Source organism: Pseudophaeobacter sp. TrK17 (genome assembly GCF_042192375.1).
Classification (GTDB): domain Bacteria; phylum Pseudomonadota; class Alphaproteobacteria; order Rhodobacterales; family Rhodobacteraceae; genus Pseudophaeobacter.
This window is the reverse complement of the sequence record NZ_CP071701.1, coordinates 57,672-113,544: the sequence shown is the minus strand read 5'-3', so window position 1 is coordinate 113,544 and position 55,873 is coordinate 57,672. Positions and strand designations below refer to the sequence as shown.

Sequence of the window (55,873 nt, the reverse complement as noted above, 5' to 3'; positions counted from 1 at the left end):
AAGCCTCATCATCGCTTCGCGCCCGAACAGTGGCGCTGCCGCCGGGGTTGTCCTCAAACGCTTCGGGGGCGGTAAAATCCTGGGTCGCTGCGGTCACAATGGCCACGCGGGCCTGCTCTGCAGCGCTGCGCGGCAGGGTGTTTAGGTGGGGATCCCCCAGCGACAGGGCTGACAAATCCAGGGGTGGCGCGGGTGTGGGATCCTGGGCCAAGGCGGGAGAGGCCGCCGCAAGCGCGGCAGCCAGAAGGAGCTTACTCTTCGACCTCTTCCATTTTGGTGGCGTTGAGTTGTGCATAGTTTTCGGCACCAATCCGGTCGTGGAGGTCAAGCTGGGTTTCGAGGAAGTCGATATGGCCTTCTTCGTCTGCCATCAATGTTTCAAACAGCTTCATGGTGACGTAATCGCCGGCATCGTTGCAGACCTCGCGCGCCTCTTTGTACAGTGCCCGGGCGCTTTCTTCGGCGGCAAGATCGCATTCCAGCGTTTCCTTAGGCGTCTGGCCGATGCGCAGCGGATCCAGCTTTTGCAGGTTGGGGTGGCCGCCCAGAAACAGAATTCGTTCAATCAGATTGTCCGCGTGCTGCATCTCTTCGATGCTTTCCTCACGGCTTTTCTTGGCCATGCTGCCCAGGCCCCAGTCGTCCTGCAGGCGATAGTGGAGCCAGTATTGGCTGACCGCTGTCAGCTCATGACGCAGCGCTTTGTTGAGATAGTCGATGACTTTGGGGTCGCCCTTCATTGGTGCTCTCCTGAGTTGTTCTGCGGCGTAGGTTCTGCAGCTTTGCCGGTACTTTCATTCTATCATTGCTGCGCATGGTGTCGAGGAAGAGCGGCATGCATCCGCCACAATCGGCCGCTTTGCCAAGCGCGTGATAGATTTTTCCAGGGGTAATAATGGTTTCCGGGTCCGCGCTGCGCATCCAGTCAATGGCGGCATGGATATCGTGGTCCGAAATTGAAGTGCAGTGGCAGATGATCATGCAAAAGACCCCTGGGAATGTGTGGCACCGTGGTTCTATCGAGTCGATGCAATATCTGACTAAAACAATCGGAATACAAGGGTTAAATCTGATTGTTTCTATCGGGTAATGGGGGTTTGCAAAAAAATATGGGCCGCAAAGCTGCGGCCCATCTGGCGTGTGGCGATTCTGGCGGGGTCCGAGGGAAGGCGTAACCCGTCAGATCAGCTGCAATTGCGGTGTTGAGCCCGCAGGTATCCTCACTGTTAGCCGCCGAGTGGGATGATCAGGTTGAGACCAACAATGGTATCTTTTACGCCACCATCATCCTGCAGCGCCAAAGCGCCGCCCAGAACCATGCCGTTGCTGAACTCGCGTTCCAGCGCAATCGAGTGCAGGTCGGTTTTGCCGGAACTGTCCAGATCACGCTGCGACAGGGTGCCCGACAGGGTCCAGTCGCCCATGGCATAGGCCGCGTTCAAGGTCACAAAAGTCGCGTCATCGGCTGTGCCGCCAAAATTGCTAAAGCTGGCAACCTCAGCAAAGACATCCAGGCCAGCGTCAAAGGAATGGCCAAGACCGGCGACAAAGCCCTGTTCGTCATCCACGTCGCCCACACTGGCGCTCAGGTGCCGCGCGCCGATGTGGAAACGGGTGTTGTCCACCTCGTGGTTCCATTGAATGGCAAAGCTGTCCAGCTTACCGGTGTTGCCCGCGCCGCCGGTATTGGAACGGTTGCGGCCACGATCCGTGCCCCAGGAGCGGCTGAGCGAGGTGTCATCGGCAAAGAACAGGCCAAAGGACAGGGTGCCGGCACCGTTCAGTTCGACATCGGCCAGAATGCCCAACTGTTCTGTCAGCTCATAGTCTTCGGCGAGCGTGCCGCCAAAAAAGCCAGCGGTGTCATCCCAGGCGGAGCCAAAAACCGGGTGCAGCTTACCAATGGCGACGGTAGTGGATTCACCGATGCCAAAGCTAAAGCCGAGCTCTTCGACATAGAGCCCAAGGTCGTCAAAGGTGCGATCGGCGGTTGGATCGGTGACGCTCTCGCCGGTCAGGGTCGAAAAGATCGCCATGCGATTGCCAAAGGTATAGGTGCCGGTGGCGGTGATGATGGCATAGGTGTTGCGGATTTCATTGGCAGGCACATCGGAGGAGACAACCTGTTCGTTGCCAATTTCGATTTCACCTTCCCAGGTGAAGCCTTGTTCAGCAGCGGCAGCATTTGCGCACAGCAATAGGGGCGCGCTGAAAGCCAGCGCGGCTTTGGTCTTGGTATTCATGGACGGTCTTCTTTCTGGTGGGGAGGCCTGGCTGTTTGGATTTGCCAGGCCACTTGGGTCTTAGCTCTGATGAATTGTTATGATATTACGTTGCAGATCTTTATTCGAAGACCGCCGAGGGATTGTCAAGACTGTCTGAGCCTTCGAATTCCAAACCATTCAGATTGAGTAGTTTGACCACGCGCTCGATTGACCGGGTTTGATCCACCAGCCCATTTACGCCCCCCATGATCAGGGCCTCGCCAGCAGCATTGCCCTGTTGCAACATCTGGTCATAGGAAAAGCCGGCTTCGGCGGTGGATTTGATCCGCCCCAGGGCCCGCATGGTGGTGGACAGTTTGGTCTGCATTTCAAGGTCCAGGCTCGGCTCGGCGGCGGCGACCAGATCGGACAGCGACGGGCCGGAGATCAGCGCGCCATTCACCCGCACATATTCACCGAGGTAGACGTTTTGCACGCCGAGGCCATCGTAGTAATGGCTGTTATGGGTATTGTCGGAAAAGCAGTCGTGCTCTTCTTCGGGATCATTCAGCATCAGGCCAAGGCGCATGCGCTCGCCCGCCTGTTCGCCATACGACAGAGATCCCATGCCAGTGAGCATGGCAGAAATCCCGGCGCCTTCATTGGTCAGCAGGGTGGAGCGGGCTGCGCCGGTCGCGTCCCATTGGGCCGCCATCCATTGCAGATCAGAAACCAACAGGTCGGTGGCGGCTTTCAGGTAGGCGCCACGGCGGTCGCAATGACCATTGGTGCAGCTGTCACCTGTCGCATAGTCGGTCCAGGGGCGGTCACCTGCGCCGTGGTCGGTGCCGTTCAGATCCTGACCCCAGAGCAGAAATTCAATGGCGTGATAGCCGGTGGCCACATTGGCCTCGACGCCATCGGCCTCGTGTAGCGTATCGGAGAGCAGCGCCGGGGTGATGGGCCTGGTGTCGATGGTTTTGCCAGACAGATCAAAGCTCGGATTGGCGATCACGTTCAGCGCTGCCAGAGCGTTTTCATCGCTGGGGCCACCATAGGCGGCATCCACATAGTCGATCAGGCCTTCATCCAGCGGCCAGGCGTTCACTTTGCCTTCCCAATCGTCAACGATGGCATTGCCAAAGCGGAAGACTTCGGACTGCTGGTACGGCACGCGGGCGGCCAGCCAGGCGTGACGGGCGGCGGTCAGGGCCTCGGCAGAGGGCGCGGCGATCAGGGCGTTTACCGCACTTTGCAGCGTCTGGGCGGTGGCGAGGCTGTCTTGGTAGGTGGCTTCGGCGATATTGGCATAGTTGGCCAGAACCTCGGCCTTGCTCGCAGCCAGAACTGGTGTCGCGCCGAGGGCGAGACCTGCCAGGGCAGAGCCCGTCAAAAACAGATTTTTCATTTTGAAATCCTTGGATAGTGTCGCTTGAGGGGGTCTATGATGGGTCACCGGAGCCGCGTCGGCAGGGGCGTAGTACTGCCACGTCTGCAGACCTGCGGTAGGCTTATTTGGTCAGAATCAGCTTTCCGGCGCGGGTGATGCGCAGGCTGTAGACCTGGCCGTTGAGCAGAATGCGCGCCTGAATGCCCCCGCGGGTAAGATCCTCAGCGTGGTAGGTTGGGAATACTTCGGGGGATGCTGCGGTGGTTGGCACTGGGTTTGATGTCATCTGGTTCATGTGGGTCGCCCATTGTTGAATTCCGCCTTGTCCAAAAGCCATTCCAGGCACAGGCCGCTCAGGGCGCCGCTGGGGGCAAAAACCGGGGCCCAAATTGCCTCGCGCTCCACCGCCGTTTCAGGATTGGGGCAGGGGGAAGGCGTGCGGGTCTGGTGGTTTTTGATCGACATGGTGGCAATTTCTATTTGTGTGATGTGGCTCCGGGCTGGCCTGTCGAGTCAGGTTGGCTGCGGGCTTTATACCTGATTAAATCTATCAGAAAACCCTTTCTGACTATTTTTGTCGGAAAATATTACTTCGCGATGTATTATTCCACAAACGGGAAATAGTGTTGGTGATTTTCCCTGTCTGAACCAAAGGGGGGGCAAAAGCGGCGCTACCAAAAGGAAAAGCCCGCCTTGAATAAGGCGGGCTTTGCAGGTTTTGGCGCGCTTGCGCGCGCCGGATTGGCACCTTGAGGACGCGTTGTTAGTCGCGGGTCCCGGCGAAGCGCTCTTGCCATTCTTCCCGTTGTTCGTCGGTGATTTTGGCAAAGAGATTTTCCGGTACGCTAAACCCATGGCCCGCAGGCAATGTGGACAGCGCGGCCTCTACATCAGCCGGCCAGCTGCTGTCGTCGCAGTTCAGCGCCTGCATCAGCGCCTCGGAGGCGGTGGGAATAAAGGGTGCGCTCAGCACCGCATAGAGCCGGATCAGGTTGAGGCCAAGACGCACCTGGGTGGCAGCCAGTTCCGGATTGGTCTTGAATGTCGACCAGGGGGCGGTGCTTTGCAGGTATTCGTTGCCGGCAACCCAGATCGCCCGCAGCTCCTGAGCGGATTTGCGCACTTCCATGTTTTCCATGTGCTGCTCATAGGCACGAATGCGGCTGGTAAGGTCCGCAATCAGCGCCTGCTCTGGTTCGCCATAGGGGGCGGATTCGGGAACAGCTTCGCCAAATTTGGAGCGGCAGAACTTGGTGATGCGGCTGACGAAGTTACCCAGCACATCTGCAAGATCCTTGTTTACGGACTGCTGGAAATTCTCCCAGGTGAATTCGGCGTCAGAGCTTTCGGGGGCATGGCTGAGCAGCCACCAGCGCCAATAGTCGGCGGGCAGGATTTCCAGCGCCTGATCCATGAAGATGCCGCGCCCCTGGCTGGTGGAGAACTGGCCGCCATCATAGTTCAGGTAGTTGAAGCTTTTGAGGTGGTCGACCAGTTTCCAGGGTTCACCAGAGCCCAAGATGGTGGCCGGGAAGGACAGGGTGTGGAAAGGCACGTTGTCCTTGCCCATGAACTGGACGTATTTCACATCGTCGGCACCCATGTCGGTTCGCCACCAGCGTTGCCAATCGGCATCCGTTTTGCCATTGGCCTCGGCCCATTCGCCAGCGGCGGCGATGTATTCGATGGGTGCGTCGAACCAGACGTAGAACACCTTGCCTTCCATGCCGGGCCAGTCCTCGGTGCCTTTTTTGACCGGAATCCCCCAGTCGAGATCACGGGTGATACCGCGGTCCTGCAAGCCGTCGCCGTCATGCAGCCATTTTTTGGCGATCGAGGTGGTCAGCACTGGCCAGTCGGCTTTGCTGTTGATCCAAGCGTCGAGTTGGTCCTTCATCTGGCTTTGGCACAGGAACAGGTGTTTGGTGGCGCGCACTTCCAGATCGGTAGAGCCGGAGATCGCCGAGCGTGGATTGATCAGGTCGGTGGGGTCCAGCTGCTTGGTGCATTCTTCACATTGATCGCCGCGCGCCTTTTCAAAGCCGCAGTTGGGGCAGGTGCCCTCGACATAGCGGTCGGGCAGGAAGCGGCCATCGGCGTGGGAGTATATCTGGCTGTCGTCCACTTCGCGGATCAGGCCTGCCTCGGCCAGCTTACCGGCAAAATGCTGGGTCAGCGCGTGGTTCTGTGGGCTGGAAGAGCGGCCAAAGTGATCAAAGCTGAGGCCAAAGCCCTTGGCAATCCCGGCCTGGACCTCATGCATTTCGGCGCAGAATTCCTCGACGGGCTTGCCCGCCTTGGCGGCGGCGAGTTCGGCGGGGGTGCCGTGTTCATCGGTGGCACAAAGAAACAGCACCTCGTTGCCGGTGGCACGCTGGAACCGGGCATAAAGATCCGCCGGCAGCTGACTGCCAACCAGATTTCCCAGGTGCTTGATCCCGTTAATGTAGGGAATTGCCGAAGTGATCAGAACGCGTGCCATGCCATCCACCCATGTGTAAAGTCAGAGCTCCGTCTACCCCATGCGGCGCGACACGAAAACCCCGGCTGAACCTTTCAGAGCATTTTTGAAAGCGCTCCTGGGATCAGGCCCCATTTACACTGCTTTTACATGTCTTTGCGATTTGTTCCGGCGCAGCTATAACGGGTGTTATTCACCGGATGTCTTGAAATATCCCTGATATACACCAAATAGACTGCATACCATTGCATACTGAATGATATTTTGCTTCGAGGATCTTGCCATAGATGTTTGACTACCTGCTGGATCCCGGATTTTTGCCCTTCACCTTTGCGCTGGCGCTGCTCTTTGGTCTTGCCGGGTTGGAACTGGCGGCCCTGCTTATCGGTGCGAGTTTCCTTGGCAGCGGTGAGGCCGAGGCGGGCCTTGATGGCGCCGAAGGGCCTGAACTGGGCGACATGGGTGATGTTGCGGGGGATCTGTCCCTGGACGCGGATGCACTGGGCGATCTGGGAGATCTGGGCGACCTTGATCTTGCGGATATTGATGGCGTTGACCTGGCCGAAGACACGCTGCCGGTTGACGCCTCCGGCGGGGTCGGCAGCTGGCTGGGGCTGGGAAAAATGCCGATGCTGATCTGGCTTGCCGTGTTGCTACTGGGTTTCGGCCTGAGCGGTATCGGGCTGCAACTGGGGGTGAAATCCCTGTTGTCCGCTACGCTGCCGGCCTGGTTGGTTGCGATTCCGGCGGGGGCCTTTGGTCTGTGGTTTGCCCGCAGCTTTGGCGCTGTCTTTGCGCGGGTTTTGCCGCAGACCGAAACCGAAGCCCTATCAGATCGTAGCCTGGGGCGTCGGCGGGGGGTCATCACTCAAGGCACTGCCGCCACAGGGCGTGCCGCCGAGGTGCGGGTGGTGGATCGTTATGGCAATGCGCATTATCTGCGCGCCGAACCCTTTGCCAAGGGCGAAGAGATTACACAGGGCACCGAAGTGCTGGTGATCCGGGACAGGCGGCAGGATGCCTATGTTCTGATCCCATTGTCGGAATGACGCCTATTGCAGCCATTCATCTGCTGACACAAAGGCGGGTTTGATATGGCCAAGAAAACAACCGAACAAACAGCTGAACAAACAACCGAACAAACGGCCGAAATTTTATTGGACGATGGAGAAATTCAAATGGATTTTCTGATTATTGGTGTGCCCAGTGTATTGGCACTTCTTCTTGTTATTGGCCTGGTGCTTGGTCGCTTGTATCGGCGCTCAACCCGCGAAGTTAGCCTTATTAGAACCGGTTCAGGCGGTAAGAAGGTGATCATGGATGGTGGCGTTCTTGTGGTGCCTTTGCTGCATGAAGTCAGCCCGGTCAACATGAAGACCCTGCGCCTGGAAGTGAAGCGCGACGGCGAGGCGGCCCTGATCACCCAGGACCGGATGCGGGTTGACGTTGGCGTGGAATTCTACGTCTCGGTGATGGCGACCTCTGAGGGGATTGCCCGCGCAGCCCAGACATTAGGGGATCGCACCTTTGATGTGGAGCAGCTGCGCGAGATGATCGAGGGCAAGCTGATTGATGGTCTGCGCGCGGTTGCAGCACAGATGACCATGGATGGATTGCACGAAAACCGGGCTGATTTTGTCCAGGAGGTGCAAAACGCCGTTTCCGAAGATCTGACCAAAAACGGTCTCTCACTGGAATCCGTGTCACTGACAGCGCTGGACCAGACCCCGTTTGAAGCGCTGGACGAAAACAACGCCTTTAACGCTGTTGGTATGCGCAAGCTGGCCGAGGTGATTGCGACATCAAAGATGGAGCGCGCCCAGATTGATGCGGATGCTGACGTGTCGGTGCGCCGTGCGGCGATGGAGGCCCAGCGTCAGAAACTGTTGATCGAACAGGACGAAGAGCAGGCCCGCATCGAACAAAAGGAACGGGTGGAAACCCTGCGCGTCGCCCAGGAAGCTGAAATTGCCGCCCGGACTGAAGATTCTGTGCGCGAAACTGAACGCTCTCGCATTGCGCGGGAAGAGGCCATTCGTTCCGCCGATATTGAGCGTGAGCGCAAGATCCGCGTCGCTGAGATCACCAAAGAGCGCGAGCTGGAAGTGACCGAGCAGGAACGCCAAATTATCATTCAGCAAAAATCCGAAGAAGAAAGCCGCGCCCGTGCCTCTGCCGATCTGGCCCGCGCCGAAGCGACCAAGGCGACCGAAGCCGTGGCAACCGCCCGTCAGGTGGCCGAAGCCGAGCGTGAAAAGCAGATCGTGTTGATCCAGGCCACCCGCGAGGCCGAGCGCCAGGCCACAGGCATCCGGCTTGCGGCCCAGGCAGAAAAAGACGCCGCCGCCGACCGGGCGGAGGCCCGCCGCGAGGAAGCCCAGGCCGAGGCAGATGCGCTCAACATTCGCGCCGAGGCGAAAAAGAACGACATGCTGGCCGAGGCCGAAGGGAAGCGCGCCATTGTTGACGCCGAAAATGCGCTCTCGGCTGAGCTGATCGGCATGAAGATTGACCTGGCCCGTCTGGAGGCGATGCCTTTGATCGTTGCTGAGATGGTGAAACCTGCTGAAAAGATCGACTCGATCAAGATCCATCAGGTTGGCGGTATTGGCCCAATGGGCGGCGCTGGCGGCAATGGCCAGGCCGTGCAGGGGGGTAGCGGTGAAAAGCCGGTGGTGAACCAGGCGCTGGACTCGATCATGGGGATGGCGGTGCAGATGCCGGCGCTGAAAAAGCTGGGCGAAGAGCTGGGCCTGTCAATGGAAGATGGCGTCAGCGGAATTGCCAGTACGGCACTTGGGGTTGAGGCGCCCAAACCCTCCTCTGTTGATGAACCATCTGAAGGAGCGGCTGAGGCATCAGAGGTAGAGCCGGGCTCCGCCGCCTGATCAATCAAACAGATTTTGGAAAGAGGGCCGGGAGTTTCCGGCCCCTTTTTATTTGCGCTCCCGCGCCCGTTTCAGCAATCGCCCAATGGTGAAAGAGGTGCGCGGCGCATAGACATAGCGGGTCCGGTCTTCGACATTTGGCGCAGGCCGCGCTTGCATCCGGGTCAGGCCAAATATCATCAGCAGAATATGACCCACAGCGACAAAGGCAAACAAGGCTGATGGCCCATAATTGCTGATCAGGCTGGAGGCCACATAGGGGGCCGCAATCGCGCCAAGGGCAAAAAAGAACATCAAGGCCGCCGAGAGCTCAACCCGTTGTTCAGAGGTGGCAAAATCATTGGCATGTGCCGAGGAGAGCGAGAAAATCGGAAAAGTGGTGAGGCCAAAGAACCCTGCTGCCAGCATTACCCCAAGGGTGCCGGTTTGACTGGCCATCATGGTGATGAGGCAGCTGATCACCGCCGCCGCCGACAGCCAGATCAGCACCCAGCGCCGATCGTATTTATCGGCCAGCCAACCCATTGGATACTGCGCCAGCGCCCCACCCAAAACAAATGAGGCCAGGAAAAAGGCAATTTGGTCGATTTCCAGCCCGACCTCTTGTCCATAAATCGGTCCTACCATCCGAAAGGAGGCCGAGCTGAGCGCCGCGACAATCACCCCGGCGACCGCCAGCGGGGAGCACTGCCAGGCCAGTTTTGGCCGCAGGCGCGGGGCCTTGGGGGTCTCGGGCTGGCTGGCGCGTGTCAGGGTGAGCGGCAGCAGGGCGGCACAGCACAGCAGCGCCAACAGGTTGTAAGAGACATAATAGGCAGGCGGTAGCACCGCGATGAACAGCTGCGCCCCCAGTGACCCGCCCATGTCCACCAACCGGTAGGTGCCCATGGCGCGGCCGCGGGTCTCATTGGTGACCTTGGCGTTGAGCCAAGCTTCGATCACGGTATAGGCGCCAGCCACACAGACCCCGGAGGCAATTCGCATGGCGGCCCAGGCATAGGGGTTGTCAGTCAGCGTATGGCCAATCAGCCCCATGGCTCCCAGCGCGGTGCAAACGGCAAAGCTGCGCGAATGGCCGATACTGCCCAACAGGCGCGGCGCCCACCAACAGCCAACAAAAAAGCCCAGAAAATGCGCCGAGCCCAACAGGCCGATCTGTTCTTTGTCAAACCCCAGGGCAAACCCGGACAGCGCATCAAGCGGACCGACGCCTCCGGTTGCAAACTGCAACAGCACGACCGACAGGAACAAGGCAGCAAAGGAAATGATCATACGCATAACAGGCACTCAATGCTGTATGCCGGGGGCGTTGCAAGAGGTTTTTCGACGCAAATGTCGTATCCAGCCTGTTGGCGATACTTTATGCCAGCTGATGCAGACCGGCGCGAATGTCCAGACGCACGGTGTCGCCGACCAGCCCCGCATAGCCCGATGCGCCATAGGCGGCACGGCTCAGGCTGCCCTGGAGGGTGACATCCAGACGGCTGAGATCATCCACTGCGCTACCGGTGCGACGAAACAAGGCGATCTGCAGCGAAAGCGGCAGGGTTATCCCGCGCAGGGTGAGGTCGCCGATGAGTTCGGCGCCATTGGACAGGCGCCCTTCGGGGCCGAGCAGGACGCGGCGGGTGACAAAGCGGATGGTCGGAAAATGCGCGACATCCAGAATTTTGGGGCCGGTCATGGCCTTGGTGGCAAAGATCAGACCAGTTCTGGCGGCCTTTGCATCCAGCGAAACCGCAACCCGGGTTTCGGTCAACCGTTTGGGGTCCAGCGCCACCTGTGAGCTGGAAATAGGCATCGTGCCGTTTTGCCAACTGCCATTGAGGCGAAAACCAAATGTTACCTTTGTGGTGGCAAGATCCAGGGCATAACCCGGAGTCTGGGCCTGCGTCTGGCTGGCCGCCACGAGCCGACCCGGCACCGTGGCGAGCCCGGGACCCGCAGCCAGGCTCAACAGGGCCAGAAGGATTTGTCGGCGTGACGGCATGATATGGTCCCTGCTCTGTCCGGGCCGTGGGGGGCTTGGTTCGGTTTGAAACAAACCCCTCCTTGAACCCATAGCAGGTTCTGCCACCAGTGCTAGCAGCCGCGTGCGGCCGGGTGTAATTGCCGGGATGGCTGGGACATCAGGTTGTCCGTGGCACGATAGGCCCGCCGGCCTTCTCCCAGGCGGTAAAGCCGCCTTCGAGATGCATCACAGGTTTCAGCCCCATTTCCATGGCGATCTTGGCACTCAGGGCGGACCGCCAGGCGCTGGCGCAGTAAAACACATAGGTCTTGTCCTGATTGAACACCGGCTTGTGATAGGGGCTGTCGGGATCGATCCAGAACTCCAGCATGCCGCGGGGGCAGGAAAAGGCGCCGGGGATCAGGCCAGAGCGCTGCAGTTCGCGGATGTCGCGCAGATCGACAAAGACATAGGCGGGGTCTTGCGCCTTTTCCTTGGCTTCAGAGATCGACATGGTGTTGACGGTTTCATTGGCCTCGGCCAGCAGGGCCTTGACGCCCTTGGTAATGTTCTGTGCCATCGAAAAGTGCACTCCCTTGATATTGCTGCGGTGGTCTCGCTTGCGGTTAAGCTCTCCCATTGTGTCCGCAAGTACAAGATGGCCTGGCGCAAACCGCTGCAAAGCGGGCTGATGGGAACTTGCACCCAGATCGTGGGCGGCTAAGGTCTGAGGCGAAAACAGGTCACCAGGCCTGCGCAAACCGCCAGACCTGGTGTCGGTTGTAGAGTGAAGGAACGCGCGATGAAGATGAACCCCTTGGGACGCACCGGGATGCAGGTTTCGGAGCTGTGCCTGGGCACGATGACCTTTGGCACCCAGACCCCGGAAGCCGAGGCCCACGCCCAAATCGACTATGCCCTGGCGGCCGGGGTGAATTTCATCGACACCGCTGAGATGTATCCGGTCAACCCGGTGCGGGCGGAAACCACAGGGCGCAGCGAAGAAATCCTGGGGACCTGGAACAAAAAGACCGGACGGCGGGGTGACTATATTCTGGCCACCAAACATTCCGGCGAGGGCCTGGCAGCGGTGCGGGACGGCGCGCCGATTTCGTCCAAGACCATCGCCAGCACCGTTGAGGGATCCCTGAAGCGGCTGCAGACGGAGTATATCGACCTCTACCAGTTTCACTGGCCCAATCGCGGCAGCTACATGTTTCGCAAGAACTGGAATTTTGATCCCTCAACCCAGAACCGTGAAGAGACCCTGGACAATATGCGCGACTGTCTGGAGGCGCTGCAGGGGCAGGTGGACAAGGGCAATATCCGCGCCTTTGGACTGAGCAATGAAAGCGCCTGGGGCACCGCGCAGTGGCTGCGGCTTGCCGAGGAGGGGCTGGGGCCAAGGGTGGCTTCGATCCAGAATGAGTATTCGCTGATTTGTCGGATGTATGACACCGATCTGGCCGAGCTGAGCGTCAACGAGGATGTGGGGCTGTTGGCCTTTTCACCTCTGGGCACCGGGCTGTTGACGGGCAAGTATCAGGAGGGCGTGGTGCCGGAGGGGTCGCGCAAATCCATCGTGCCAGAGCTGGGCGGGCGGCATTCGCCACGGGTTTATAGTGCGGTTGCGGCCTATCTGGACATCGCAGCGCGGCACGGGCTGGACCCGGTACATATGGCCCTGGCCTGGTGCCGCACCCGGCCCTTTATGGCCAGCGCTATCTTTGGCGCCACAACGCAAGCACAGCTGGAACATGCGCTCAAATCAGTGGCGTTGGAGCTGTCGGCGGAGGTGCTGGAAGAAATCAACCAGGCCCACCGCGCCCATCCCATGCCGTACTAACCGGGTAAGGGGGGGCTCCCGCCTGCGCCAGAGGCATTAATATGCCTCTTTGCAGTTGGGCCGGGCGCCGCGCTTTGCGCGGCGGAAACAGGCAGTAAAATTGCTGAGATACCTCTCAGGAGCAGGTGTGCCCCTGAGAGGCCATAACGAGTCTATTGCCACAGGCACCGCCTCAAGGGTGAACCCTGCTGCGCAGGGCCGACAAGCGGCCCTTGACCCGGAACCTGTGGGGACAAAAGGTCAATGAGTGGTGGGCCGGGGCGATTCCGGGCGGGACTGGCCTGAGCCACCAAAGCTGGCCTTTTCAGGCGTATTGCGCATTTGGCGCAGCTCTCGCGCCGAGGTGCCATGGGCCACACGAAAGGCGCGGGCAAAGCTGGAGGGCGAGGTAAAGCCGGTGGCCAGAGCCACCTCCATCAGTGACAGATCGGTGTCGCTGACCAGACGGCGGGCCTCTGCCAGGCGCAGGTGCAGGTAGTGGTCCTGCGGCGTGGTATTGAGCCGCAGGCGAAACTGCTGTTGCAGGCTGCGCGGGCTGGTGCCCAGGCGTTCGGCAATTTTGGTCAGGGTCAGGGGCTCATCCAGGGCGGATTCCATCAACGCGTTGGCCTTGGCGGTGAGGGCGTTGTGTTTGTGACCACCCAAGCGGCTTTGCGGGCGGGTCGGAACTGCGGGGCCATCATAGAGGAACAGGCCGGCCACACGGGCGGCAAAGCCGGCGCCATGGCGGGTGCTTATGATATGCAGCATCATTTCAATCGCCGGGGTGGCACCGCCGGAGGTCAGGCGTTCGTCCGAGACGGTGAAGCGGTCATTGCGGCAGTCCACCTCGGGAAAGCGGCTGGCAAAATTCTCCAGATCCTCCCAGTGGGTGGTGGCGGGATGGCCCTGCAGCAGGCCGGCCTCAGCCATCAGCCAGGGGCCGCCATCAATGCCGGCAATCGTCGTGCCTTGCGCTGCGATGCGCCGCAGACCGGCCAGCAGACTGGGGGTGGCTTGCTGGGCCAGTTGGAAGCCGGCCACGACAATCAGCAGCTCGCAGTCTGCGAGCCGGGCCAGGGGAAAGCTGGGCACCGAAAGGCCACTGGTCAGCATTGGCTGGTCTTCGGTGGCACTGACATAGTCCCAGTCAAAGACGCAGCGCCCGGCCAGCCGGTTGGCGGCGCGCATCGGATCGACGGCGGCCGCAAAAGAGAGCGTGTTGCATTCATCAAGCACCAGCACCGCTGTTTTCAGCGGGCGATGTTCGGGTTGCAGGATGTTTTTTGCGGATTTCATCAACTTCGATTCGCTTAGTGTAAACTGTCTCTGCAAAGGCTGAGGCACAGTAGGCCGTGACGCAAATAGGAATCTGGGGAAGAGCCTGGGGATAACTCTAGGCACAACCCTGTACATTGCCGGGAAAACCAAAATGCCTCTGAATATGAACAAAAACGTCTTTATTACCTGCGCGGTGACCGGCTCTGGCAGCAGCCAGGATCGCAGCCCGCATGTGCCGCGTTCCCCCCAGCAGATCGCCGACAGCGCCATTGCCGCCGCCAAGGCCGGCGCCGCTGTGGTGCATTGCCATGTGCGCGATCCCGAGACCGGGGTGCCGAGCCGCGATCTGGGGCTTTACCGGGAAGTCACCGACCGCATTCGCGACAGCGACACCGATGTGGTGCTGAACCTCACCGCCGGCATGGGCGGCGACATCACCTTTGGCGATGTTGAAAACCCGCTGCCGGTCAATGCGGCCGGCACCGATATGATTGGCGCCACCGCCCGCATGGCACATATCGCTGAATGCCTGCCCGAGATCTGCACCCTGGACTGCGGCACCATGAACTTTGCCGAGGCGGATTACGTGATGACCAACACGCCGGGCATGTTGCGCGCCATGGGGCAGATGATGGCGGATCTGGGCGTGAAGCCCGAGATCGAAGCCTTTGACACCGGTCACCTTTGGTTTGCCAAAGAGCTGGAGAAAGAAGGCATCCTGCAAAGCCCCGCGCTGGTTCAGCTTTGTATGGGGGTGCCATGGGGCGCGCCCAATGATCTGAATACGTTCATGGCTATGGTCAACAATATACCTGAGAGCTGGAACTGGTCGGCCTTCTCGCTGGGGCGGGATCAGATGGCCTATGTGGCGGCTTCTGTGCTGGCGGGTGGCAATGTGCGGGTCGGGTTGGAAGACAACCTCTGGCTCGACAAGGGCGTACTGGCGGAGAACTACCAGCTGGTAGAGCGCGCAGGCACCATTATCGAGAACATGGGCGGCAAGCTGATGGGACCGGCAGAGGTGCGCGAGCAGTTGGGGCTGGTGAAGCGGGCGCCTAAAGGCTGAATTGACAACGGCAGCAAAGGGAATAGCGTCTCAGCATTGTTTCAAAAAGGAACTTTTGATGCGCTATTTTATTTCCGGAGCGATGCTTTTTTTCATGGCGGCATGCATATCCGATCACGAACGGGGGCCTCGAACCAAAGAAGAGCGGGCAATGGCCAAAGAGTGCACAGCCAAGGGTGGAAAGTTTGCACGGACAGGCATCTATGCGCAGATTACGTTTTGCCAAATGCCAAAGCGAGCGGCTGTTGATGCTGGGCAAATGTGTACGGATGGCAGCCAGTGTGAAGCGGGATCTTGCTTGGCCGAGACCGGTACCTGTGCGCCCGTTGTAAATGCCTGGATTTGTGAGCCGGTGCTTGAAAAGGGTGAGCGGCTAGAAGTTTTGTGCCCTGACTGGCCCTGTACGCACGAAAGGGGTCAAAAACGGCCACATTTTCTGGTTGTGCATTTTGAGTTGATATGGCGGACTGATCCGTATATATGCTCCGATATAAATTAACTTGGAGCGTGCATGGAACAGCTTTGGTCAGCAGAGGCCCTGCGTTTACATTGGGTTTTGCAACCCTCAGAGCAGCCGCTGCTGAAGGGGTTGCCTGGGCCGAAACGGCTTGTACTCGGATACTACCTGAAGTTTTTCCAACGCCATGCCAGATTTCCTAACCGAATGGATGCCATGCCAGAGGCTGTTGTGCAGTTTTTGGCGGAACAGATCGAGTATGACGGTCCGCTGCCATCAGATGTACCAGAGCGCTCGGATCGCCGGTATCGCCGTCTGGTTTCGGATCATTTGCGGCTGCGGCGATTTGATCGAGCCGCTTCTGGCGAATTTGTGGAATGGCTTGTGGTTGAGGTCTTGCCGAACGCGCCGCAGGTGTCGGCGCTTGATGAGCGGATGACAGCGTGGTTTCTAGCCAATCGTTTCATCCGACCAGAGCAATCGCGCTTGGACAAGCTGATGGCTCAATCGGAACGCCAGTTCGATCACAGGCAATACGCCAAGATTTCAGGGCGGCTGACGTTGGCGCACAAACACGCCTTGGATGCTTTGCTGACGACCGATGAGGCCGCATCGCGATTTGCGCAGCTTGCGCGAGGTCCAGGCGGGGCAAGCGTACAGGCCGTTCAGGATGCTGTGGCGCGGTTAGAGATGGTTCGTGCCATCGGCCTACCGCCTCATCTCTTGGAGGGCATTCATCCAGACCATATCGCCAGCCTGGCTCGCCGCGCCGCCAGCGAAGATGCTTGGGACATGCGCCGCCGTCCCGAGGCTGTACGGCATGCCCTGCTCAGTTGCTTTTGCGCGATCAGAGCCGCAGAATTGACAGATGATCTGGGCGATTTGGTGATCAGCATCATCCACAAGATATCTGCGCGCGCTGAGAGTAAGGTGATCAAGGAATATGTCGCTGACTTTCGGAAGGCGGAAAGCAAAGACACGGTTTTGGGCAAGATCGTGCTCGCAGTCGATGGGCAGCCGGAAGGCGACATCCCGCAGGTCATCTACCCGGTCGTCCCGCGTGAGACGATCCGTGAGCTGGCGAAAACCTACCAGGCAGACACGCCTTCATTCACGACCCGCGTGCATCATACAATCCGCCGCTCTTATGCGCGGCATTACCGGCGCGTCCTGCCAGTGATCTTGAGAGCACTGACGTTCCGGACGAGCAGCACCAGTGCCGAGCCGTTGTTGGCCGCCCTTGCCGTATTGACGGAGCCATCGGACCGGAAGCCACAATTTTATGCTGAGGAGGAGGTTCCGATCGACGGTGTTATTCGCCCCAAGTGGCGAGACATTGTTCTCGAGGTGGGCCCTGGAGACGTGGTCCGCGTCAATCGCATCAACTACGAGATATGTGTCCTTCAGACTCTGCGTGAGAAGCTGCGGACAAAAGAAATCTGGATAGAGGGTGCAAAGCGATATTGCGATCCGGACCAAGATCTACCAGCCGATTTTGATACGCGCCGCGCGCACTACTTCGACTTGCTTGATCAGCCCCAGAGTGCGGCTCAGTTTGTCCAGGCGTTGCGAGACGGCATGAGAGAGGCCCTGAGCGCCTTTGATCAAGGCTTCCCGGCCAACAGGGATGTCAAACTCAAGGCTCGGGCCGGAGGCGCGCGCCTATCCTTGCGTCCCTTGAGTCCACAGACTGATCCTGTGGGGTTGGAAGACCTTAAAGCGGAGCTTGGCCGACGGTGGCCGATGACCAGCCTTCTGGATGTGCTGAAGGAAGTCGATCTGCGCACAGAGTTCACGCCGCTGTTCCGTGCAGCGGGGTCTCGGCAGAACTTGCCGCAGGAAGAGGTCTCCCGGCGTCTCTTGCTCGCCCTGTTCGGGATCGGGACAAATATCGGGCTCAAGGCCATTGCGGCGGGCCCCCATAAGGTCAGCTACAAGGAGTTGCTCTACATCCGGCAACGCTTCATTCACAAAACAGCACTGCAGGATGCAACCCGCCGGATTGCAGATGCCACCTACCGCATTCGCAGCTCCGATATCTGGGGAGATTCGGGTACGAGCTGCGCCTCGGATTCCACGCAACTGGCATCCTGGGACCAGAACCTGATGACCGAGTGGCATCAGCGCTATGGCGGGCGTGGTGTAATGATCTATTGGCATGTCGATAAGCAGGCCACCTGTGTCCATTCACAGTTGAAACAAGTCTCGTCTTCCGAGGTTGCGTCCATGATTGAGGGCGTACTGCACCACGGCACGGACCTGGATATCGACCGCCAGTTTGTTGATACTCACGGACAAAGCGTCGTGGGGTTTGCTTTTTGCCACCTTCTTGGCTTCGACTTGATGCCACGCCTGAGAGGTATCGCCGGCCAAAAACTCTCCCGCGCAGACAAGCAGGCCGACCGCCGCTTCGCAAATATTGAGCCGATTTGCACGGCCCGACCCATCGACTGGGATCTGATCGCGCGGCATTACGATGAGATGATCCGCCTTGCGATTGCCCTCAAGCTGCGGACAGCCGATGCGGAGACCATCCTCCGCCGCTTCACACGGGGCCAAACGCACCCAGTGTTCTCGGCACTTCTGGAATTGGGCAAGGCGGTCAAAACGATCTTTCTATGCCGGTATCTCGGCAACGCGGAGCTGCGCCGCGAAATCCATTCCGGGCTCAATGTCATAGAGCGCTGGAACGGGGTGAACGACTTCATCTTCTACGGCAATGGTAATGAGCTGGTGTCCAACCGTCGTGACGATCATGAAATCTCTGTCCTCAGCCTGCACCTGCTGCAAGCGGCGATGGTCTATGTGAATACGCTCATGATCCAGCAGGTACTTCGTGAGCGCCCCTGGCGCGAAAAGATGACCGCCCGCGACATGGCAGCGCTGAACCCGCTGCCGCACAGCCACTTCAACCCATATGGTGTCTTTGATCTCGATATGGATACGCGCCTTCCCCTCGAAGAGATGAGGATGGCAGCATGATGCGTTCCGAAACTTATAACAAACGGAACGACCTTTTTTGTGCGCAAAATCAGCGCCTTGTAAAATCCGTATATTTGTTCCGTATATGGCGCCTTAAATCCGGGCAAAATCCATGCTGATCGGGTACGCGAGGGTCTCGACGACTGGCCAGAACCTAGAAAGTCAGATCGAACACCTCCAGAGCGAAGGTTGTGACACGATCTTCCAGGAAAAAATCACGGGGTTTGACCGGCGCAGGCCTCAGCTTGAAAAGATGATCGCTTCCCTACAGCCCAGTGATACGTTGGTCGTCACCAGCCTCGACCGTCTGGCCCGATCAACCAGTGATCTCTTCGTGATTACCCAGAAGGTAGAGGCCGTCGGAGCATCATTCCGCTCCCTGCGGGAACCCTGGGCCGACACAACAAGCTCCATGGGAAAGTTCTTACTTACTGTTTTTGCTGGACTTTCTGAACTTGAACGCAACATCATCAATGAACGCACAGAAGAAGGACGGACCTCCGCAAAGAAACGCGGCGTGAAGTTCGGACGCAAGCTGAAGCTGACACCACACCAGCAGGATCAGGTCAGGGCCATGCTCAAAGAGGGAAAATCCATTCGTGCCATCGCGCGCGACTTCAACGTCGGTGTCGCAACAATCGACCGCATCAAGCGCACAACAGCACTCTCATGAAATGTGGCCGTTTTTGAACCCCTTCGTGCGTACGGGGCCTGACTAGAGGGCTGGATAACGCTTGAGGCGTTAAATAGGAAAATCAAATGACCAAAATAGCAGCAATCATTGGTGGTGGTGTAATTGGCGGCGGCTGGGCTGCGCGGTTCTTGCTCAATGGCTGGGATGTGCGGGTGTTTGACCCGGACCCTGAGGCCGAGCGCAAGATCGGCGAAGTGCTGGACAATGCGCGCCGCTCCTTGCCGGGGCTCGGCAATGTGGCGCTGCCAGATGAGGGCCGCCTGAGTTTTCACGCGGAACTAGCCGAAGCGGTGTCTGGCGCGGATTGGATTCAGGAAAGCGTACCAGAGCGGCTGGATCTGAAGCAGAAAGTCTATGCCGAGCTGGAAAAACACTGTGACGCGGATGCGGTGATCGGCTCCTCTACCTCGGGGTTCAAACCCTCCGAGCTGCAACAGGGGCGCGGCAATGGCGGCCAGATCGTGGTGGCGCATCCCTTTAACCCGGTCTACCTGCTGCCGCTGGCCGAAGTGGTCACCACCGCTGCCAATTCGCAGCAGGTGATCGCGCGAGCCAAGGAGGTCATCGCCTCCATTGGGATGTACCCGCTGCATCTGAAGAAAGAGATCGACGCCCATGTGGCGGATCGTTTCCTCGAGGCGGTCTGGCGCGAGGCGCTGTGGCTGGTCAAGGATGGCATCGCCACCACCGAGGAAATCGACAATGCCATTCGCTATGGCTTTGGCATTCGCTGGGCGCAGATGGGTCTGTTTGACACCTACCGTGTTGCCGGTGGCGAAGCGGGCATGAAACATTTCATGGCGCAGTTTGGCCCCTGTCTGACCTCGCCCTGGACCAAACTGATGGATGTGCCGGAGTTCACCGATGAGCTGGTGGATCTGATTGCGGGCCAGTCGGACGCGCAATCAGGCCACATGTCGATCCGCGAGATGGAGCGCATTCGTGACGATAACCTGGTGGGCATGATGCGTGCACTTGGCGCCAATGACTGGGGCACAGGGGCGCTGCAAAACGCCCATGACAAATCGCTGGAAGGTGAGGCCGGACTGGTCAATTCCATTGATGACATTGCTGATCTCAGCCAGCCGGTGTTGACCCAAAGCCGCGTGGTGCCGCTGGATTGGACCGATTACAACGGCCACATGACCGAGAGCCGCTATCTGGATGCCTTTGCGCAGTCCACCGACCGGCTGATGGCAATCATTGGCTGCGATGCGGAGTATATCGCCAATGGTGGCAGCTATTTCACCGCCGAAACCCATATCCGCCACATCGATGAGGTGCATGTGGGCCATCCGATTCAGATTAAAACCCGGGTGATCATGGGGGCGGGCAAGAAGATGCATCTGTGGCATGAAATGTATGAAGGCGACCGACTGCTGGCCACTGGCGAGCATATGCTGCTGCATGTGGATCTGAAAACCCGCCGCTCGGCGCCACCTGCGGCCCATATTGAGGCCAATCTGGTGAAGCTTGCGGCGGCACATGCCGCGCTTGCAGCGCCCGATGGGCTGGGCCGCGCCATTGGGGCACCTCGGTGAGCGCCCTGTCAAAACAACGGGTGCTGATCACCGCAGGCGGGGCCGGGATCGGCCGCGCCATGGCAGAGGGCTTTGCTGCGGCCGGGTTTGAGGTCTGGATCACCGACCTTAATCCCGACACGGTGGCCAACCTGCCTGCGGGCTGGCGCGGCAGTGTTACAGATGCAGCGGATGAAGCCTCGGTGCAGGCGCTGTTTACTGAGATCGCCAGCGTTTGGGGCGGAATAGATGTGCTCTGCGCCAATGCCGGCATCGCCGGGCCAACGGCCCTGGTCGAGGATGTGGCATTGGAGGACTGGCGCGCCTGCGTCAGCACCAATCTGGAGGGGGCTTTTCTGGCAGCCAAATACGCCACCCCGATGATGAAAGCGGCCAAGTCAGGGTCGATCATTGTGACCTCGTCCACCGCCGGGCAATATGGCTATCCCAACCGGGCACCCTATGCGGCGGCCAAATGGGCCATGATCGGGCTGACCAAAACCCTGGCGATGGAACTGGGCCCCTATGGCATTCGCGCCAATGTGATCTGTCCCGGCGCTGTCGAAGGCCCGCGTATGGAGGGGGTTTTGCACCGCGAAGCCGTCGCCAAGGGCATGACCCGCGATCAGGTCTATGATGGCTATGCGGTCGGCACCTCGATGCGCAGTTTTGTCGAGGCAGCGGATATTGCCAATATGGCGGTTTTCCTGGGCTCGGATGCGGCGCGTCTGGTGTCCGGACAGGTGATTGCCGTGGATGGCCATACGGAAAATCCGGACCCCAAAGTGTAAGCGCAGTGTTTTCTGCTCAGGCTCAAACCGTTGCCACGGTTTGAGCCTGAGCGGCGCGCGTAGCGCACCTGACGCCAGAAACGGGTTAACAGCAGAACGCACAGCGCGCGCGGTACCGCAAAAGAGTCAGTAAAAGAGTCAGGCGCTGATCGCCGCCCGCAGGGCGCGAAAGCGACCAGAGACCTGCCGCGCGGTGATGTCAGCTTCGCGGATCAGCTGATCAAAATGGCCGGTAAATGCCTCGATCCGATCGCGATCACGAAAGGCGATATAGTGGCTTCCGCCGTAGAGCACGCAAAGCAGGGGGCCAAAGAGGGTCAGCGGCGAGGAAAACAGCCGCTTGGCATCAAACAGGTAAATCCGCAGCCGTGGATAGAGCTGAGTGGTGAGCCGTTCGAACTGGTCCAGCTGCTCCAGCCGAATGTCCAGCGGCAGACCGGAATAATAGCCGGTGGCATGGGCAAAGCTTTCAAGCTCGTAGATTGGCATGGCGATCTCATAATCCGACTGCGACTGGCGCATCCAGGACAGGCGATCCTCGGAGGCGCCAATAGCCTGATCCGCCGTGCGCCCCAGATGCGGCGCATATTCCCATTCCAGCAGCGCCCGGGTCTTGAGCATATCGGGCAGCGCCGCAGGCACATGGCGGATTTTGTAGCCTGCGGCCTCGCGGTGCCAGTCAAAGATCCGCTGATCCACCAGTGCCCTGGGCGCCTCGCTCAATGACAGGCTGGAGGCCATCAGCTCTGCCGCGCTTTCGGGCCGGTCCGACAGCGATAACAGCCAGTCGGCCGAAACGCCAAGCACAGCAGCGCAGGCGCCAACAACATGGGCGTTGGGCAGGCGGGCGCCATCATCCTTTAGCAGCTGCGATATGGTGGAGCGGTCAACGCCGGTGCCCCGCGCCAGGGCACTTTGGCTCAGCCCGCTTTCGCTGAGTGCCCGGATGAGGCGGCGGCGGAACTGTTCGGCTCGAAGACGTTTGTCAATTTTTTGCGGCATGTGGTGATAAATATCACCAATGCTGAAAAAAGTTAACCACATTCAGAATTCTGCAAAGCGCCTTGTCGCCCTACTGCTTGTTCAACCGCATCAGTAGGAGCACCACCCAAATGGAAACTGGCAAACGATCCCTTGTGAAGGCGTTGATCTGGAACGCAATTGGTCTGGCCTCCATGGCGCTGGTTGGGTTTCTGGCGACGGGCTCTGCCAGTCTGGGTGGCGCCATGGCCTTGATCAATAGCGCACTGGGGTTTGGCAGTTATCTGATCTACGAGCGGGTTTGGACCCGGATCAACTGGGGACGTTACAGCGCGGTTGCCCGTCCGGTAGCAGGTCTGGGTGGAGCGCGCGCCAATGTCTGATCTGCAACAAGAAATCGACTGTGGTATAATGATGCCGCGCGGTGTGGAGTGGGGTACTCTGGCGCTGATCCTGGCGTGTTATGCTCTCTGGCTGTTGGTGTTGACCCTGCTGCCAGATCTGAGCCTCAGCCTGACGGTGCTGTGTCTTGGCATATTGGCAGCGCTGCATTCGTCGCTGACCCATGAAGCGCTGCATGGGCATCCGTTTCGCAATCGGCTGCTGAACGAGGCGCTGCTGTTTTTGCCGCTGACCCTGTTCATTCCCTATGGCAGGTTCCGCGACACCCATCTGGCGCATCACCGCGACGAGCGACTGACAGACCCCTATGATGACCCCGAAAGCAACTTTCAGGATCCCGAAATTTGGTCGCAGATGCCTGGCTGGCAGCGGGGAGTTTTGCGGCTCAACAACACCCTGTTGGGGCGGGTGCTGCTGGGGCCGCTTTTGGGGCAGATCTGTTTTATCGCAGAAGACTGGCGGCTGGCGCGGGCAGGGGAGGCAGGCGTGATGCGCGATTGGGCGCTGCATGGGCTGGGCCTGGCGCTGGTGGCCTGGATCACCCTGGCCACGCCAACACCAATCTGGGCGCTCTGTCTGGGGGCCTATATCGGGCTGGGGCTGGTGAAAATCCGTACCTTTCTGGAGCATCGCGCCCATCAGGATTGCCACGGTCGCACCGTGGTGATTGAGGATCGCGGACCGCTGGCCTGGCTGTTTTTGCACAATAATCTGCACGTGGTGCATCACCTGCATCCGGGCGTCCCCTGGCATGCGCTGCCACGGCTGTACCGCAAAAACCGCGACAGCTATCTGCAGTCAAACCAGGGCTATCACTACCGCAGCTATAGCGAGGTCTTTGCCCGGTATCTGCTACGCAGCAAAGACCCGGTGCCACATCCGCTCTGGTCTTCCAAAGACTAGCTCTGCATAAGAGCGGTTATGTTGACCTGGATACCCGTCACAATTGCCGCCGCCACCTTTCAGACCTTCCGCTTTATGCTGCAGAAGGTGCTGAGCGCGGTCACCCTGTCCCCCGGTGGCGCCACCTTTGCCCGCTTTGCCTATTCCGCCCCTTTTATCCTGAGCGGCCTGGCAATTTATCTTTATGCCAGCGGCCAGAGCCTGCCGCACCTAAGTGGGCAATTCTGGGGGTTTGCCCTGATCGGCAGCGTGTCGCAAATTCTGGCAACGATCTGCGTGGTTGCCCTGTTCAAACAGCGCAATTTTGCCGTTGGCATCACCTTCAAAAAGACCGAAGTCATCCAGACCGCGATTGTCGGATTGGTTGTACTGGGGGATGCAATCAGTGCCTGGGGCTGGGTCGCCATCCTGTTGGGGTTGAGCGCAGTTCTGGTGCTGTCCAAGCCGCCAGATGCCACCGGAGCCTGGTGGAGCCACCTCACCAACACGGCCTCAAAACTGGGGCTTGGGGCCGGGGTTCTGTTTGCCTTTTCGGCCGTTAGTTATCGCGGGGCCTCGTTGCAGCTGGGGGATCTGGCGCCGGTGTTCCGGGCGGCTGTGACCCTGGCTTCGGTGGTCAGCTTGCAGACCTTGCTGATGGTGATCTGGCTGGCCTGGCGCGAGAAAGGCGAGATCACCCGCGTCTGGCAGGCGCGGCGGGTGGCGATCTGGGTTGGTCTGACCAGCCTGGGGGGATCGTTCTGCTGGTTCTGGGCCTTTACCCTGCAGAATGCGGCCTATGTCAAAGCGCTGGGGCAGGTGGAGCTGCTGTTGTCCATCCTGGCCTCGCTATTGTTTTTCAAGGAAAAGATCAGCCGCCGCGAAGTGGTTGGTATGGGCCTGCTGGTGTTGTCAATTCTGGCGCTGGGATTGGCGCTTTAGACTGCAGGCCCTCTGGGCCTGTCTCAGCCCTCGCTGGGCATCGGCTGTCCCTTGAGGCGCAAAAACAGGCTCTCTTCGTCGTTGTTGCAGAAATAGGGCACGCTTGTTGGTGGGGTGCGATCCTTCAGGCGTCCGGTGACTTCGGCCAGAACCACCTCGGTGATAAAGGGCAAATCAAAGCTGCGCACCTTGCTCAGCGGGATCCATTGCAGGTGCGACAGCTCGTCCGAGGCGCGGGAAAAATCATCCAGATCACCGCTGATTTCATCGGCATCAATCAAAAAGAACCGCGCATCAAAACGCCGGGGGCGACCGGGAGGCGTCAGGGCGCGAAAGACAAACTGCAGGGCGCGCGCCGAGGGCAGATGGCCGGTGGCGGCAAAGTCCTGCCAATCCTCGGCAACATCGTCCGGCCAGTCGCCGGGATGCCCCAGGACCAGCCCGGTTTCTTCCCAAAGCTCACGAATGGCAGCAATGGCCAGGGTGTGATCCAGCCCGCCGCTGGCCTGTTCCGCCAGGCGCAGGCGGCAGACTTCGGGCAGGGGCTGGGCCAGGGGCACAGTGGCATCAGCCAGATCAACAGCCCCGCCGGGAAAGACAAATTTGTTGGGCATAAAGGCGGCCTTGGCACCGCGCTGTCCCATCAAGACCTTTGGATTGTCCCCCATCCGGTCCCGCAGGGCAATAATTGTTGCCGCATTGCGGATCGCGCTGCGGTCCTCGGATGTCACGCCCTGAATTGCTGTATCGCTCATAGACTGGCCTCTCCCGTGTGTTGTTATTGGGGCCGCGTGTGTTGCTAATGCGGGATGTCAGCTTTTTGTATCAAAGCCATACATCCGGCGGGCCCATTGATAGGCGACCACAACCCCTTTTAGTCTTGGCAAAAGATAGAGAGAAGAGACAATACAGCCAATCGAGAAAACAGAAAACGTTACGAGAGGTTCTGGCCGCCAGGTGAAATAGACCACATGCAGGAGCGGCGCCATCAGGTGGCCAACCAGCAGGATTGTCAGATAGGCAGGCCCATCATCGGCGCGCGCCTGGGTAAAGTCGAGGTCGCATTGCGAGCACCTGTCGTTGAGTTTAAGGTAGGAATGCAGCACAGCCCCCTTGCCGCAGCAGGGGCATTTGCGCCGCCAGCCTTTGGCAAGCGCAGGCCAGGTGGGACGCTCTGCGCGGGTCTCACTCGCGAGGGTGCCTGAAAGTGCATCGGAGGCCGGGGACTGGGTCATGGGAAATCCTATGGTTTTGCCGCAATGATCTTCGGTCTTGGGCGTAAAGAAAAGCCAAAGGAAAACTCTGCGGCCCGATGCCGCAATGTTGCGGCACCATTTTTTTTACGACAGGCAGCGACGGAAACGCCGTATCGCGTCGTTTACTCTGTGTATCCGGCAGCAAAAAGCTGCTTTAGGAACGCATAGGAGAGCAGACATGACACAGACCAAAATCCTCGCCGTGATCCTTGCAACCGCGGGCGCAGTGGCAGCAACCACAGCCACGGCCCAGTCGGGTGGCGGTGCTATGCGGCCAATGATGTCTTTCGAAGCGCTTGATACTGATGGTAATGGTGAAATCACCAAGGCCGAGATGCAGGCCCACAAGGCCACCCGGTTCAGCGCCTCTGACAGCAATGGAGATGGCAAACTCTCAACGGAAGAGCTGCTCGTCAGGGCGCAAAAACGCGCCGCCAAACGGGTTGAACGCATGATCAACCATCTTGATAAAGATGGCGACGGCATGCTGAGCCAGGACGAAATGGCTAATCGCGGCGGTCGCCACGGGGATATGTTCAAACGCGCCGACAGCGGTGGCAATGGCACGATCTCCAAAGAAGAGTTCGAACAGGCCAGACAGCATCGCCGAGGCAAACACCGTGGTGGCCCAGACGGTGAATGTGACCGTGGCGGCAAAATGGAGCAAAACTGATTAACCCCCTGTGTTACCCTTTGACCAAATATTGCCAGCGCAGCCCCTGTCCCAGGGGCTGCCAGCGCGGGATATGTGTTCGGTGACTGGGGCCTCTGCAGAGGGCACCCCGAGCAGGCCAAGTAACGGGCCGAGTAACGGGCCAAGCAATGGGTCAAACGATGATGCGCTGCTGGTGCTCTACGCCAATGGCGATCCCTCTGCCGCTGCTGAATTGATGCAGCGCCTGGCGCCGCGCGCCCTGGGCGTTGCGATCCGTGTTCTTGGCAACAGAGCCGAGGCCGAAGACGTCACCCAAGAGGCAATGATGCGCCTGTGGCGCATGGCGCCGGATTGGCAACCCGGTAAGGCAAAGGTGTCGACCTGGCTGTACCGTGTGGTGATGAACCTTTGTATCGACGTGAAACGGCGCAAACGGGGCAGAGATGTGGATCTGGATGCGATACCAGAGCCACCGGATCCGGGGTCCTCTGCCGCCGATCGGATGCAGGATCTGGCGCGGCAGGATGCCCTGCAACAGGCCTTGATGCAGCTGCCAGAGCGGCAGCGCCAGGCCGTGGTCTTGCGCCACTTGGAAGAACTGACAAACCCGGAGATTTCCGGGATCATGGAGATTAGCGTCGAGGCTGTCGAAAGCCTGACCGCGCGCGGCAAACGGGCGCTGGCCAAATGCCTGGCCAACCGTCGAGAAGAACTGGGGTATAGCGATGACTGACACAGACAAGTCTTTGAGCGATATGGACCACCTGGAGGATCTTTTTGCCGCTGCCCGCAGTGAACCCGCCCAGCTGCCACAGGCGTTGCAAGCCGCGATGCTGGCAGATGCGCAGCAAGTGCAACAAGACAGGGTCGATGCCAGGGTGCCTGCTGGCTGCGAACCGGGGCTTAACCCGCAGAGCCTGTCCACGCGGCTCTGGCAGCAATTTATTTCTGCAGTTGGTGGCTGGCCTGCCTTGGGGGGCCTAGCGGTCGCCAGTCTGTCCGGGCTCTGGATTGGCCTGGCTCCGCCGTCTTTCCTCCCCGACCCGGTAGAGAGCTTTGCCTCATATTCCAGCGGATCGCTGCTGGGGTCCGACCTAGACTATGATGTGAGCTTTTTGATGAGCGATGAGGTGTTCGAATGAGCAATGACCAAAACTCCCCCCAGCGGAGCGGCATGCGCCCCTGGCTAAAGGTCGTTCTGGCCCTGTCACTTGCCCTGAACCTTGCGGTGATCGGCATCGCTGCTGGGACCGCCTGGCGGTTCCACGGCAAAGAGGATCATCACAGGGGAAAGCCTCCGATGCTGAGCCGGTTCATTTTTAAGGATATGGGGCGTCATGAGCTTCGCCGTCTGGTCAAAGATCACGGCGGTGAAACCGGAGGCCTGCACAACCGCCGCCACAATGAAATGGAGCAGATGATTGCACAGATGCGAGCGGATGAGCTGGATACCGCAGCAGTCCGTGCCATTGTTGACGCCCATCTTGTTGAAACCCACAGCTTTATGCGCGGTGTCGCAGATGCCTGGGAGCGGCGTCTGGAAGGGTTGCCTCTGAAAGAGCGGCGCGGGCTGGCGGACCGAATGCAACAGCAATTGGACAATCGTCCCCGCCATCCCAAAGGCCCCGATCACTAAATCGGCATTCTCCGGTTGGCCTGACGCAATCCGCAAGGAAAAAAGCGCCCCCAACCGGGGCGCCCTTTCTTTTGAGCTCGTGTTTGTTTTAGGGTCCTGACCCTAGGCGGCAGCGGTTGAGTTTTTGCCCAGCGTCACCTGATTGCGGCCGGAATTTTTGGCATCATACAGCGCCCGATCCGCCAACGAAATCAGCTCGGTCACATTGCTTGCGCCCCTGTCCTGGCCGCGTTTGTCAGCGGCATCAGCCCAGTCGCTGCGGTCTTCTTTGCGGCTCAGATCGTGGCCAACCACAGCGCCAATGCTTATGGTCACCTGGATTGGCTCGGAGCTGCCAGGTACATAAAAGGGCTTGCTGTTGATGGCGTTGCACAGCTCCACGGCGGCGATGCCGGCGCTGATTTCATCGGCGCCGGGCAGCACGATCATGAATTCTTCGCCGCCCACCCGCGCCACCAGATCGACGGGCCGCATCTGGGCTTGCAGCCGCCGGGCGGCCTCGACCAGCACCGCATCCCCGGCGGGGTGGCCATATTGGTCGTTGATCTGCTTGAAGTGATCCAGATCGGCCAGCATCAGGGCAAAGCTGTCGTTGCTTTCGGCGGCGCGTTTGGCGGTGCGATCCAAAAAGGGCTTGGCGTAGCGACGATTGTACAGCCCGGTCATCGGATCCTCTACCGCGGCGCGCAGCCCATTGCGGACGCTGTCGCGCAGCCGGTCATTGCGGGATTTGTATTGGAGTTGTGTGGTCAGGCGCAGGGCCAGCTCATCCACGTCAAACCCAGCCTGCAAGACATCATGGGCGCCGCGATCCAATGCTTCGGCGGCGATCATTGGATCCGCTGGGTTTGGCACTGCAATCACCACCGACTGCCGGGTGGCGGCACGGGCGCGCAGATCCGCCAACAGCCGCAGGCCGGGGCCGGCAGAAATCTCGTTCAGCTCGATGATAAACACATCTGCCACCGGCGCGCTCATCATCAGTTTGATGTCGTCCAGATCATGGTAGCGCAGCGCGTAGGGGACATGATCACCCAGCCGTTTGGCCCAGGCCTGAGCGGTCTTGCTATCCTGGGCAATCAGGGCAACGCTGGCGCTGCTGCATTCCTCATGGCCGGCACGGTCAGAAAGCGGCAGCACAAACCCATGGGAGGCGTCCCGCTGCATATGCAGTTCTTCGTTTGCGCTGCGGGCGCGCAGCAGGCTGCGGATACGGGCCTGCAGGATGACATCATCCACGGGCTGCGGCAGCACATCATCAATCCCGGCCGAAAGTGCATGCAGCCGGCGTTCCGGGGCATTGGACTGGGTGATGGCGATAACCGGAATATCCGCGAGCATCTCGTCCTGACGCAGGGCGGTCTTCACATCCGCGGCAGTGCCATCCGGCAGGCTCATGGCGCTAAGCACCAGATCCGGGCGGCAATAGCGTGCTGCCTCCAGAACATCGGCGACACAATCGGCCTGTTCCACACCATAGCAGGCCTCCGCAAGCTGAACCTTCAGCATGATGCGGTTGGTAGAAATACCATCTATGACGAGGATTGTTCCTTGCACGCGGATCGCCTTTCGAACCTTTTGATCGTTACACTGGAAGTTTCCGCCAGACTGGTTAATAAACTGTTTCGGGTTTTTACTAATTTGTCCGCAACATGTCAGGAATGGGGTCATCATGCAGGTTTCCGCCGATCAGGCAGAGGTGATCGCGCTTAAGGCGCTCGCCTGGCTGATGACAAATGATGAGTTGTTACCAGTGTTTATGGGCGCCACTGGCGCAGCAGAGGCGGATCTGCGGGAGAATGCCGCTGATCCTGCGTTTTTGGGCTCGCTGCTCGATTTCTTAACGATGGACGATGCCTGGGTGGTCGAATTCTGTGACCAGGCAGGAATCGCCTATGAGCTGCCGATGCTGGCGCGGATGGCGCTGCCCGGCGGCGCACAGATGCATTGGACCTAGGGCCACAGGCCCGACCAGAAAAAACTTGCACCACCCAATTTTGCCGATACGGTCCGCGCCAGATGACCCTGATGACTAGGCGCAAGGAAAACCCATGCCGGTAGATGCTTTTCTCTTCGACAAGGACGGAACCCTGTTTGATTTCTCCGCCACCTGGAATTCCTGGGCGGCGGATATGCTGGCGCAGCTGAGCCAGGGAGATCCGGCGCGGGCGGCGGAGATGGCCGATGCGGTAAGTTTTGACTTGGCGCAGCAGGCTTTTCGGGCGGACAGTCTGGTCATTGCCGGCACCAATGGTGAGGTGGCCGCTGTGCTGGCACCTTTTGTGACACAGATGCAAGAGGCCGAGCTGGAGCGGTTCCTGGCCCAGAGCGCAGCGACGGCGGCGCTGAGTGAGGCGGTGCCATTGGCGGCCTTTCTGGATGGGCTGCTGGCCCGTGGCAAGGTGCTGGGGGTGATGACCAATGATGCAGAAGTTTCTGCCATCAGCCAGCTTGAACGCTCTGGCGTGCTGGATCGTTTTGCCTTTGTCGCCGGCTTTGACAGTGGCCATGGGGCCAAACCGGATGCGGATCCTCTGCTGGCCTTTTGTGCGGCAACGGGCGTGGCCCCAGAACAGACCGCCATGGTGGGGGACAGTCTGCACGATCTCATCGCCGGCAAGGCGGCCGGCATGACCCGGATCGGCGTGCTGACCGGCATGGCAGCGCATGGCGATCTTGCGCCTCATGCGGATGTGGTGCTGCCGCATATCGGTCATATCCCGGAATGGCTGGACCGCTAACGGCGCGCGGCAGGCCGTTTCCTATCTAAGCTTTTGCACTTCGGCGGTCGGCGCTGCCGACCTCTGCCTGCTGTGGGGCGGGCAAGTCTGTTTAGAACGGCCCTGTTTAGGATTGGGCTGTGGAGAACTGGGCACATCTGTACAGAAAAGAGTGTTTCGACTGGGCTGAGGTGGAAAAACGACAGGAGATGTCGTGAACTGGCAGCCGCTACCCGCCGGGATTGGGCCTGCTGCGACTCTAGCCGGGGGGTGCCCGGTGGCGCGCGGCACAGGTCGGGGCGTTCGCTCAGAACCACCAAGGAGAGGCTCATGGCACGGGATAAAGGTAGACGAGGGGGCGGACGTGCAGGCGCGGCAGCACGGCGCGGTACGGCAGCCTTGCAGCAGATGCCCTGGCGCATTCCGCAAAACATTGACCGCCCCATTGAGCCCCTGACCGAAGAAGGTGTTGCCGCAATCCACGATGGTGCCATGCGAATCCTGGAAGAGATCGGCATTGTCTTTCTCAACCCGGAAGCGCTGGAAATCTTGAAACAGGCCGGCTGCCGGGTCGAGGGTGATCTGGTGCGGATGGACCGGGCGTTTGTCATGGAGATGGTTGGCAAGGCACCAGATCAGTTCACCATCACCCCACGCAATCCAGACCGCACAATCCCGATCGGCGGCAACAACCTGCTCTTTGGCAATGTCTCCTCGCCGCCGAACTACTGGGATCTGGATCTGGGCAAGAAGGTCGCAGGAAATCGCGAACAGTGCCGCAACCTGTTGAAGCTGACCCAGTATTTCAACTGCATCCACTTTGCCGGTGGCTACCCGGTGGAACCGGTGGACATCCACGCCTCGGTGCGCCATCTGGACGTGCTCTATGACAAGCTGACACTGACCGACAAGGCGATGCATGCCTATTCGCTGGGCAAAGAGCGGGTCGAAGATGTGATGGAAATGGTGCGCATCGCCGGGGGGCTGACGGATGAAGAATTCGAAGCCACGCCGCGGATGTATACCAATATCAACTCCACCTCGCCGCTGAAGCACGACTATCCGATGATTGACGGCTGTCTGCGGCTGGTGCGTCGGGGGCAGGCGGTGGTGGTGACGCCCTTTACCCTAGCGGGGGCAATGGCGCCTGTCACCATGGCTGGAGCGGTGGCGCAAAGCCTGGCCGAGGCGCTCTGTGCCATTGCGCTGTTTCAATATGTCCGCCCCGGCACCCCCTGTGCCATTGGCACCTTTACCTCAAATGTGGATATGAAATCCGGCGCCCCGGCCTTTGGCACCCCTGAATACATGCGCGCCACCCAGATGACCGGGCAGATGGCGCGCCATTACGGCCTGCCGATGCGCTCTTCCGGGGTTTGTGCTGCCAATGTGCCGGATGGGCAGGCCATGTGGGAGACCTCAAATTCGCTCTGGGCGGCGGTGCAGTCGGGAACCAATATGGTGTACCACGCAGCCGGTTGGCTGGAAGGCGGGCTGATCGCCAGCCCGGAGAAATTCATTATGGACTGCGAAGTCCTGCAGCAGATCCAACGCTATATGCAGCCGGAAATCTGCGCCACCGGACCGGATGAGATTGCCTTTGATGCGGTGCGCGAGGTTGGAAACGAAGGGCACTTCTTTGGCATCCAGCACACCCAGGACCGCTATGCCACCGCCTTTTACCAGCCCTACCTGAGCGATTGGCGTAACTATGAGGCTTGGGAGGCGGCTGGCGCTGTTTGGACACCGGAACGGGCCAACAAGATCTACAAGGATATTCTGCAGGAATTCACCCCACCGCCGCTGGACGACGCCCTGCATGAGGAATTGAAGGATTTTGTTGCGCGCCGAAAATCAGAAGGCGGGGCGCCAACTGATTTTTAAAATTCCACAGGTAGGCGACCCCAAAAATTTAGGAGCTGTTGTTCGGCACAGTCCCAAGGTCGCGCTAACAGCTGGTTTTGGGATCTCTGGGGTAGGGCGAAGAGCCTGCAGGTCAACGGCTTTCAACCTATGATTTATAGTGTTTTCTTGTCTCAATTGGAGCTAAAAACCTTCTGCTGAAGACGTCCAATTTTTCAATAATGAAATTAGTAAGTTAGCATGTTTAGCAATTGAGCGCCGTTGCGCGCTCCCTGTTGAAAGCCTATTTTCTGGGGACTTCCTTGCCACAGTTGGGCCGCTGACCTGCGGTTTTTCTTCCCTGCTCCGGCGTAAAAGGGTATGTCCCCCATGCAATATGTGTCGAGCGACTCGGAAGGGGAGCTCACGCTGAGCAATGGAGCGAATGTCAGTACTGTTTGCGGTGCGCCTTTTTTTTGAGGACTGCCCGGCAAATGTTACTGTTGAAAAACCAGAACACGGGGCGCTCCAAAACAGGAACTGGATCTGAAATTCCGTCAAACTTTATTTGTTCGGCGTATCTTAACGATCCGGAGCCAAATATGGGTAAGGTGTAACAAGGGGCCAATTTATGCATGGTCTGATCAACAGAGCGATTCAGGCATTCGTCGTTAGTACCTACGGGGAAGAACGGTGGAGTCATATTATGGATACTGCGGATCTTGGCTTTGCTCAGTTCGAGGCCATGTTGTTCTATACAGAAGAGCAATCCAACAAGATGCTCGCCGCTATGGAAAAACAGCTTGAACGCCCGCTGCCTGAAATTCTTGAGGACACCGGCACTTTCCTGGTGTCAAACCCGCAAGTGGAGGCACTGCGACGGCTGCTGCGATTTGGCGGCGTCAACTATGTGGAATTCCTGCATTCGCTGGATGATCTGCCAGACCGCGCCCGTTTGGCCGTGGCCGATCTGCACCTGCCTGCGATTGAACTGGTTGAGAATTCACCAGGGCAATTTGATCTGGTCTGCCAACCGGGCCTGCCGGGGTTCGCCCATGTTTTAATGGGCGTTCTGCGGGCAATGGCAGATGATTATGGCGACTTGGTTATACTGGACCATCGCGGCACCCAAGACGGAGCAGAGGTGATCTCGATCACGCTGGTTGAAACGGATTTTGCCGAAGGACGCACTTTTGACTTGGGAGCCCATGCCCTATGATGACCGCGGATGAGTTGACCGGTATCATTGACCAAATTTGCCCGATGTACCTTGTCGTAGACGCCGGCGGGCGCATTCACTTTGCAGGACCGACGTTGAAAAAACTCCGCCCTGACATGAGTTGGAAGGGCGTGAAGTTCTTTGAGGTTTTTGACCTGCTGCGCCCCCGTTGGGTCAATTCCATGGACGACCTTCTGAAGACAGCCGGCGCCAAGTTGCACATGCAGTTTCGCGAGTCACCGCAAACCAGCCTCAAAGGCGTGTTGGCACCGCTGCCAGGTGGCAAAGGCGCGCTGATCAACCTATCGTTTGGCATTTCCGTGCTTGAGGCCGTGCGCGACTATGATCTGACCAGCGCGGATTTCTCCCCTACGGACCTGACAATCGAAATGCTATATCTGGTGGAGGCAAAATCGGCCGCCATGGAGGCCTCGCGGCAGCTGAATCTGCGTCTGCAAGGGGCCAAGATCGCCGCAGAAGAACAGGCCTTTACCGATACCTTGACTGGCCTCAAGAACCGTCGGGCCATGGATCATATCCTGGCGCGCCTGATTGGCTCTGGTACAGATTTTGCCCTGATGCATGTGGACCTTGATTATTTCAAAGAGGTCAATGACACTCTCGGGCATGCAGCCGGGGATGCAGTTTTACAAAGTGTTGCTCAGGTGATGGTCGATTGCACCCGCCATACCGATACGGTGGCCCGTGTTGGCGGCGATGAATTTGTCATCATTTTTGAAGGCGTTAATGAGCCAAAAGTCCTTGAGGCCCTGTCAAAACGTTTGATCCGTCGCCTGGAAGAGCCTGTGCCCTACGGCGGCAAGCTGTGCAAGATTTCCGCCAGTGCAGGCACCACACTGTCGTCCTGGAATCCAGCCCCGATTGAGGCTGCCGCCATGTTGCATCAGGCAGATATGGCGCTTTATGCCGCAAAACGGGCAGGCCGCTCGCAGCATCTGTTCTTTGAGCAGGGCATGCAAAAAGACGAGCCGCAAGTCGCCGCACAAAGCCAGGCCTGAACCACCACAAAGAACAAGGTGCTGTGAAGCTGAGCCAGCCTGAACGGCCCTGGGTGGCCCTGGGTGGCCCGCCAATTTTCTGCACCGGGTTTGGCCTCGACTGCGGCGGCCAAATCCTACCCACGCGCCCGCTGAATTACTTAAAGGGCAAGGCGCGAATGGTGACCCTGCGCGGTGTGTGATCCAGCCTGACCTCAAGGTCTGCGGCATCATCCGATATCTCCGTGGCGATCATTCCAACCCCGATATTTCCCTCAAATCGCGGCGAATGGATCGCTTCGCTGAGCAGGCCGACAATCTGGCCATCAGATGTCTGAACCGGCAAGGAATGTTCAAAGCTCTCTAGAGGAGCCCCGGAAATCATATAGCCCACACGGCGACGTTTGACGCCCTCTGCTTTGATCTTTTGCAGCGCGGCTTTACCAACAAAGTCATCCGGCCGGTCCAGATCCACCAGTTTCCCCAGTGATATTTCAAATGGATTACAAGGATTTACCTGGATGCGCCCATCGGCACCATAGGACACCAACCCGCTTTCGATACGCTCTAGATCATTGGGAGCGCCAGGGCGAATGCCGTAGGCTGCGCCGGCCTCTTTCACGATGGCCCACAACTCGGACCCGCGACTGCCGTCTTGCAGGTAAAGCTCAAACCCTCCCTGTTTTGACCAGCCGGATCGGGCCAGGATCAGGGGAATGCCCCGTAGATCAGTCTGTTTGAAACCGAAGTACGCAAGATCTTTGATCCAATCGCCAAACAGTTCTGCCACCAGCGCTTCAGCCCTGGGGCCCTGAATCGCCAGCGGCGACACATCCGGTTCATGCACCTTCACATCCAGCCCGCGTTCGGCAGCAATGGCGCTGGCCCAGAGGCCGATGTCGCTGTCTGCAATGGATAGCCAATAGCGGTTTTCCGCCAGCATCAGAAGCACCGGATCGTTGATCAGCGTGCCTGCGTGATCGCAGATTGGCACGTAGCGGCCTTGGCCGATCCTGGTTTTACCCATGTCACGGGTGGTGAGGTATTGGATCAAGGCGCGGGCATCGGGCCCGGAAATTTCAATCTGCCGCTGCGCAGCCACGTCCCACATCGAAACCCCGGTCATCAGGCTGTCATATTCCGCCTGCGGATTTCCAAAATGAGCGGGTATAAGCATATGATTATAGACAGAAAAACTTGCCACCCCATCTGCAAGGGTTGCGTCAAAATACACAGATTTGCGTGTATTCGGGCCGATGCCGATCTGCAGTGTCATGGCGTCTCCTGTTGCGCTAGATACCCAAGGTATTAGCCAGAAACAGTGGATTTTCCAGCCCCAAAGCAGCGCAGTAACCGAACAACAGTTGCGCTCTGGTTCAAACCACTGAAAGTGGTCTCGCCCGAACAGGTAATATTCTGATGAAAGGAAGGAAAGTGGCAGCCCGTAGGGGAGTCGAACCCCTCTTTTCAGGTTGAAAACCTGACGTCCTAACCGATAGACGAACGGGCCACTGTTGGTGTCGGTGTATTACTTAGTCACTGGCAGTTGCGCAAGGGCTAAAATTTTAAAATGGCGGGTTTTCTATACACCTATAGAATTCGGGTTAAGCACCTGAACAAACGTGAATAATCCCCAATTCAAGGGGTTTGGCGCTTCTGCATATCTCAGATTTTTTTGATCGGGCAAAACACCCCATGGCACTTTGCGCCGCCCCGGCGTCGCCAAAGGGGCAGGCCGTCCAGGGTCAGCACCCTAAAGAGCCAGATCGCTGAGCCATAAATCACGGCCACCTTTGGCCTCGCCCGGCTAGGCTTCTCTCTGTGTGGTTTTTTCCCAAAATCGCTTTATTTCCTTTTACCCCCCTGCCAGACGCACTAGGCATCCCTATCTTCGCTATATCGGGGCAAACCATGGCGCAAAAATCCACCATCTACAAAGTTGAACTGTCCGTATCCGATATGGATCGTCACTACTATGAGACCCACAAGCTGACCGTCGCCAAACATCCTTCGGAGACGGATGAACGATTGATGGTGCGCCTTCTTGCCTTTGCCTTAAACGCACATGAGCATTTGGAACTGACCAAGGGGCTGTCCACAGATGACGAACCTGACATCTGGCAGAAAAGCCTCAGCGGTGAGCTGGAATTATGGGTGGCGCTGGGACTGCCCAGCGACAAGGTGGTGCGTCAGTCCTGCGGCAAAGCCAATGAGGTGATTATCTATTGCTACGGTGGCAGAACAGCGGAAACCTGGTGGGACAAGATCAAGAACAGCACCACCCGGTTTGATAATCTGACGGTTATCAATCTGTCGGAGGCGGAGACCCAGGGGCTGGAAAAACTTGCAAGCCGCTCCATGAAATTGCAGGTGAATATTCAGGACGGCGAGGTAATGGTTAGTGTTGACGATGCCATTCTTTATCTGACCCCGACCACATGGAAAGATGCTGGTCATTAAGCTCCGGGCAGCAACCCAAACGACCAAGGTTCTACAGCCTGTCAGGACGTACTGCTGCAGGGTCCACGACCTGTTTCACCCCCCTGCGCCAGCTGGCCTGTCAGGGGACCTATCCTGCAACTGACCAGCTGCAACAGCGCTGAGAACAACCATTGCCGCCGCAGTGGCAAGGCAGGCCGCCAAGCCGCCGAGCTGATAGGTCAGCCCAGACAGCACCGTGCCGGCCAATCGCCCTGCGGCGTTTGCCATATAGTAGAACCCCACATCCATCGTCACCCGCTCGGCCTTGGTGAAGGCAAGGATCAGATAGGAATGCAGTGAAGAATTGACCGCAAAGATGGCGCCAAATGCCAGCAAACCTGCAACCAGCGTCACTGTGAGCCAAAGCATCGGCTCCCCGGCCAGCAACACCGCCAGGGCAAGCCCTGCAGGCACCACGGCCAGCGCCATGGCCCAGGTCCGGGCTGCTGCGATCAGCTCGGCTTCACTGCGCGTTGCCGCCTGTAGAATACGCGGAGCAGAGGCCTGAATGGCGCCGTACAAAATCGTCCAGACCGCCATGAAGCTGCCAATCAGGAAAAACGCTGCCCGGTTGCCCGCTTCGCTGCCATCCGAAAACACCGCGTAGAAATAGACCGGAATGCCGACAACAAACCAGATGTCACGCGCGCCAAACAAAAACACCCGCGCGGCAGACAGCCAGTTCACATTGCGCGACTTTGAAAAGACCTCGGTGAATTTGGCCCCCTTACGGCCCACCGGCAAGCCCTGCGGCATGGCCAGCAGAACCGCAGCAAGGATCACCGCGAGGATCACCGCCATGCCAAGGACAGCCCAGGTAAACCCGGCAAAGGCAAGCAGCGCAGCCCCCAGCAAAAAGCCCAGGCCTTTGACAGCGTTTTTTGATCCGGTCAGCACCGCAACCCAGCGAAACAGCCCGTCGCCCTGGGTAGGGGCGAGCAGCTTGACGGCGGATTTGGACGACATCTTTGCCAGATCTTTGGCCACGCCTGACAGGCCCTGCACCAGCATCACAAAGGTGACAGAGGCACCGATCTGCCAGCTGGGGTCCAGCTGTGTCAGCAGCAACAGGGCAACCACCTGCAGGGAAAGCCCCGCATAAAGCGTCGCCGCCAGCCCAAACCGCGCTGCGATCCAGCCTGCTGACAGATTGGTCACCATGCCGGCAATCTCATAGAGCACAAAGAGATAGGCCAACTGCACCGGCGAAAAACCGAGGCTGTGAAAATGCAGCAGCACCAACATCCGCAAGGCGCCATCGGTCAGCATAAAGGCCCAATAGGAGGCCGTGACCGCGATATAGGCCGCCAATCCGGTTTTCTGTGTCACAGCTGATCCCCAACCATGCGGGCCACATCCACCAGCCGATAGGCATAACCCATTTCATTGTCATACCAGGCGTAGATCTTTACCTGGGTGCCATTGATCACCATGGTCGATGGCGCGTCCACAATGCTGGAGCGCTGGTCATTGGTGTAATCCGCAGAGACCAGCGGACGGGTCTCATAGCCGAGAATCCCTTTGAGCGGGCCGTCTTCGGAGGCTGCCTTGAACAGGGCGTTGACCTCTTCTGCGGTGGTTTTGCGCTCCACCTCAAACACACAATCGGTGATCGAGGCATTCAGCAGTGGCACCCGTACCGCATGGCCGTTCAGCTTGCCCGCCAGCTCGGGGTAGATCAACGTGATGGCCGTGGCGCTGCCGGTGGTGGTCGGGATCAGATTGGTCAGCGCAGAACGCGCCCGGCGCAGGTCTTTGGCGGGCCGGTCCACAATGGTCTGGGTGTTGGTCACGTCATGGATGGTGGTGATCGAGCCGTGTTTGATGCCAAGCGTTTCGTGGATCACCTTGACCACCGGGGCCAGGCAATTGGTGGTGCAACTGGCGGCGGTGATGATCCGGTGGCGATCGGGTTGGTAGCTGTCATCATTTACCCCAACGACGATATTGGCGGCATCGCCATCCTTGACCGGGGCAGAGACCACGACCTTTTTGACGCCGGCCTCAAAATAGGGTGCCAGCTTGGCCTCTGTTTTGAATACGCCGGTGCAATCGATCACCACGTCGACACCTTCCAGCGGCAAATCCTCAAGGCGGCGTTCACAATGGGTTGGCAGGCGGGTACCATTGATGATGATGGAGGTCGCATCATGGCTGAACGCGGCGTCCCAGCGACCATGCACCGAGTCAAATTCCAGCAGATGCGCATGCATCTCAGGACTGCCGACTGCATCATTGATCCAAGCGATTTCAGCCCCGCTCTCCAGCAGTGGTTTCAGCGCAAGTTTGCCCATTCGGCCAAGGCCGTTCAGTGCATAGGTGGTCATGGTTTGTCCTACTCGGAAGTCAGCGCGATCTTATCGACCGCGTTTTGCAGGGAAATACGATCCAACTGGCCAATCGGCAGGGCAGCAAACCCCTGCAGCCGGTGCAACAGCACCCCATAGGCCTGATGGAAGGCGAGGCTCTTTTCGGCATCGGTGCCTGTGGCCTTGACCGGGTCGGGCATACCCCAATGGGCGCTGATCGGCTGACCCTCCCAGGTGGGGCATTGCTCATTTGCGGCCTGGTCACAGACGGTAAACACAAAGTCGAACTGCGGCGCATCCTCGCCCATGAACTCCTCGATGTTCTTGGACCGCAGACCGCTCACATCGTGGCCTTTGGATTTAAGCATCTCGACCGCAATAGGGTTGAGGCTGGACTGCGGCGTGGTGCCGGCTGAATAGACCTGGAACCGATCCTGGCCTTTTGCATTCAGGATGGCTTCGGCAAAAATGGAGCGGGCGGAATTGCCCGTGCAAATAAAGAGAACATTGTATTTCCGGTCAGTCATTTGTCTTTCCTCTGACGCAGCAGACTGCTGAAAAGATGTGCACAAATCCGGGCGGCCCCTACAGCAGTCCAGATATAGCGCGTCGAGCGTTTTACGTGTCGTGTCAATGTTGACCTGATACCGCAGCCAGGTGCCGGTGCGGGTTTTGGTCACCAGATCCGCCTGCATCAAAGCAGAAAGATATGACGATAATGTGCTGGCCTTGATGTCCAAAGCCGCGCTGATCTCGCCGGCGGCGACGTGATCGGGGTAACGCCGCATCAGCAGGCGAAACACCGCAAGGCGCTGGGGGTGCCCTAGGATGGACAAGCGGAGGGGAATCTGTTCTTCCATATTTCACGTATTATCGAAATAGATAATCTGTGGCAATGGTTTTATGTCCCAAAAGAACGGACACCGCAGGACCGGAAAAGGAAAGGGGCACCTCGGCACAGCTCTGATCAAGATCGCCGATCAGGGCTGCCGCCTATTGAGCCTTAGCTATGGGACGGGAACCTGCTGCGGGTCCGATTGGCAAAAGCCACCAGCGACAACATGACAGGCACTTCGACCAGCACGCCGACAACGGTGGCCAGTGCGGCCCCAGAGTGCAGGCCAAACAGGCTGATCGCAACCGCCACGGCCAGCTCAAAGAAATTTGAGGTGGCGATCATTGCACAGGGGGCTGCGATGCGGTGGGGCACCTTCAGCACATGGGCAGCCCCATAGGCGAGCGCAAACATACCATAACTTTGAATAAGGATGGGCACAGCTATCAGCGCGATCACCATGGGCTTGGCCAGAATCACCTCTCCCTGCAGACCAAACAGGATCACCACTGTGGCGATCAAACCGATGATGGACAAAGGTTTGACGCGGGCTTTAAAGGCATCAATCGCCTCTTGCCCGCCCAGAATGCTCCGGGTGATGAGGCCAGCAATCAAAGGTAGCACCACATAAAGCAGGGTGGCCAGAACCAGAGTGGACCAGGGCACCGAGATCTCTGTCACCCCCAGCAGAAAGGCCACGATTGGGGCAAAGGCCACCACCATGATCAGATCATTCACCGAGACCTGCACCAGCGTATAGGTGGCATCCCCACGGGTGAGCTGCGACCAGACAAAAACCATGGCAGTACAGGGCGCTGCCCCCAAAAGGATCAGCCCGGCGGTATATTGCGCCGCATCCTCAGGCGCGATCCAGGGGGCAAACAGGGAGTCAAAGAACAACACCGCCAGAAAGGCCATGGTAAAGGGTTTGATCAGCCAATTGACCACAAGCGTCACCAGCAAGCCCTTGGGCTGGCGGGCAACGCCAGAGACCGCGCCAAAATCAACACCAACCATCATCGGATAGACCATGGCCCAGATCAGCACGGCCACAACCAGATTGATCGAATAGACCTCGGCTGCGGCAATGGCATTGACCACACCCGGCGCAAAGGACCCCAGTGCAATGCCTGCGGCCATGGCAAGCGCAATCCAGACGGTCAGGTAGCGCTCAAAAAATCCAATAGCAGAATCGGTCGGGGCAGGGGTGGTGCTCATAGATAGGTCCTTTGTGGCCAGGGCGGCCCAAAGACAGCCCGTTCACCTCCCGCATGCAGATACAAGCACAGAGGGTCCAAACCAAGGTTTTTATGCAGTCTTGTTCAGGCACCCCCAGCAAGCGGGTGACCCACAGCCTGATCGTTTCCGGGCTGACAACCACGCCCCGCTCTGCCCTCAGGTCTTCAACATCTACCGTCGCTCGCGTCAGAAAGAACACTGGATCTACCGCGACAGCTCGATCCACGCACCACCCCCGCCGGTATGTGGATCAAGTCACATCATGTTTCTCGGAAGCAAGTCAGGTTGCACGTGTTCGCAGGTCAGTCCATCTGCGTTTTGCTTATCTTATCCTTCGGCATCAGCCCGCCCCGGTGACCGACGACCTGCCGGGCGATACAGTGGCCTGACGCGACGGCCTCGTGCAGCGGCTGGCCGCTTGCCAGCGCGGCCAGGAAAGCTCCGTTGAAACTGTCCCCCGCCCCGGTCGTGTCCACCGGTGTCACCCGCGCGAAACCATCGAACTCGCTTCTCCTGCCCCCGTGCGAGGCCGCGATCCGTCCACCGCCGTTCTTGACCACGACCGTGTCGGCGCCCAGGGCGACATAGCGCGTGACCGTGTCATCCGGCGTCGCGTCGCCGAAAGCCGTCCGCTCGTCGTCAAAGGACGGCAGGACGATGGTGGCGACACGCGCCATCTCGGTCAGGGCCTCTACGGCCGATTGCGGGTTTTCCCATAGTCGGGGTCTCAAGTTGGGATCGAAGGAGATCGTGCACCCCTCGCTGCGGCGTTGACGCAGGACCTCGATGAGCGCGGCACGTCCCACAGGCGGCAGGATCGCAAGGGTTATCCCGGAGACATGCAGAACATTTGCGTCTGCGGTCAACGCCAGAAGCCGGTCCGGATCGCTCGCCAGGGTTCGGGCAGCGGAGGTGTCGCGCCAGTAGGTAAAGCTGCGCTCCCCATCATGCAGCGAAATCATGTACAAGCCGACGGACCGGGTCGGGTGGGTCAGCACCCGATCGGTCTCAAGCCCGTTTTCGGCCAAAAAGGTCGGAATGCGCTGCGACACCTCGTCGGTGCCGATGCAGGTCCCATAGGCCACGACCCAATCGGCGGGCACGCAGGCGCGCGCGTACCATGCGGTGTTCAGCGTATCGCCGGCTATACCCATACGCCAAAGATCGCCTTTGGCAGCGGACAGCTCCAGCATACATTCCCCGATTGAGACAAGGCGCTTCATGCAACCTCCTGTGCGATGACATCCGCCATGGGACGGGTCAGCATTGCGTGAAGCAGCTCTTCGACCTGAGCCCAGAATACGTCGTCCCGCGCGAGCGTGGTTGGCACGAAGGATGCGTCGCGCAGCGCGAAAACGATATGTGAAGCGGGCTGACCCCGTGTCATAGCACCCAGGTCTTTCGCGCGCGGGTCGCGCACCTCGTAAGGTGCACAGTCGTGGGTCGACCCGGTCAGATGGCGCATCCAGGCTGCCGTGGCAAAGGCGAACGGACGAAGGTCCTGACCTTTGCTGCTGGCGTACTGCGCGGGGGCGAGGATACGCTGTGTGATCTTCTCCGACCCGTCCATGGCGATCTGGTAGGTCTCATGCGCCAGATGCGGATTGCAAAACCGCTCTTCGAGCTGGGCCGCGTAACCGGCGAAATCCACACCCGGCAAGGGCCGCAACGTCGCGGCGGCGGCGTAGAGGTGGCGCGAGACGAGGCGCGACAAGGCAGGATCGGCCATGACATCGCGCACGTAGCGATGCCCTGCCGCAAAACCGGTGTAGGCCAGCATCGAGTGGGCACCGTTCAGCATCCGCAGTTTCATCGCCTCGTAAGGGCGCACGTCATCTGTGAAGATCGCGCCGCCCGCCTCCCATTTCGGGCGTCCTGTCGGGAACGAATCTTCGATCACCCATTGGTGGAACCCTTCGGTCTCGATAGCGGCTTCGTCGGCATGGCCGGTCATCCGGCTTGCAAGCGCGAGGGTTTCGAGCGTGGGGGCAGGGGTGATCCTGTCCACCATGGTCGCGGGAAAGGCCACGTCGAACGTGATGTGATCGACCAGTTCGGGTGCCGCATGGCGGCAAAAATCGATCAGCAGGCTGCGCAACACGGGACCATTGTCTGGAAGATTATCACAAGACAGAACAGTGAAGGGCGGCACGCCCGCCGCGCGGCGTTGACCCAACGCGCGGACCAGAAGACCGGCCAAACCCTGTGGTTCGGCTGGATGGGACAGGTCATGCGCGATGGCCGGGTGATCGATTGCTATGCCCCCCGTCGCCCGGTCCAGCCCGTAGCCCTTTTCCGTCACTGTGATCGAGACGATCCGTGTGGCGGGATCCTGCAGCGCGGCCTCAATCGCGGCGCGGTCGGTCTTGAGACAATGGGCCGCTGCAATGGACCCAATCACACGCGTGCGGCTGCCGGAAAAGTCCCGTTCGATGACCGTGTAGAGCCCGTTCTGCGGCTGCAGTTCGCGCGATGGTGCCTCGCTGCGCAGGCTGACCCCGACGATGCGCCAGTCGCCGCCCGAATGCTCTATCGCGTCGTCAGTATAGGCGGCTTGGTGTGCCTTGTGGAACGCGCCCAGACCCAGATGGACGATCCCCGCACCATGATTTTCACGTCGGTATGCGGGAACGCGCACGCTGTCCGGTATGCCTTCGAGTGCCATCAGCCGTGTCATCATGTTTGGGGTCGCCCGTGCTGCAGCCCTGCGATTACACCGCGCAATTCGGCCAGCCCCTTTAGTCGACCGATTGCCGGATAGCCTGGCTGCGCTTTGCGGTGCAAGTCATCAAGGATGTCCTGGCCGTGATCAGGGCGGAACGGGATCGACCAATCGTCGCGACCCTGCGCGCGGCGCTTGTCCTCTTCGTTCAAGGCAGCGGCGATCAGGGCCACCATGTCCGTGTCGCCCTCAAGGTGTTCATCCTCAAAGAAAGATCCGAACAGGGCATCGCTTTCACGTTTCACGTTGCGCAGATGCAGAAAGTGTACACGGTCGCCCAACCGTTCCATCATCCCCGGCAGGTCATTGTCCGACCGCGCCCCGAGCGAGCCGGAACACAAGGTAATCCCGTTGGCGGGCAGATCGACGGCCTGCATGACTTTCCTGTACTGCGCCTCGGTGGACATGATGCGCGGCAGGCCCAGCAGCGGCACCGGCGGATCGTCGGGATGGCAACACAGGCGCAGGCCTCTGGCTTGCGCAACGGGGGCCACTTCTTCAAGAAAATCGATCAGGTGCCGACGCAGACGGTCTTCGTCGATGGCGCTGTATTCGGCAACATGCCGGCGAACATCGTCGAGCGTGAAGCTCTCAGCCGCGCCGGGCAGGCCGAACACGACATTCTTGGCAAGATCTTCGCGGTGTGCCTCGCTCATCGCCTCGAAACGTGCGGTTGCCTCATCACGCAGGGCATCGTCGAAATCATCGGCGGCCCCGTCACGTTTCAACACGTGCAGATCGAAGGCCGCGAAATCGACGAGGTCAAACCGCATGCATGTGGCACCAGAGGGCCGCGCCCATGCGAGATCCGTGCGGGTCCAGTCGAGGACAGGCATGAAATTGTAGCAAATCACCGACAGGCCGGCGTCTGCCAGATTATGAAGGCTTTGTTTATAAGCCTCGATATGGTCGCGCCATTGGCCCGTCTGTTTCTTGATGTCCTCGGACACCGGCAGGCTTTCGACGACGTCCCACGCAATGCCGGAGGGGCTGCCGTCCTTCATTGTGGCGATGTCGCTTTGGCGCGCGGCAATCTCGTCCGGCGACCAGACCGCGCCTGTCGCTACGTGGTGCAAGGACGAGACGATCCCCGTCACCCCCGCTTGTCGCGTGTCGTCGATCGACACGAGATCCTTCGGCCCGAACCAACGCCATGTCTGTTTCATCTCTTATCCTCCCGAGTCGCTTGGCACGGTCTTAACATAACCAACTGTTGCTGACTAGTATGGAAGTATGGTAGATGCTGTGAGGGAGGAGACGAATCATGACGGCACATAGCCCTATTGCGAATGACCTGGATCCATCTGCGGCAATCTCACCGCAGATCCATGTCCGCTTGCGCGAGGCCATCATTCGCAATCGCTATTCTCCTGGTGATAACATTTCCGAAAGCGAAATCGCGCGGGCATGTTCGGTCAGCCGCCAACCTGTCCGCGAAGCGTTCATCAAGCTGTCCAGCGAAGGTCTCGTCGCTATTCGGCCGCAGCGCGGTACCGTCATAACGAAGATCGGCTACGGCGCGGTGCTGAGTTCGCGGTTCCTGCGCGAGGCGATCGAGGCGGACATCGTGGCGATCCTAGCTGCGACCCCGGATCCTGCTGTTGTCCAGGACCTTCGCGCCCAGCTTAAGGCGCAGGCGGCGGCGGTGCACGGCGATCCGCACAACTTCATCGGCATGGATGACCGCTTTCACCGCACCTTGGCCGACGCCGCCGGCAAGGCCGACGCCTGGCGGCTGATCGAGGGGCTGAAGTCCCAGATGGATCGGGTCCGATTCCTATCGCTGGGTCACTTGCCTGTCCTGAAACTGATCGAACAACACAAAGCGGTCGTCGACCGCATAGAGATCGGCGATTCCGCGGGGGCCAATGCGGCCATTCGGGGCCACCTGCGCGAGATTCTCAACGACCTGCCGCAGATCCTGATGGCCAATCCCGACTTTTTCGACGTGCCGGACGGGCCCATTCCCGAACCGGTCAACGCACCCATCCAAGGAGGAGACGACACATGACATTCAACTGGAAAACAACCTTCGCAGCGGCATCCGTCGCGGCAATGTCGGCCATCCCGGCCTTCGCGCAGGACATGACACTGCAACTGGGCCACCTCGCTAACGAGGACAACCCGTGGCACCTGGCCTCCGTCAAGTTCGGCGAGGAACTGTCCGCGCTGACCGACGGCCGTATCGCGGTCGAGGTGTTCCCGAACGAAAGCCTCGGCAAGGAAATCGACCTGATCAACGGCATGCAACTGGGCACCGTCGACATGACGATTACCGGCGAAAGCCTGCAAAACTGGTCACCCATGGCCGCCCTGCTGGCCGTGCCCTACGCCTACCGATCAATCGAGCATATGGACGAAGTGGCGTCCGGTGACATCGGCGACCAGATCAAGGCAGAGATCATCGCGAACGCGCAGATCCGCCCCATCGCCTATTTCGCACGCGGCCCGCGCAACCTGACGTCGAACCGCCCCATCGCCAGCCCCGACGATCTTCAGGGTCTGAAGATGCGCGTGCCGAACGTGCCGTTGTTCGTCGACACTTGGCAGGCGCTTGGCGCGAATCCCGGTCCGATGGCGTTCTCAGAGGTGTTCACCTCGCTTCAGAACGGCACTATCGAAGCGCAGGAAAACCCCCTTGCCCTGATCCGGTCCGCCAGCTTCGCCGAGGTGCAAAGCCACGTGAACCTGACAGAGCACGTACGCAGCTGGATCTATCTGACCATCGCTGAATCCAAATGGAAGCAGCTGAGCGAAGAAGATCAGGGCCACGTCATGGAAGCCGCCGCGCGTGCACAGGAGTACGAGCGTGAATTGTTCGAGCAGTCCGTCGCAGACGACCGTGCCTACCTCGAAGAGCAGGGCATGACCTTCGTCGAGGTCGACGGAGCCGCGTTTCAGGCGGCAGCCAAGGATGCGGTCTTGATGAACGTCAGCGACGAAGTCCGGCCCATCGTCGAAGGCCTCTTTACCGAGTGATCCCTCCCCGCGGCGCCGCTTCGGTGGCGCCGCAACCGCCACATTCACTTGCCAAGGATGTTTCATGAAACCCCCCGATACGATCATTCATCTTGTGACACGGCTGGCCCAATGGGGCACCGGATTGTCCTTCGCGGTTCTGATCGTCGCCGTCCTTGTGCAAGTCACCGGTCGCCTCACCGGCATCGCCTTTGTCTGGACCGAGGAGCTCACCCGCTATGCTTTGCTGTTCATGGTAGCCTTCGGGGCGGGGCTGTCTTTCCGCTCGGGCGATCTGGTCAACGTCGATGTGATCTGCGAAAGCCTGCCCGGACGCGCGCCCTGGAGCCTGCGGCTGATCGCGGCCTTGGCGACAAGCGGGCTGGCACTGTATCTGCTGCCGCACGCCTGGCGCTATACCAGCATCGGGTCGATGCAGACATCCCCCGCGCTGGGTCTGCGCATGGATTTCGTTCACGTTACCGTCTTCTTGTTGCTGGTCTTCCTTCTGGTGTTCGCTGCGTTGCGTGTGCTGGGTATGGTGACTGGCAAGGAAAACGGCCTTCCCGTCAAACCCGAAGAGGACCTCTGACACATGGGCGTCACCGTACTGTTCCTCGTTTTCATCGGCGGCCTGATCGTTGGAATCCCCGTTGCCATCACGCTGGGCATTTCTTCGCTTGCCTATTTGCTTTTGTCGGGCATCCCCGCCGTCGTGATGCCGCAAAAGATGTATGCCGGCATGGATGTCTTCGTGCTGTTGTCCATTCCGGGCTTCATCCTAGCAGGCAATCTGATGAACCGCGGCGGAATCACACAGCGCATCATCCGCTTCGCCAATTCGCTGGTCGGCTGGATCAGGGGCGGCCTGGGTTTGACCAACATTGCGGCATCCATGCTGTTCGGCGGCATCACCGGCACGGCCGTGGCCGACGCCGCCTCAATCGGGGGCGTCATGATCCCTGGTATGAAGAAGGCCGGCTATCCAGCTGATTTCTCCGCCGCTGTCACGGCTGCCTCCTCTACCGTGGGGCCGATCATTCCGCCATCCGTGCCGATGATCATCGTGGGGGCGCTGTCCGGCATATCCGTGGGGCAGATGTTTCTGGCCGGCGCCATTCCCGGCATCCTGATGGGGCTGGCGATGATGGTCACGGCCTACGTCATCTCCCGTCGCCGCAATTTCCCACGCCAGCCGTGGCAAGGGTTCAAAGAGGTCGCAAAATCCTTCGCCGGGGCGTTCTGGGCGCTGGCGATGACGTTCCTGATCATCTACGGCTTGCTGTCCGGTCTTGCCACGCCGACTGAAACCGCCATCGTGGCGTCGGTCTATGCCTTCATCGTCGGCGCGTTCATCTACCGTGAATTGCCAGTCCGAGAACTCCCCGGCATCGTCGTCGAAAGTGGCACCTCCGCTGCAGGCATCTTGGCGCTCGTCGGGTTCGCCAACGTATTTGGCTGGATCCTGGTGTCGGAACGCATCCCGCAGACCATCGCGGACGGTGTACTCAGCTTCACCGACAATCGGTTCCTCGTCATTCTGCTGATCAACCTCCTGCTGCTGTTTGTTGGCATGTTCATGGAAACCATCGCCGCCCTTATCATCCTATTCGTACCGCTTCTGTCCCTGGCTGAAGCCGTCGGGATCGAACCATTGCACTTCGCTACCTTTGCAGTGCTGAACCTGATGATCGGCCTGACCACCCCGCCCGTCGGTGTCTGCCTTTTTGTTTGCGCGGGAATCGCACGGCTGCCGCTGATGCCGGTGGTCAAAGCAATCCTGCCGTTCCTGCTGACCAACATCGCGGTACTTCTGGCGGTGTCCTACATTCCTGCCCTGGCAACATGGTTGCCGTCCCTTCTGATAAAGTGAGGTTCCCGATGGAAACCCGAGTTTGCCGCCTCCACGGTCAGGACGATCTGCGCATTGAAACCGACGTCGTCGAGGCTCCCAGCGAAGGTCAGGTCCTGCTGGCCATGGCGTCAGGCGGTATATGCGGGTCGGACATGCACTATCTGTCACAAGGCGGAATTGGCACGATCCGCGTGCGCGAACCGATCATTCTGGGACACGAAGCGTCTGGCCGCGTTTTGGCCGTGGGCCCGGGAGTCGACGGCTTGGCCGAAGGAGACGGTGTCGCCGTAAACCCCAGTCGCCCCTGCGGCACGTGCCCGTATTGCCTCGAAGGGCTGACCATGCACTGCCTGAACATGCGGTTCAACGGATCGGCCATTCGTCTACCGCACGAACAGGGGTTATTCCGCACCCGAATAGTCGTGAGTGCCTCGCAATGCGTCAAGGTCCCCCCCGAGGCCGATCTTGGGGCCGTTGCCTGCGCCGAACCCCTTGCTGTGTGCCTGCACGCCGCCCGCATTGCGGGTGATCTCTCCGGCAAGCGGGTCCTGATCACCGGCGCGGGGCCCATCGGCGTTTTGTGCTCGGCAATCGCCGCAAAGGAAGGCGCGTTTGAAATCGTGGTGACCGACCTTCAGGACGAAGCTCTTGCTGTCGCGTCCCGAATGGGGGCGACGCGCTGCATCAACGTGATGCAAGACGCCGAAGCGATGACCGTGTTCGCAGCAGACAAGGGCCACTTCGATGTGGTTTTTGAATGCTCTGCGGCCGAACCCGCGATCCGATCCGCCATCGCGGCCTTGCGCCCGCGCGGGACGCTAGTGCAGGTCGGTGTCGCAGGCGACACACCGCTCCCTTTGAACGCGGTCGTGGCAAAAGAGCTGCGCGTTCTGGGCACTTTCCGTTTCGACGCCGAATTCGCTGAAGCGGTCGAAGCGATTGTCACCGGCCGGATCGACGTTCGCCCGATGATCACCCAGAATTTCCCGCTGGAGCAGGCGCTGGAAGCCTTCCGTACCGCCACGGATCGTTCAAAGTCGGTGAAGGTGCACCTGACCCTGTCGGAGTAGCGAACCCTCGGGCTCACAGGCCCTATCCGACGGCCAGCGCGCAACGATGTGATCTCAAGTTAGGTTGCGACATTTCTTGGTATCCAAGTTTTCTCAGTTCTTCGGTGAATGCTTCTGTTGGCGTTCGCCACCCAAGACATTTCCTTGGCATTTCGTTCAGGCGGTCACAAATCGCCTTCATGTCGCGACTTGAGAGCGCCGCGATTGGGGTATCGCGCGGCAAATACCTTCGTGCCCGTTTGTTCAGGTTCTCAACCGAGCCTTTTTGCCATGGGGCCTGCAGATCACAGAACTAGGCGCTCGTTCCAATTTCTGTTTCCAGCTTTCGCCATCCCGAGAACTCAATTCCACGATCAAAAGTAATAGACTGGCGCGCGATCTGGGGCAGGGGTTCCATTACGTTCATGAGTTTCGCCATGAAGTGTTTCGAACTGCGATCATTGTTGCGGAACAAGGCTGCAAAGCGGGTCTTCCGTTCGACCAACGATGCGACGTTTGCTTTCCCGTGCTCTCGCCGGAAAATCATAAGATCACCTTCCCATTCCCCAAAAGTTGAATGTTCTTTGATATACTCAGGCCTGTTGTGGATCGATCGTTCAAGCGGAAACATCATGCCGCGAGGTCTGCGAGAATAGCGCGGTTTTCGCTTCTTTCGCCGTTCTGGAAGGTAACGTGCCAACGCCTGTGATTGACCGTCTGGGCTCTAGACATAGGCGTAAACCGTCTCATGACTGACGGTCGTTGCATGACCTTCAAGCTTTAGACGACCTGCAATCTGTTCCGGTGACCAACCTTCATGGAGCCATCCTATCACAGCTTCCCGGAGTTCAGGAATACGCACCAGTTTGCGACGTCTTGCACGGCGATCAGCCGTCGATTTCTGTGCAAGCATCCCGTAATAGCCATTGAGCTGAAGCAACCCTTCATCCTTGAAGAAATTGCGTTTGATCTCACGATAGACAGTCGCACGGTGGCGATTGATCTGGCTCGCAATCTCGGCGACTGTTACCTTCCTATGCAAAAGATCCCGCGATCTTGCGCCGTTCGGCTAGATTTAGTTCGGTTCGTTTCATAAGCTGTTCTCCTGACTTTCCAGTAGGATAGAGGGAAAGTCGATTCCCAGTTTAGAATGCACCCCCAGCCACAGATCATGTAAATCCCATTCAGAAATGTCACCGGTTGCGCAAAGCAAAAGTGTCACCAAGAGCGCTGTCGGTAGCAAGGCTTAGCAGCCCGGAGACGTCAAGTATCGCAGGGTTGATAAGCCTTGCGGGGGTCAGTGGAACAGCTGGCGTTTTTCTTTCTTGGTGAGGAACGCCGCGAGGCCTTCTTCGTTCAAGGTCTTCTCAAACTGCTGCCACGCGAGGCCATCCGCCAGAAACGGGTTATCGAACACGGTTGAGGTGCCGAACTCATTGATGACTTCCAGAATCCAGCCAGGATCGATGTCGCTTTTGTAGATATCGACCGTCAGAAAATGACCGTCGATCTCAACGTCGGCGCACAGATCGGACATGATGATCTCTGGTTCTTCTTCAGCATTCATGGTTCAATCTTGAGCCTATTCTGCGGCCTGTACAATCGTCTTTTTAGCCCGTGCGCTGGAAGGTCTGCCGGGACGTTTGCCATTTGGTTTGTAGCCCATCTTCTCAGAATTTGTCCTGACCGGATACTTTGGCGGGGCCTTATCTTGCATGTCTTTGATATGTTCCAGCACGGCACCAAGGCGCTTGTTGTCGGTGATGGCGGCATGCGTGACCCGTTGGTCCATGTCGAAGATCTTGTAGGGCAGGGAACGGCCCTTTGAACGTACCTCAAACCTGCCATCCACGAAGGCGAAGGTGTCTACGTATTTGCCGACAAGGCCGCGTGTCACATCGCTTTCTTCCAGCATGATCCGCTTGCGGTCATAGGAGAAGGTCAACTGTTTGCCGACATAGCGTGTGTCGCGCCAGCAGAGCACATCATCGAGCCGATCTGGCTCGACGTTTAGGGCGCGGTGCAGGTTATCAGGCTTGGCCGGTGCTTTGGCGAATTGCGCGTTGTGACGTTCTTTGAAGCCTTGCAAATAGGCATTTCCAGCCTCCATGTCCGAGATACCAGAAAGGCGCAATTCTTTGACCAAACGATCCTGCAATGTGCGGTTGGCGCGCTCGACGCGGCCCTTGGCCTGAGAGCTGTTCGCGCAGAGAATCTCAACGTTCAACGCGTTCAGTGCACGACCAAACTGGGTCATACCCGCGCCGCCTTTGGCGTCTTCCTTGGCCACGCGGAACACCGTGTGCTTATCGCTGTAGAACGCGACCGGGCGGCCATGTGCAAGAAGGTAGCTTTCCAGCGCTTCGAAATAGCTGAACGTGCTCTCGGACTTCACGAACCTCAGTTCCATCAGCGTACTGGTGGCATCGTCGATAAAAACGAGCAGGGTGCAGGGGCTAGCACGATCCTCGAACCAACGATGATCCGAGCCGTCGATCTGGATCAGTTCGCCAAAACATTCCCGACGCAAACGTGGCTGGTGAAATGTTCGACGTTGTTTGCGCGGAAGCCAAATGCCGTCCTCGACCATCCACTTGCGCAGCGTCTCGCGAGAGACTTTGAAGCCATGGTGTTCCGCCAACATCTCAGCGGCCAATGTCGGGCCGAAATCCGGATACTGTTCCTTGATGATGGTCAGCGCATAGTCACGCTTGGCTAAGTGGATTTGGTTGTTCGGCGTGCGACCACGCGACCTGTGCCGGATCGCTGCCGCGCCATCCTGGCGATACCGCTTCAGCAATCTGAAAACCTGACGACGTGTCAGGTCCAGCATGTTTGCCGCGTTGTCGACGCTCAGCCGACCATCATCAACCTGCGATAAAACTTCCACACGGTTCAACTCGCGCTCGCTCATCATTACCCATCCCATGTCCACTCATCCTCACATCGTTTTGCGAGGAGAGTGACACTTCTGCTTTGCTCACGGGTGACATTATCGCTTTGCGTGGAATCTCAAGGGTCGTTGCGACGGTTTCCGCTATCTCAGTTTCATCAGTTCTTCCCTGAAGGCTTCGGTTGGTGTGCGCCATCCCAGGCACTTTCTTGGCGTGCCGTTCAAGCGGTCACAAATCGACTTCATATCTCGATTTGAGAGCGCGGCCACAGGCGCATCGCGGGGTAGGTAGCGCCGCGCCCGCTTGTTCAGGTTCTCGACAGAACCCTTTTGCCAAGGTGCCTGCGGATCACAAAACCATGCCTCAGTGCCGATGCCAGGCTTCAACTTGCGCCAGCTTCTAAACTCGATCCCACGGTCGAACGTGATCGATTTACGGGCTGGTTGGGGCAGGGGTTCCATCACGTCCATGTGCCGGTTCATCAGATGCGTTGTGCTGCGGTCGTTGTTGCGGAACAGCACGGCAAATCGGGTTTTGCGCTCGACCAGCGAGGCGACGTTCATCTTGCCCTGTGCGCGTTCAAAAATCATCAGATCGCCCTCCCATTCGCCAAAAGTCTCTCGGGTATCGACGTAGTCAGGGCGTTCATGGATGGACCGATCTGGCGGGAATACAAGGCCGCGGGGCCTGCGCGCATGGTGTGATCGCCGTTTTTTCCGGCGGTTTGGCAGATAACGGGCAAGTTCTCTGGATTGGCCATCAGGACCATAAACATACGCGTAGATCGTCTCGTGGCTGACGCGCACTGCTTGATCTTCAAACTGCAAACGACCCGCGATCTGTTCTGGAGACCAACCTTCTTTGAGCTGCTTGATCACAGCTTTGCGTAAACCAACCAGCCGCACCAGCTTGCGTCGCCGCGCGCGTCTTTGGGTTGCTGCGCGTTGAGCGACAACACCGTAGTATCCGTTCACTTTTGGCAACTCTTTATCGTCGTAGTGATTGCGTTTGATCTCGCGATACACCGTGGAAACATGCCTGCCGATCTCCGCTGCGATTTCTCGCACAGATATCTTGGCATTCAACATATCTTCTATCGCGCGACGTTCACGCAGGTTAAGCTCTTTATGCGCCATCTTTCATTCTCCTTGCTTTCCAGCAAGATAGGGGAAATTTCGCAACCCAGTTTAGAATGTGCCCCGGCTACAGATCAAACTCCGATAATCTGGATTATGTAAATTTTAAACACTGTCCTGCCAGGTACAGTCCGCGGTGAGTTACGCTTTCGACGTTGATGTACGTCTCGCTGTGGAAACTATCGATGCGGTCAATTGATTAATCCCGAAAATGAGAGTGCCATGGAACTGCGCTCCTTGGCAAAACCATTTTGTGCTGGCAGTGATGGTTGTGGTCTGCCTCCTGTTAACCTTTTCAGTCGGCAAACCGAACCCGTTTTCATTTGGTGATGCACGCAACGACAGGTTTGATCCAAATGCTCCCGGGATCGTGCGCTTTTCCCGTCATCCGCTCCTGCTAGCATTGTGCATATGTGCTTTTGTTTTCTGTATTTGCCGCGTTCGCCGTGGCGGGCTAAGCGATCATCGACAGGCACAAGTAGCGACAGATGGGCTCTGCTTGGTCAGATCTGTGGATGCAGGCCCGAGCAGCGCAGATCACCATCTCAGCAAAATCACTTGTTCGGCTCGCGGCCGCTCTGCTGCTGTATCTTATGTTGATCTGGTTCCACCCCCTGCTTTTCGGGGTCAGTCCACTGCAATGATGCACCAACTGGCGGCACCATAGGGACTATCGCTTTTTATCCTCAATCCAAGTTTTCGCCGCAACCGCGCGTGGCAAGCCAAGTGGACCGATTGCAAGCAGGGCCACTTGCTGAATGGCTCCCTTCTCGATTCCTTCGGCGCGCGCGCCGACTGTGAGAATGGACTGCTCCTGCAGAGGCAGCTCCAACAGCAAGCGCAAGTTTAACCAAGCGGCGTTCACGATCGCTTAGAGGACCAGCTTCGGCGCAGGCCTTACCAAGCACCGAATAGGCACTCCACAGGTCAGGATGTTGTTCACCGAGACTTCCTGCGGCTCCGGGTAAAGTCTTGGACACGGGGCCTCCTTAGGTCGAGTGATCATCAATAAGTGGGCTGGGGTTGGCAAAACGCTTCAATTCCTCGGTGTCTATGATCTTGATATGATTGCCATCGACGCGAACGCCGTAGGGTTCTAGGCCTTTGAAGGCGCGGCTGAGGTTCTCGGGTGTCATTCCCAAAAACGATGCCAAGCGCCGTTTCTCCATAAGCAAGTCAAATGCGCTTGATCCCGTGCGCCCCATTTGGCGCAACAAGTAGTTTGCCAGTCGTTCCAATGACGTCCTAAGCTTGAGATCTTTGGTATTCTTGACGACGGCGCGGTAACATTGGGAAAGTTCGGTCACGATGGCCCTTGCAAACGCACCGTCTTTTTCAAACACCTGACGCAC

At 58.8% G+C, this 55,873-nt stretch carries 55 protein-coding genes, 1 tRNA gene and 3 pseudogenes (2 of these 59 only partly in view); 27 read left to right on the top strand and 32 right to left on the bottom strand.

The genetic code is table 11. The features are described from left to right. From JZI28_RS21285 to metG, 8 genes are all read right to left on the bottom strand, one after another. On the bottom strand, positions 1-295 hold the 5' portion of the coding sequence (locus JZI28_RS21285) for a di-heme oxidoredictase family protein (RefSeq protein WP_375700154.1). Its footprint begins 1,292 nt before the window's first position; the window shows 295 of its 1,587 coding nt (coding positions 1-295); the start codon lies at positions 293-295; its stop codon lies off the left edge, out of view. Continuing rightward, entirely contained in the window at positions 252-740 is a 489-nt protein-coding gene (gene bfr, locus JZI28_RS21280; protein WP_375700153.1) for a bacterioferritin, read from the bottom strand. Before bfr ends, JZI28_RS21285 begins: the two co-directional genes overlap by 44 nt. Further along, positions 688-981: a bacterioferritin-associated ferredoxin gene (locus JZI28_RS21275; protein WP_375700152.1), complete on the bottom strand. Its 294-nt coding sequence runs from the start codon at positions 979-981 to the stop codon at positions 688-690. The genes bfr and JZI28_RS21275 overlap by 53 nt, the downstream gene beginning before the upstream one ends. A 245-nt stretch (positions 982-1,226) precedes the next feature. Further along, entirely contained in the window at positions 1,227-2,243 is a 1,017-nt protein-coding gene (locus JZI28_RS21270) for a hypothetical protein (protein WP_375700151.1), read from the bottom strand. A 100-nt stretch (positions 2,244-2,343) separates the two neighbouring features. Next, positions 2,344-3,612, bottom strand: coding sequence for an imelysin family protein (locus tag JZI28_RS21265; protein ID WP_375700150.1), 1,269 nt, complete (start codon positions 3,610-3,612; stop codon positions 2,344-2,346). Between the two features lie 103 nt (positions 3,613-3,715). Further along, positions 3,716-3,889: a hemin uptake protein HemP gene (gene hemP / locus JZI28_RS21260; protein WP_295450679.1), complete on the bottom strand. Its 174-nt coding sequence runs from the start codon at positions 3,887-3,889 to the stop codon at positions 3,716-3,718. Next, positions 3,886-4,059: a hypothetical protein gene (locus tag JZI28_RS21255; protein ID WP_295450682.1), complete on the bottom strand. Its 174-nt coding sequence runs from the start codon at positions 4,057-4,059 to the stop codon at positions 3,886-3,888. Before JZI28_RS21255 ends, hemP begins: the two co-directional genes overlap by 4 nt. A 298-nt stretch (positions 4,060-4,357) precedes the next feature. Then, positions 4,358-6,076 carry a methionine--tRNA ligase gene (gene metG / locus JZI28_RS21250; protein WP_375700149.1) on the bottom strand — a complete coding sequence of 573 codons (1,719 nt, stop codon included), beginning with the start codon at positions 6,074-6,076 and terminating at the stop codon, positions 4,358-4,360. Positions 6,077-6,342: 266 nt separating this feature from the next. Here metG and JZI28_RS21245 point away from each other — a divergent pair, with 266 nt between their 5' ends. Continuing rightward, positions 6,343-7,104 (top strand): OB-fold-containig protein, encoded by a 762-nt coding sequence (locus tag JZI28_RS21245; protein WP_375700148.1) that lies wholly within the window; start codon positions 6,343-6,345, stop codon positions 7,102-7,104. A 129-nt stretch (positions 7,105-7,233) separates the two neighbouring features. Continuing rightward, positions 7,234-8,943, top strand: a complete 1,710-nt coding sequence (locus JZI28_RS21240; RefSeq protein WP_375700147.1) for a flotillin family protein — start codon at positions 7,234-7,236, stop codon at positions 8,941-8,943. A 48-nt stretch (positions 8,944-8,991) separates the two neighbouring features. On the opposite strand, the gene JZI28_RS21235 is transcribed toward JZI28_RS21240, so the two are convergent. From JZI28_RS21235 to JZI28_RS21225, 3 genes are all read right to left on the bottom strand, one after another. Then, positions 8,992-10,221: an MFS transporter gene (locus JZI28_RS21235; protein ID WP_375700146.1), complete on the bottom strand. Its 1,230-nt coding sequence runs from the start codon at positions 10,219-10,221 to the stop codon at positions 8,992-8,994. A gap of 82 nt (positions 10,222-10,303) precedes the next feature. After that, positions 10,304-10,933, bottom strand: coding sequence for a YceI family protein (locus JZI28_RS21230; protein ID WP_375700145.1), 630 nt, complete (start codon positions 10,931-10,933; stop codon positions 10,304-10,306). A 139-nt stretch (positions 10,934-11,072) separates the two neighbouring features. Continuing rightward, the gene (locus JZI28_RS21225) at positions 11,073-11,474 is read right to left on the bottom strand and encodes a rhodanese-like domain-containing protein (protein WP_375700144.1); all 402 of its coding nucleotides are present in this window, start codon (positions 11,472-11,474) and stop codon (positions 11,073-11,075) included. Between the two features lie 222 nt (positions 11,475-11,696). Here JZI28_RS21225 and JZI28_RS21220 point away from each other — a divergent pair, with 222 nt between their 5' ends. After that, entirely contained in the window at positions 11,697-12,740 is a 1,044-nt protein-coding gene (locus JZI28_RS21220) for an aldo/keto reductase (RefSeq protein WP_375700143.1), read from the top strand. 240 nt (positions 12,741-12,980) lie between these two features. Here JZI28_RS21220 and JZI28_RS21215 read toward each other — a convergent pair whose 3' ends face one another. After that, complete coding sequence (locus JZI28_RS21215; protein WP_375700142.1) at positions 12,981-14,018, bottom strand: GlxA family transcriptional regulator; 1,038 nt, start codon at positions 14,016-14,018, stop codon at positions 12,981-12,983. A 133-nt stretch (positions 14,019-14,151) separates the two neighbouring features. Here JZI28_RS21215 and JZI28_RS21210 point away from each other — a divergent pair, with 133 nt between their 5' ends. From JZI28_RS21210 to JZI28_RS21190, 5 genes are all read left to right on the top strand, one after another. Continuing rightward, a complete protein-coding gene (locus JZI28_RS21210; RefSeq protein ID WP_375700141.1) occupies positions 14,152-15,066 on the top strand; it encodes a 3-keto-5-aminohexanoate cleavage protein in 915 nt (304 codons plus the stop codon). Between the two features lie 511 nt (positions 15,067-15,577). Further along, the gene (locus tag JZI28_RS21205) at positions 15,578-18,505 is read left to right on the top strand and encodes a Tn3 family transposase (RefSeq protein WP_375698918.1); all 2,928 of its coding nucleotides are present in this window, start codon (positions 15,578-15,580) and stop codon (positions 18,503-18,505) included. Positions 18,506-18,617: 112 nt separating this feature from the next. Next, positions 18,618-19,178 (top strand): recombinase family protein, encoded by a 561-nt coding sequence (locus tag JZI28_RS21200; protein WP_047998007.1) that lies wholly within the window; start codon positions 18,618-18,620, stop codon positions 19,176-19,178. Between the two features lie 86 nt (positions 19,179-19,264). Beyond that, entirely contained in the window at positions 19,265-20,740 is a 1,476-nt protein-coding gene (locus JZI28_RS21195; RefSeq protein ID WP_375700140.1) for a carnitine 3-dehydrogenase, read from the top strand. Beyond that, the gene (locus JZI28_RS21190; protein WP_375700262.1) at positions 20,737-21,510 is read left to right on the top strand and encodes an SDR family oxidoreductase; all 774 of its coding nucleotides are present in this window, start codon (positions 20,737-20,739) and stop codon (positions 21,508-21,510) included. Before JZI28_RS21195 ends, JZI28_RS21190 begins: the two co-directional genes overlap by 4 nt. Positions 21,511-21,648: 138 nt before the next feature. On the opposite strand, the gene JZI28_RS21185 is transcribed toward JZI28_RS21190, so the two are convergent. Beyond that, a complete protein-coding gene (locus tag JZI28_RS21185; protein WP_375700271.1) occupies positions 21,649-22,512 on the bottom strand; it encodes a helix-turn-helix domain-containing protein in 864 nt (287 codons plus the stop codon). Positions 22,513-22,622: 110 nt separating this feature from the next. Between JZI28_RS21185 and JZI28_RS21180 the strand changes: the two genes are divergently transcribed. Genes JZI28_RS21180 through JZI28_RS21170 form a run of 3 tightly spaced genes read left to right on the top strand, consistent with a single transcriptional unit; the run spans position 22,623 to position 24,717 of the window. Then, on the top strand, positions 22,623-22,874 hold the full coding sequence (locus JZI28_RS21180; RefSeq protein ID WP_375700261.1) for a DUF2061 domain-containing protein: 252 nt from the start codon (positions 22,623-22,625) through the stop codon (positions 22,872-22,874). Then, complete coding sequence (locus tag JZI28_RS21175) at positions 22,867-23,796, top strand: fatty acid desaturase (RefSeq protein ID WP_375700260.1); 930 nt, start codon at positions 22,867-22,869, stop codon at positions 23,794-23,796. Before JZI28_RS21180 ends, JZI28_RS21175 begins: the two co-directional genes overlap by 8 nt. An 18-nt stretch (positions 23,797-23,814) precedes the next feature. Beyond that, complete coding sequence (locus tag JZI28_RS21170; protein ID WP_375700259.1) at positions 23,815-24,717, top strand: EamA family transporter; 903 nt, start codon at positions 23,815-23,817, stop codon at positions 24,715-24,717. 23 nt (positions 24,718-24,740) lie between these two features. On the opposite strand, the gene JZI28_RS21165 is transcribed toward JZI28_RS21170, so the two are convergent. Both JZI28_RS21165 and JZI28_RS21160 read right to left on the bottom strand, forming a co-directional pair. Then, positions 24,741-25,472 (bottom strand): NUDIX hydrolase, encoded by a 732-nt coding sequence (locus JZI28_RS21165; RefSeq protein WP_295450730.1) that lies wholly within the window; start codon positions 25,470-25,472, stop codon positions 24,741-24,743. A gap of 57 nt (positions 25,473-25,529) precedes the next feature. Continuing rightward, on the bottom strand, positions 25,530-25,952 hold the full coding sequence (locus tag JZI28_RS21160) for a DUF983 domain-containing protein (protein ID WP_375700258.1): 423 nt from the start codon (positions 25,950-25,952) through the stop codon (positions 25,530-25,532). A gap of 199 nt (positions 25,953-26,151) precedes the next feature. Here JZI28_RS21160 and JZI28_RS21155 point away from each other — a divergent pair, with 199 nt between their 5' ends. The 4 genes from JZI28_RS21155 to JZI28_RS21140 all read left to right on the top strand — a co-directional run bounded on the left by JZI28_RS21155 (position 26,152) and on the right by JZI28_RS21140 (position 28,264). Further along, positions 26,152-26,646: an EF-hand domain-containing protein gene (locus JZI28_RS21155; RefSeq protein WP_375700257.1), complete on the top strand. Its 495-nt coding sequence runs from the start codon at positions 26,152-26,154 to the stop codon at positions 26,644-26,646. 169 nt (positions 26,647-26,815) lie between these two features. After that, entirely contained in the window at positions 26,816-27,361 is a 546-nt protein-coding gene (locus JZI28_RS21150; protein ID WP_375700270.1) for an RNA polymerase sigma factor, read from the top strand. Further along, positions 27,354-27,770 (top strand): hypothetical protein, encoded by a 417-nt coding sequence (locus JZI28_RS21145; RefSeq protein WP_353401477.1) that lies wholly within the window; start codon positions 27,354-27,356, stop codon positions 27,768-27,770. The genes JZI28_RS21150 and JZI28_RS21145 overlap by 8 nt, the downstream gene beginning before the upstream one ends. Further along, on the top strand, positions 27,767-28,264 hold the full coding sequence (locus tag JZI28_RS21140; protein ID WP_353401479.1) for a periplasmic heavy metal sensor: 498 nt from the start codon (positions 27,767-27,769) through the stop codon (positions 28,262-28,264). Before JZI28_RS21145 ends, JZI28_RS21140 begins: the two co-directional genes overlap by 4 nt. Before the next feature lie 102 nt (positions 28,265-28,366). Here the strand turns inward: JZI28_RS21140 and JZI28_RS21135 are convergent, their stop codons facing one another. Beyond that, the gene (locus JZI28_RS21135; protein WP_295450773.1) at positions 28,367-29,821 is read right to left on the bottom strand and encodes a diguanylate cyclase; all 1,455 of its coding nucleotides are present in this window, start codon (positions 29,819-29,821) and stop codon (positions 28,367-28,369) included. A 115-nt stretch (positions 29,822-29,936) separates the two neighbouring features. Between JZI28_RS21135 and JZI28_RS21130 the strand changes: the two genes are divergently transcribed. The 5 genes from JZI28_RS21130 (at position 29,937) to JZI28_RS21110 (ending at position 35,064) form a co-directional block, all read left to right on the top strand. Further along, positions 29,937-30,221, top strand: a complete 285-nt coding sequence (locus JZI28_RS21130; protein WP_348158385.1) for a DUF3572 domain-containing protein — start codon at positions 29,937-29,939, stop codon at positions 30,219-30,221. A 94-nt stretch (positions 30,222-30,315) separates the two neighbouring features. Beyond that, positions 30,316-31,005: an HAD family hydrolase gene (locus JZI28_RS21125; RefSeq protein ID WP_295450778.1), complete on the top strand. Its 690-nt coding sequence runs from the start codon at positions 30,316-30,318 to the stop codon at positions 31,003-31,005. A gap of 309 nt (positions 31,006-31,314) precedes the next feature. Beyond that, the gene (locus tag JZI28_RS21120) at positions 31,315-32,868 is read left to right on the top strand and encodes a trimethylamine methyltransferase family protein (protein ID WP_348158390.1); all 1,554 of its coding nucleotides are present in this window, start codon (positions 31,315-31,317) and stop codon (positions 32,866-32,868) included. 589 nt (positions 32,869-33,457) lie between these two features. After that, entirely contained in the window at positions 33,458-34,045 is a 588-nt protein-coding gene (locus JZI28_RS21115) for a heme NO-binding domain-containing protein (RefSeq protein WP_295450785.1), read from the top strand. Continuing rightward, a complete protein-coding gene (locus tag JZI28_RS21110) occupies positions 34,042-35,064 on the top strand; it encodes a GGDEF domain-containing protein (RefSeq protein WP_295450788.1) in 1,023 nt (340 codons plus the stop codon). Before JZI28_RS21115 ends, JZI28_RS21110 begins: the two co-directional genes overlap by 4 nt. A gap of 136 nt (positions 35,065-35,200) precedes the next feature. Here the strand turns inward: JZI28_RS21110 and JZI28_RS21105 are convergent, their stop codons facing one another. Continuing rightward, positions 35,201-36,319, bottom strand: a complete 1,119-nt coding sequence (locus JZI28_RS21105) for a glycine cleavage T C-terminal barrel domain-containing protein (RefSeq protein WP_375700256.1) — start codon at positions 36,317-36,319, stop codon at positions 35,201-35,203. 159 nt (positions 36,320-36,478) lie between these two features. After that, positions 36,479-36,553 (bottom strand) — tRNA-Glu (locus JZI28_RS21100). 401 nt (positions 36,554-36,954) lie between these two features. Between JZI28_RS21100 and JZI28_RS21095 the strand changes: the two genes are divergently transcribed. Continuing rightward, positions 36,955-37,503, top strand: coding sequence for a YaeQ family protein (locus JZI28_RS21095; protein ID WP_375700255.1), 549 nt, complete (start codon positions 36,955-36,957; stop codon positions 37,501-37,503). A 75-nt stretch (positions 37,504-37,578) separates the two neighbouring features. Here JZI28_RS21095 and arsJ read toward each other — a convergent pair whose 3' ends face one another. From arsJ to uxuA, 8 genes and pseudogenes are all read right to left on the bottom strand, one after another. Then, positions 37,579-38,853, bottom strand: coding sequence for an organoarsenical effux MFS transporter ArsJ (gene arsJ, locus JZI28_RS21090; RefSeq protein ID WP_375700254.1), 1,275 nt, complete (start codon positions 38,851-38,853; stop codon positions 37,579-37,581). Then, the gene (locus JZI28_RS21085; RefSeq protein WP_375700253.1) at positions 38,850-39,851 is read right to left on the bottom strand and encodes an ArsJ-associated glyceraldehyde-3-phosphate dehydrogenase; all 1,002 of its coding nucleotides are present in this window, start codon (positions 39,849-39,851) and stop codon (positions 38,850-38,852) included. The genes arsJ and JZI28_RS21085 overlap by 4 nt, the downstream gene beginning before the upstream one ends. A gap of 8 nt (positions 39,852-39,859) precedes the next feature. Further along, complete coding sequence (locus JZI28_RS21080; RefSeq protein WP_348158404.1) at positions 39,860-40,693, bottom strand: helix-turn-helix domain-containing protein; 834 nt, start codon at positions 40,691-40,693, stop codon at positions 39,860-39,862. A 143-nt stretch (positions 40,694-40,836) separates the two neighbouring features. After that, positions 40,837-41,886, bottom strand: coding sequence for an ACR3 family arsenite efflux transporter (gene arsB / locus JZI28_RS21075; RefSeq protein WP_375700252.1), 1,050 nt, complete (start codon positions 41,884-41,886; stop codon positions 40,837-40,839). An 88-nt stretch (positions 41,887-41,974) separates the two neighbouring features. After that, a pseudogene (locus JZI28_RS21070) lies at positions 41,975-42,079 on the bottom strand (IS6 family transposase); the annotation flags it as partial. A 130-nt stretch (positions 42,080-42,209) separates the two neighbouring features. After that, positions 42,210-43,130 carry a sugar kinase gene (locus tag JZI28_RS21065; protein ID WP_375700251.1) on the bottom strand — a complete coding sequence of 307 codons (921 nt, stop codon included), beginning with the start codon at positions 43,128-43,130 and terminating at the stop codon, positions 42,210-42,212. Then, entirely contained in the window at positions 43,127-44,572 is a 1,446-nt protein-coding gene (locus tag JZI28_RS21060; protein ID WP_375700250.1) for a mannitol dehydrogenase family protein, read from the bottom strand. The genes JZI28_RS21065 and JZI28_RS21060 overlap by 4 nt, the downstream gene beginning before the upstream one ends. Positions 44,573-44,583: 11 nt before the next feature. Beyond that, entirely contained in the window at positions 44,584-45,795 is a 1,212-nt protein-coding gene (gene uxuA, locus JZI28_RS21055; protein WP_295450808.1) for a mannonate dehydratase, read from the bottom strand. Between the two features lie 98 nt (positions 45,796-45,893). Here uxuA and JZI28_RS21050 point away from each other — a divergent pair, with 98 nt between their 5' ends. From JZI28_RS21050 to JZI28_RS21030, 5 genes are all read left to right on the top strand, one after another. Further along, positions 45,894-46,640 (top strand): GntR family transcriptional regulator, encoded by a 747-nt coding sequence (locus tag JZI28_RS21050; protein WP_375700249.1) that lies wholly within the window; start codon positions 45,894-45,896, stop codon positions 46,638-46,640. Beyond that, the gene (locus JZI28_RS21045) at positions 46,637-47,608 is read left to right on the top strand and encodes a TRAP transporter substrate-binding protein (protein ID WP_295450812.1); all 972 of its coding nucleotides are present in this window, start codon (positions 46,637-46,639) and stop codon (positions 47,606-47,608) included. The genes JZI28_RS21050 and JZI28_RS21045 overlap by 4 nt, the downstream gene beginning before the upstream one ends. Positions 47,609-47,672: 64 nt before the next feature. Then, a complete protein-coding gene (locus JZI28_RS21040; RefSeq protein WP_353401507.1) occupies positions 47,673-48,179 on the top strand; it encodes a TRAP transporter small permease subunit in 507 nt (168 codons plus the stop codon). Positions 48,180-48,182: 3 nt separating this feature from the next. Then, entirely contained in the window at positions 48,183-49,460 is a 1,278-nt protein-coding gene (locus JZI28_RS21035; protein ID WP_295450816.1) for a TRAP transporter large permease, read from the top strand. 8 nt (positions 49,461-49,468) lie between these two features. After that, positions 49,469-50,512 (top strand): L-idonate 5-dehydrogenase, encoded by a 1,044-nt coding sequence (locus JZI28_RS21030; protein WP_375700248.1) that lies wholly within the window; start codon positions 49,469-49,471, stop codon positions 50,510-50,512. A gap of 22 nt (positions 50,513-50,534) precedes the next feature. Here the strand turns inward: JZI28_RS21030 and JZI28_RS21025 are convergent. The 4 genes and pseudogenes from JZI28_RS21025 to JZI28_RS21010 all read right to left on the bottom strand — a co-directional run bounded on the left by JZI28_RS21025 (position 50,535) and on the right by JZI28_RS21010 (position 54,521). Further along, positions 50,535-51,585: pseudogene (locus JZI28_RS21025) on the bottom strand (IS30 family transposase). A gap of 203 nt (positions 51,586-51,788) precedes the next feature. Then, positions 51,789-52,058 (bottom strand): hypothetical protein, encoded by a 270-nt coding sequence (locus JZI28_RS21020; RefSeq protein ID WP_375700247.1) that lies wholly within the window; start codon positions 52,056-52,058, stop codon positions 51,789-51,791. A gap of 15 nt (positions 52,059-52,073) precedes the next feature. Then, a complete protein-coding gene (locus JZI28_RS21015; protein ID WP_375700246.1) occupies positions 52,074-53,420 on the bottom strand; it encodes an ISNCY family transposase in 1,347 nt (448 codons plus the stop codon). Between the two features lie 108 nt (positions 53,421-53,528). Further along, positions 53,529-54,521, bottom strand: coding sequence for an IS30 family transposase (locus JZI28_RS21010; RefSeq protein WP_375700245.1), 993 nt, complete (start codon positions 54,519-54,521; stop codon positions 53,529-53,531). A gap of 211 nt (positions 54,522-54,732) precedes the next feature. Here JZI28_RS21010 and JZI28_RS21005 point away from each other — a divergent pair, with 211 nt between their 5' ends. Continuing rightward, a complete protein-coding gene (locus JZI28_RS21005) occupies positions 54,733-55,188 on the top strand; it encodes an NnrU family protein (RefSeq protein WP_375700244.1) in 456 nt (151 codons plus the stop codon). A 3-nt stretch (positions 55,189-55,191) separates the two neighbouring features. Here JZI28_RS21005 and JZI28_RS21000 read toward each other — a convergent pair. Both JZI28_RS21000 and JZI28_RS20995 read right to left on the bottom strand, forming a co-directional pair. Further along, positions 55,192-55,501 (bottom strand): annotated as a pseudogene (locus JZI28_RS21000) (carboxymuconolactone decarboxylase family protein). A 9-nt stretch (positions 55,502-55,510) separates the two neighbouring features. Beyond that, positions 55,511-55,873, bottom strand: partial view of a cyclic nucleotide-binding domain-containing protein gene (locus JZI28_RS20995; protein WP_375700243.1) — the 3' portion only. Its footprint extends 333 nt past the window's final position; the window shows 363 of its 696 coding nt (coding positions 334-696); its start codon lies beyond the right edge, outside the window; its stop codon occupies positions 55,511-55,513.

What these genes read in the sequence shown, in the direction of transcription:
- JZI28_RS21275 (WP_375700152.1), bottom strand. Translation starts at nt 981, where the DNA reads ATGATCATCTGCCACTGCACTTCAATTTCGGACCACGATATCCATGCC.
- JZI28_RS21085 (WP_375700253.1), bottom strand. Translation starts at nt 39,851, where the DNA reads ATGACCACCTATGCACTGAACGGCCTTGGCCGAATGGGCAAACTTGCG.
- metG (WP_375700149.1), bottom strand. Translation starts at nt 6,076, where the DNA reads ATGGCACGCGTTCTGATCACTTCGGCAATTCCCTACATTAACGGGATC.
- JZI28_RS21225 (WP_375700144.1), bottom strand. Translation starts at nt 11,474, where the DNA reads ATGGCACAGAACATTACCAAGGGCGTCAAGGCCCTGCTGGCCGAGGCC.
- JZI28_RS21095 (WP_375700255.1), top strand. Translation starts at nt 36,955, where the DNA reads ATGGCGCAAAAATCCACCATCTACAAAGTTGAACTGTCCGTATCCGAT.
- JZI28_RS21125 (WP_295450778.1), top strand. Translation starts at nt 30,316, where the DNA reads ATGCCGGTAGATGCTTTTCTCTTCGACAAGGACGGAACCCTGTTTGAT.
- JZI28_RS21165 (WP_295450730.1), bottom strand. Translation starts at nt 25,472, where the DNA reads ATGAGCGATACAGCAATTCAGGGCGTGACATCCGAGGACCGCAGCGCG.
- JZI28_RS21035 (WP_295450816.1), top strand. Translation starts at nt 48,183, where the DNA reads ATGGGCGTCACCGTACTGTTCCTCGTTTTCATCGGCGGCCTGATCGTT.
- JZI28_RS21220 (WP_375700143.1), top strand. Translation starts at nt 11,697, where the DNA reads ATGAAGATGAACCCCTTGGGACGCACCGGGATGCAGGTTTCGGAGCTG.
- JZI28_RS21045 (WP_295450812.1), top strand. Translation starts at nt 46,637, where the DNA reads ATGACATTCAACTGGAAAACAACCTTCGCAGCGGCATCCGTCGCGGCA.
- JZI28_RS21270 (WP_375700151.1), bottom strand. Translation starts at nt 2,243, where the DNA reads ATGAATACCAAGACCAAAGCCGCGCTGGCTTTCAGCGCGCCCCTATTG.
- JZI28_RS21195 (WP_375700140.1), top strand. Translation starts at nt 19,265, where the DNA reads ATGACCAAAATAGCAGCAATCATTGGTGGTGGTGTAATTGGCGGCGGC.
- JZI28_RS21110 (WP_295450788.1), top strand. Translation starts at nt 34,042, where the DNA reads ATGATGACCGCGGATGAGTTGACCGGTATCATTGACCAAATTTGCCCG.
- JZI28_RS21240 (WP_375700147.1), top strand. Translation starts at nt 7,234, where the DNA reads ATGGATTTTCTGATTATTGGTGTGCCCAGTGTATTGGCACTTCTTCTT.
- JZI28_RS21005 (WP_375700244.1), top strand. Translation starts at nt 54,733, where the DNA reads ATGAGAGTGCCATGGAACTGCGCTCCTTGGCAAAACCATTTTGTGCTG.
- JZI28_RS21230 (WP_375700145.1), bottom strand. Translation starts at nt 10,933, where the DNA reads ATGCCGTCACGCCGACAAATCCTTCTGGCCCTGTTGAGCCTGGCTGCG.
- JZI28_RS21160 (WP_375700258.1), bottom strand. Translation starts at nt 25,952, where the DNA reads ATGACCCAGTCCCCGGCCTCCGATGCACTTTCAGGCACCCTCGCGAGT.
- JZI28_RS21145 (WP_353401477.1), top strand. Translation starts at nt 27,354, where the DNA reads ATGACTGACACAGACAAGTCTTTGAGCGATATGGACCACCTGGAGGAT.
- uxuA (WP_295450808.1), bottom strand. Translation starts at nt 45,795, where the DNA reads ATGAAACAGACATGGCGTTGGTTCGGGCCGAAGGATCTCGTGTCGATC.
- JZI28_RS21210 (WP_375700141.1), top strand. Translation starts at nt 14,152, where the DNA reads ATGCCTCTGAATATGAACAAAAACGTCTTTATTACCTGCGCGGTGACC.
- JZI28_RS21130 (WP_348158385.1), top strand. Translation starts at nt 29,937, where the DNA reads ATGCAGGTTTCCGCCGATCAGGCAGAGGTGATCGCGCTTAAGGCGCTC.
- hemP (WP_295450679.1), bottom strand. Translation starts at nt 3,889, where the DNA reads ATGAACCAGATGACATCAAACCCAGTGCCAACCACCGCAGCATCCCCC.
- JZI28_RS21245 (WP_375700148.1), top strand. Translation starts at nt 6,343, where the DNA reads ATGTTTGACTACCTGCTGGATCCCGGATTTTTGCCCTTCACCTTTGCG.
- JZI28_RS21115 (WP_295450785.1), top strand. Translation starts at nt 33,458, where the DNA reads ATGCATGGTCTGATCAACAGAGCGATTCAGGCATTCGTCGTTAGTACC.
- JZI28_RS21140 (WP_353401479.1), top strand. Translation starts at nt 27,767, where the DNA reads ATGAGCAATGACCAAAACTCCCCCCAGCGGAGCGGCATGCGCCCCTGG.
- JZI28_RS21030 (WP_375700248.1), top strand. Translation starts at nt 49,469, where the DNA reads ATGGAAACCCGAGTTTGCCGCCTCCACGGTCAGGACGATCTGCGCATT.
- JZI28_RS21235 (WP_375700146.1), bottom strand. Translation starts at nt 10,221, where the DNA reads ATGCGTATGATCATTTCCTTTGCTGCCTTGTTCCTGTCGGTCGTGCTG.
- JZI28_RS21200 (WP_047998007.1), top strand. Translation starts at nt 18,618, where the DNA reads ATGCTGATCGGGTACGCGAGGGTCTCGACGACTGGCCAGAACCTAGAA.
- JZI28_RS21180 (WP_375700261.1), top strand. Translation starts at nt 22,623, where the DNA reads ATGGAAACTGGCAAACGATCCCTTGTGAAGGCGTTGATCTGGAACGCA.
- JZI28_RS21010 (WP_375700245.1), bottom strand. Translation starts at nt 54,521, where the DNA reads ATGGCGCATAAAGAGCTTAACCTGCGTGAACGTCGCGCGATAGAAGAT.
- arsB (WP_375700252.1), bottom strand. Translation starts at nt 41,886, where the DNA reads ATGAGCACCACCCCTGCCCCGACCGATTCTGCTATTGGATTTTTTGAG.
- JZI28_RS21080 (WP_348158404.1), bottom strand. Translation starts at nt 40,693, where the DNA reads ATGGAAGAACAGATTCCCCTCCGCTTGTCCATCCTAGGGCACCCCCAG.
- bfr (WP_375700153.1), bottom strand. Translation starts at nt 740, where the DNA reads ATGAAGGGCGACCCCAAAGTCATCGACTATCTCAACAAAGCGCTGCGT.
- JZI28_RS21155 (WP_375700257.1), top strand. Translation starts at nt 26,152, where the DNA reads ATGACACAGACCAAAATCCTCGCCGTGATCCTTGCAACCGCGGGCGCA.
- JZI28_RS21040 (WP_353401507.1), top strand. Translation starts at nt 47,673, where the DNA reads ATGAAACCCCCCGATACGATCATTCATCTTGTGACACGGCTGGCCCAA.
- JZI28_RS21255 (WP_295450682.1), bottom strand. Translation starts at nt 4,059, where the DNA reads ATGTCGATCAAAAACCACCAGACCCGCACGCCTTCCCCCTGCCCCAAT.
- JZI28_RS21170 (WP_375700259.1), top strand. Translation starts at nt 23,815, where the DNA reads ATGTTGACCTGGATACCCGTCACAATTGCCGCCGCCACCTTTCAGACC.
- JZI28_RS21265 (WP_375700150.1), bottom strand. Translation starts at nt 3,612, where the DNA reads ATGAAAAATCTGTTTTTGACGGGCTCTGCCCTGGCAGGTCTCGCCCTC.
- JZI28_RS21205 (WP_375698918.1), top strand. Translation starts at nt 15,578, where the DNA reads ATGGAACAGCTTTGGTCAGCAGAGGCCCTGCGTTTACATTGGGTTTTG.
- JZI28_RS21050 (WP_375700249.1), top strand. Translation starts at nt 45,894, where the DNA reads ATGACGGCACATAGCCCTATTGCGAATGACCTGGATCCATCTGCGGCA.
- JZI28_RS21020 (WP_375700247.1), bottom strand. Translation starts at nt 52,058, where the DNA reads ATGAATGCTGAAGAAGAACCAGAGATCATCATGTCCGATCTGTGCGCC.
- JZI28_RS21015 (WP_375700246.1), bottom strand. Translation starts at nt 53,420, where the DNA reads ATGGGATGGGTAATGATGAGCGAGCGCGAGTTGAACCGTGTGGAAGTT.
- JZI28_RS21175 (WP_375700260.1), top strand. Translation starts at nt 22,867, where the DNA reads ATGTCTGATCTGCAACAAGAAATCGACTGTGGTATAATGATGCCGCGC.
- JZI28_RS21185 (WP_375700271.1), bottom strand. Translation starts at nt 22,512, where the DNA reads ATGCCGCAAAAAATTGACAAACGTCTTCGAGCCGAACAGTTCCGCCGC.
- JZI28_RS21215 (WP_375700142.1), bottom strand. Translation starts at nt 14,018, where the DNA reads ATGAAATCCGCAAAAAACATCCTGCAACCCGAACATCGCCCGCTGAAA.
- JZI28_RS21065 (WP_375700251.1), bottom strand. Translation starts at nt 43,130, where the DNA reads ATGAAGCGCCTTGTCTCAATCGGGGAATGTATGCTGGAGCTGTCCGCT.
- JZI28_RS21120 (WP_348158390.1), top strand. Translation starts at nt 31,315, where the DNA reads ATGGCACGGGATAAAGGTAGACGAGGGGGCGGACGTGCAGGCGCGGCA.
- JZI28_RS21060 (WP_375700250.1), bottom strand. Translation starts at nt 44,572, where the DNA reads ATGGCACTCGAAGGCATACCGGACAGCGTGCGCGTTCCCGCATACCGA.
- JZI28_RS21105 (WP_375700256.1), bottom strand. Translation starts at nt 36,319, where the DNA reads ATGACACTGCAGATCGGCATCGGCCCGAATACACGCAAATCTGTGTAT.